This is a genomic window from Deltaproteobacteria bacterium (assembly GCA_018668695.1).
In the GTDB taxonomy this organism is placed as follows: Bacteria; Myxococcota; XYA12-FULL-58-9; order XYA12-FULL-58-9; family JABJBS01; genus JABJBS01.
In genome coordinates this window covers 1-45243 of record JABJBS010000055.1, presented here as the reverse complement: position 1 = coordinate 45243, position 45243 = coordinate 1, and the positions used below count along the sequence as shown (strand labels likewise).

General features: G+C 51.0%; 42 protein-coding genes. 31 read left to right on the top strand and 11 right to left on the bottom strand.

Annotation, left to right across the window (positions count from 1 at the left end; all coding sequences use genetic code 11):
* From HOK28_02945 to HOK28_02930, 4 genes are all read right to left on the bottom strand, one after another.
* Window positions 1–628 (bottom strand): TonB family protein (locus tag HOK28_02945; GenBank protein MBT6432021.1); only part of this gene is annotated, 628 nt, incomplete at its 3' end.
* Entirely contained in the window at window positions 625–1059 is a 435-nt protein-coding gene (locus HOK28_02940; GenBank protein MBT6432020.1) for a biopolymer transporter ExbD, read from the bottom strand. The genes HOK28_02945 and HOK28_02940, both read right to left, overlap by 4 nt.
* Window positions 1060–1062: 3 nt before the next feature.
* Window positions 1063–1722, bottom strand: coding sequence for a MotA/TolQ/ExbB proton channel family protein (locus HOK28_02935; protein ID MBT6432019.1), 660 nt, complete (start codon window positions 1720–1722; stop codon window positions 1063–1065).
* 45 nt (window positions 1723–1767) lie between these two features.
* Window positions 1768–2586, bottom strand: a complete 819-nt coding sequence (locus HOK28_02930) for a hypothetical protein (protein MBT6432018.1) — start codon at window positions 2584–2586, stop codon at window positions 1768–1770.
* A gap of 186 nt (window positions 2587–2772) precedes the next feature.
* On the opposite strand from HOK28_02930, the gene HOK28_02925 reads away from it, so the two are divergent.
* From HOK28_02925 to HOK28_02910, 4 genes are all read left to right on the top strand, one after another.
* Window positions 2773–3963: a proline dehydrogenase gene (locus HOK28_02925; GenBank protein ID MBT6432017.1), complete on the top strand. Its 1191-nt coding sequence runs from the start codon at window positions 2773–2775 to the stop codon at window positions 3961–3963.
* Between the two features lie 33 nt (window positions 3964–3996).
* Window positions 3997–4431, top strand: a complete 435-nt coding sequence (locus HOK28_02920; protein MBT6432016.1) for a hypothetical protein — start codon at window positions 3997–3999, stop codon at window positions 4429–4431.
* On the top strand, window positions 4424–5047 hold the full coding sequence (locus HOK28_02915; GenBank protein MBT6432015.1) for a hypothetical protein: 624 nt from the start codon (window positions 4424–4426) through the stop codon (window positions 5045–5047). Before HOK28_02920 ends, HOK28_02915 begins: the two co-directional genes overlap by 8 nt.
* Before the next feature lie 69 nt (window positions 5048–5116).
* Window positions 5117–6250 (top strand): hypothetical protein, encoded by a 1134-nt coding sequence (locus HOK28_02910; GenBank protein MBT6432014.1) that lies wholly within the window; start codon window positions 5117–5119, stop codon window positions 6248–6250.
* Here HOK28_02910 and HOK28_02905 read toward each other — a convergent pair.
* The gene (locus tag HOK28_02905) at window positions 6247–6645 is read right to left on the bottom strand and encodes a hypothetical protein (protein MBT6432013.1); all 399 of its coding nucleotides are present in this window, start codon (window positions 6643–6645) and stop codon (window positions 6247–6249) included. The two genes, HOK28_02910 and HOK28_02905, sit on opposite strands and share 4 nt — an antisense overlap.
* A 174-nt stretch (window positions 6646–6819) precedes the next feature.
* Here HOK28_02905 and HOK28_02900 point away from each other — a divergent pair, with 174 nt between their 5' ends.
* From HOK28_02900 to HOK28_02830, 15 genes are all read left to right on the top strand, one after another.
* Window positions 6820–7005 (top strand): hypothetical protein, encoded by a 186-nt coding sequence (locus HOK28_02900; GenBank protein MBT6432012.1) that lies wholly within the window; start codon window positions 6820–6822, stop codon window positions 7003–7005.
* Between the two features lie 181 nt (window positions 7006–7186).
* Window positions 7187–8245 carry a hypothetical protein gene (locus tag HOK28_02895; protein MBT6432011.1) on the top strand — a complete coding sequence of 353 codons (1059 nt, stop codon included), beginning with the start codon at window positions 7187–7189 and terminating at the stop codon, window positions 8243–8245.
* Window positions 8246–8248: 3 nt separating this feature from the next.
* Entirely contained in the window at window positions 8249–8716 is a 468-nt protein-coding gene (locus tag HOK28_02890) for a hypothetical protein (GenBank protein ID MBT6432010.1), read from the top strand.
* Between the two features lie 13 nt (window positions 8717–8729).
* Complete coding sequence (gene gspD / locus HOK28_02885) at window positions 8730–11411, top strand: type II secretion system secretin GspD (protein MBT6432009.1); 2682 nt, start codon at window positions 8730–8732, stop codon at window positions 11409–11411.
* 5 nt (window positions 11412–11416) lie between these two features.
* Entirely contained in the window at window positions 11417–13171 is a 1755-nt protein-coding gene (gspE, locus tag HOK28_02880; GenBank protein ID MBT6432008.1) for a type II secretion system ATPase GspE, read from the top strand.
* Between the two features lie 8 nt (window positions 13172–13179).
* Complete coding sequence (gene gspF / locus HOK28_02875; GenBank protein MBT6432007.1) at window positions 13180–14409, top strand: type II secretion system inner membrane protein GspF; 1230 nt, start codon at window positions 13180–13182, stop codon at window positions 14407–14409.
* 87 nt (window positions 14410–14496) lie between these two features.
* A complete protein-coding gene (gspG, locus tag HOK28_02870) occupies window positions 14497–14913 on the top strand; it encodes a type II secretion system major pseudopilin GspG (protein ID MBT6432006.1) in 417 nt (138 codons plus the stop codon).
* A 6-nt stretch (window positions 14914–14919) separates the two neighbouring features.
* Window positions 14920–15645, top strand: a complete 726-nt coding sequence (locus HOK28_02865; protein ID MBT6432005.1) for a prepilin-type N-terminal cleavage/methylation domain-containing protein — start codon at window positions 14920–14922, stop codon at window positions 15643–15645.
* Complete coding sequence (locus tag HOK28_02860) at window positions 15642–16286, top strand: prepilin-type N-terminal cleavage/methylation domain-containing protein (protein MBT6432004.1); 645 nt, start codon at window positions 15642–15644, stop codon at window positions 16284–16286. The genes HOK28_02865 and HOK28_02860 overlap by 4 nt, the downstream gene beginning before the upstream one ends.
* A 5-nt stretch (window positions 16287–16291) precedes the next feature.
* On the top strand, window positions 16292–16984 hold the full coding sequence (locus HOK28_02855) for a prepilin-type N-terminal cleavage/methylation domain-containing protein (protein MBT6432003.1): 693 nt from the start codon (window positions 16292–16294) through the stop codon (window positions 16982–16984).
* Window positions 16972–18153, top strand: coding sequence for a hypothetical protein (locus tag HOK28_02850; protein MBT6432002.1), 1182 nt, complete (start codon window positions 16972–16974; stop codon window positions 18151–18153). The genes HOK28_02855 and HOK28_02850 overlap by 13 nt, the downstream gene beginning before the upstream one ends.
* 7 nt (window positions 18154–18160) lie before the next feature.
* Window positions 18161–19780 carry a pilus assembly protein PilM gene (gene pilM, locus HOK28_02845; protein ID MBT6432001.1) on the top strand — a complete coding sequence of 540 codons (1620 nt, stop codon included), beginning with the start codon at window positions 18161–18163 and terminating at the stop codon, window positions 19778–19780.
* A gap of 1 nt (window position 19781) precedes the next feature.
* Window positions 19782–20345 (top strand): hypothetical protein, encoded by a 564-nt coding sequence (locus tag HOK28_02840; GenBank protein ID MBT6432000.1) that lies wholly within the window; start codon window positions 19782–19784, stop codon window positions 20343–20345.
* A gap of 1 nt (window position 20346) precedes the next feature.
* Window positions 20347–21318 carry a type II secretion system protein GspN gene (gene gspN, locus HOK28_02835; GenBank protein ID MBT6431999.1) on the top strand — a complete coding sequence of 324 codons (972 nt, stop codon included), beginning with the start codon at window positions 20347–20349 and terminating at the stop codon, window positions 21316–21318.
* A 9-nt stretch (window positions 21319–21327) separates the two neighbouring features.
* On the top strand, window positions 21328–22947 hold the full coding sequence (locus HOK28_02830; protein MBT6431998.1) for a sigma 54-interacting transcriptional regulator: 1620 nt from the start codon (window positions 21328–21330) through the stop codon (window positions 22945–22947).
* A gap of 34 nt (window positions 22948–22981) precedes the next feature.
* Here HOK28_02830 and HOK28_02825 read toward each other — a convergent pair whose 3' ends face one another.
* Together HOK28_02825 and HOK28_02820 are read right to left on the bottom strand one after the other, a co-directional pair.
* Window positions 22982–23392, bottom strand: a complete 411-nt coding sequence (locus HOK28_02825) for a hypothetical protein (protein ID MBT6431997.1) — start codon at window positions 23390–23392, stop codon at window positions 22982–22984.
* A 76-nt stretch (window positions 23393–23468) separates the two neighbouring features.
* The gene (locus HOK28_02820; protein ID MBT6431996.1) at window positions 23469–24554 is read right to left on the bottom strand and encodes a hypothetical protein; all 1086 of its coding nucleotides are present in this window, start codon (window positions 24552–24554) and stop codon (window positions 23469–23471) included.
* A gap of 120 nt (window positions 24555–24674) precedes the next feature.
* Between HOK28_02820 and HOK28_02815 the strand changes: the two genes are divergently transcribed.
* The 8 genes from HOK28_02815 (at window position 24675) to HOK28_02780 (ending at window position 34525) form a co-directional block, all read left to right on the top strand.
* The gene (locus tag HOK28_02815) at window positions 24675–26696 is read left to right on the top strand and encodes an FHA domain-containing protein (protein MBT6431995.1); all 2022 of its coding nucleotides are present in this window, start codon (window positions 24675–24677) and stop codon (window positions 26694–26696) included.
* A gap of 5 nt (window positions 26697–26701) precedes the next feature.
* Window positions 26702–28150, top strand: coding sequence for an exodeoxyribonuclease VII large subunit (gene xseA / locus HOK28_02810; protein MBT6431994.1), 1449 nt, complete (start codon window positions 26702–26704; stop codon window positions 28148–28150).
* 35 nt (window positions 28151–28185) lie between these two features.
* Window positions 28186–28425, top strand: coding sequence for an exodeoxyribonuclease VII small subunit (xseB, locus tag HOK28_02805; GenBank protein MBT6431993.1), 240 nt, complete (start codon window positions 28186–28188; stop codon window positions 28423–28425).
* Between the two features lie 11 nt (window positions 28426–28436).
* Window positions 28437–29186, top strand: a complete 750-nt coding sequence (locus HOK28_02800) for a TlyA family RNA methyltransferase (GenBank protein MBT6431992.1) — start codon at window positions 28437–28439, stop codon at window positions 29184–29186.
* An 87-nt stretch (window positions 29187–29273) separates the two neighbouring features.
* Window positions 29274–30848, top strand: a complete 1575-nt coding sequence (locus tag HOK28_02795; protein MBT6431991.1) for a tetratricopeptide repeat protein — start codon at window positions 29274–29276, stop codon at window positions 30846–30848.
* A complete protein-coding gene (locus tag HOK28_02790; GenBank protein ID MBT6431990.1) occupies window positions 30848–31924 on the top strand; it encodes a hypothetical protein in 1077 nt (358 codons plus the stop codon). Before HOK28_02795 ends, HOK28_02790 begins: the two co-directional genes overlap by 1 nt.
* Window positions 31905–32747 carry a hypothetical protein gene (locus tag HOK28_02785; GenBank protein ID MBT6431989.1) on the top strand — a complete coding sequence of 281 codons (843 nt, stop codon included), beginning with the start codon at window positions 31905–31907 and terminating at the stop codon, window positions 32745–32747. Before HOK28_02790 ends, HOK28_02785 begins: the two co-directional genes overlap by 20 nt.
* 98 nt (window positions 32748–32845) lie before the next feature.
* Window positions 32846–34525, top strand: coding sequence for a hypothetical protein (locus HOK28_02780; protein ID MBT6431988.1), 1680 nt, complete (start codon window positions 32846–32848; stop codon window positions 34523–34525).
* Here the strand turns inward: HOK28_02780 and HOK28_02775 are convergent.
* On the bottom strand, window positions 34520–35893 hold the full coding sequence (locus HOK28_02775) for a response regulator (protein MBT6431987.1): 1374 nt from the start codon (window positions 35891–35893) through the stop codon (window positions 34520–34522). The genes HOK28_02780 and HOK28_02775 overlap by 6 nt on opposite strands.
* Window positions 35894–36056: 163 nt before the next feature.
* Between HOK28_02775 and glpK the strand changes: the two genes are divergently transcribed.
* Window positions 36057–37550, top strand: a complete 1494-nt coding sequence (gene glpK, locus HOK28_02770; GenBank protein MBT6431986.1) for a glycerol kinase GlpK — start codon at window positions 36057–36059, stop codon at window positions 37548–37550.
* Window positions 37551–37621: 71 nt separating this feature from the next.
* Here the strand turns inward: glpK and HOK28_02765 are convergent, their stop codons facing one another.
* Entirely contained in the window at window positions 37622–40612 is a 2991-nt protein-coding gene (locus tag HOK28_02765) for a hypothetical protein (protein ID MBT6431985.1), read from the bottom strand.
* Window positions 40613–40783: 171 nt separating this feature from the next.
* Here HOK28_02765 and HOK28_02760 point away from each other — a divergent pair, with 171 nt between their 5' ends.
* Window positions 40784–41404: a deoxynucleoside kinase gene (locus tag HOK28_02760; protein MBT6431984.1), complete on the top strand. Its 621-nt coding sequence runs from the start codon at window positions 40784–40786 to the stop codon at window positions 41402–41404.
* A gap of 42 nt (window positions 41405–41446) precedes the next feature.
* Here HOK28_02760 and sfsA read toward each other — a convergent pair whose 3' ends face one another.
* A complete protein-coding gene (gene sfsA / locus HOK28_02755; protein MBT6431983.1) occupies window positions 41447–42154 on the bottom strand; it encodes a DNA/RNA nuclease SfsA in 708 nt (235 codons plus the stop codon).
* 243 nt (window positions 42155–42397) lie between these two features.
* Between sfsA and HOK28_02750 the strand changes: the two genes are divergently transcribed.
* A complete protein-coding gene (locus HOK28_02750; protein ID MBT6431982.1) occupies window positions 42398–43153 on the top strand; it encodes a hypothetical protein in 756 nt (251 codons plus the stop codon).
* A 41-nt stretch (window positions 43154–43194) separates the two neighbouring features.
* On the opposite strand, the gene HOK28_02745 is transcribed toward HOK28_02750, so the two are convergent.
* Window positions 43195–44553 (bottom strand): hypothetical protein, encoded by a 1359-nt coding sequence (locus HOK28_02745; GenBank protein ID MBT6431981.1) that lies wholly within the window; start codon window positions 44551–44553, stop codon window positions 43195–43197.
* A gap of 107 nt (window positions 44554–44660) precedes the next feature.
* On the opposite strand from HOK28_02745, the gene HOK28_02740 reads away from it, so the two are divergent.
* Window positions 44661–45155, top strand: a complete 495-nt coding sequence (locus HOK28_02740; protein ID MBT6431980.1) for a DUF1285 domain-containing protein — start codon at window positions 44661–44663, stop codon at window positions 45153–45155.
* Window positions 45156–45243 lie beyond the last annotated feature (88 nt).

Genomic DNA, 45243 nt, shown 5'->3' with positions numbered 1-45243 from the left:
TATTGAGTCCGTAGCCCGGGCCTTTGATGATTTTAACCTCGCCAACGGAGCCGTCGCCAAACACTTCGACTTCCAAGACGACTTTTCCCTCAATGCCTAGATTTCGAGCTTCTTGAGGGTAATCGATGGTGCAGCGCCTCTTGGTTTGGGGCATCCGGTCCACATCGAACCGTGAAGTGACTTTAAAAGGCTTCACTTCGTCTGGCGGTGTAAACTTTTCCTCGGGCGCCTTAGCAAGTGTATTACCCACCCGCACGCTCATGGACGCGCCAGTGTCCGCACCGACTACAGACTCCATGGTGACGCCGAAGACTGGAATGGGCGGCGGCTCATCAGGCTTAGGCGGTTCGGGTGGCGGCTCTTCGTTGGCCGGCGGTGGCTCAGCTTTTTTAGGTGGCTTGAGCTCAGCGACTTCTACTTTTTCGGGTTTGGGCGGCTCAGGCGGTGGCGCTTCCTCAACGGGCGGCGGTGGGGGAGGTGGTTCCACCAATGCCATCTCCACCGGTACATAAGTGGGCCGCGGCTGAGCGCGGGCGTAGGAGGCTCCGCGGTCAATCAGCACCCAGTGCCCGATGCATGAAACAAGCAGAGCGACCAGGAATACAATGGTCTCGCGGGGTGGCTTCACGGTGCACCCATTTGAATGGGTGCCTGGTTGGGATCGATATTGAGAGCAAATCGGTACACACCCATTTGGCGGACCAAATCGATAAGCTCGATCACCTGCCCGTGGGGTACTGCTTTGTCTGCGGCGATAAGGGCCTGTGCCTTTGCATCTTCTTTGGCCACTTGGGGTAGGTAGGCAATCAGTGCCGGCTTCGTAGTTAGCTCGCCATTGAGGTAGATTGAACCATTTTCCGTGAGGGTTAAAGCAATGGTGGTGGGCTCTGTGGCTTCACCGGTGGATGCCTTAGGGAGATCGACCTGGATAGCGGGGTTGTTGATGATGTTTGCGGTGAGCATGAAGATAATGAGCAGAACCAACATGATGTCCACCAAAGGAGTCACATTGATACCACTGATGATATCGTCATCATCGAGATTTGCTCCGCCGGTCATGGGTTACTTCTCCGACTTCACGCTCTTAGCGTGCGACAAAACGATGTGTCCAACTGCGTCGCAGAGTACGAGGCGTCTGCGGATTGAGCGCTGAAACATATTGAAGATGGCAACTGCAGGCAGGGCGACCAAGAGGCCGATGGCTGTGGCGACCAATGCTTCGGCGATACCTGCCATAACTGCAGCAGATCCCTCGGTGGTATTCTCGGCGAGGTCTTTAAAAGCTCGCATAATACCCAAAACAGTTCCGAAAAGTCCGATGAAAGGAGCGTTGTTTCCAAGTGTTCCCAGAAAGGCTAAGCCTCGCTCCAGCTTCAGCTTCGCAACTTTTGTGGCGCCGGTCATCATTTCTTCAACGGCGCCCGGCCCTCGCTCCATTACGTCAAGCCCTGCAAGGCAGATGGAAGCCACGTAGGAGTGGCCGCTCTGAAGCAGTGAACGTGCTTTATCCAGATCCCCCGCACATAGATGCTCATCCAGCTTCGTTTGAAGCATGGCGTAGTCATCGCGGTGGGTGAGGAAATGAAAAAGTCTCTCTGCGGTGATGGCCACGGAGATAACACTTAGAATCACCAAAAGCTCGAGCACCCATTCGGCGCCTAGATAGATAAATAGGTCGAAGAGCTGCTCTTGTAAGAGTGGTCCTTGTTGTACACCTTCCATGATACTGCCTCGGTGGTTCACAGCCCTGTGGGCTGCGGCTTAAAGTTAATTACAGGCGCCCGACGTCAGAGTGATATCTGTGTTCGTTCCGTTACCGTTCTCGCCGGGGCGAAAAATTCGGTTATCTTCTTGTCCGCACCAAACGGTTCCACCCGATGCGTCCATACCCTCGACGACCAACTTGTAGCTCGTTGGCACAAAGCTGTTGTTTGCACCGGCTTGGGGATCGACAGGCACATTGCGAATGATGATTTCTTCAGCAACATTGAATGCATCACAAGCTGCGGCTTCACCAGTCACGCTTGCCTCTTCTGCAGGCGTAGTCATGTCGTTCAAGTAGAGGCTCCATCGCGAGGTGGTGACACCTTCCGGGCACTCAAGTCCGCCAGAGCCTGCTCCCGTAAACTTGGGAAAGAAGTGTGTTTCACTCGTTTTGGCCTGAAGTTCCCACGTGAAGGTCTGCGGGGTCGACATATCCACCTCGTCTTCAACGTATTGATAGAGAACTGTTCCATCTTCAGCTTCAGCGGAGATGCTGACATCCCAAGCCTGGCGAACCAAGCCGCGCAGGCTCAAGGTTCCAATTCCCATTCCCAGGTCACATTCGACCCGCTGCTCGTAGCCCGGGATGATGCCCGCAGGATCGGTGAGGTGAACGTGAACTTTAAAAATTTCAGGATAAGCAATGCCGCGCGCATTGATGACTGGCTTGTTGTCACACGCCCGAAAATCGTCGGATGAACCGTCGTCGGTCCAGTCGCCGTAGTTAATTCGCCACTGAATATCGGCAACAGCTTCGAGTTCAGAACCGCAAGCTACGGTAAGTAGTGAAATAATCGTTAGAACGAGGGCAGATAAGCGCATGGTTTTTCCTTACTCAGCAATCGAAAAGAGTAAAAGTGAAGGCACTTGCTTACCGCTGGTGCTGTCTGCAGGCAATGACATGACGCCCTTCCGTGGAAAAAAATACTAATCTACCCTCAAGTTTATGACGACCAAGCACATTTCAAGGGCTTGTCTTCAAATACCTGGGTGAAGTAAAGCCGAAGTATGATCGAATCAAAGATTTTGGACTTCGAGGACACCCGAGTGGCCTTTGCTGGGCGTAGCGCCCTAGAGTTACGCCGTGCCTACTGGCTCTTCCGGCTTTTGTCCGTGCAGTGGCTGGCTGATTTAGGCCAATCTGTGCTGATGTTTGCCCTCAAGCTGCGCCTTCCCGTCGAGGGAATCATCTTACGAACGATCTTTCGTCACTTTTGCGGGGGCGAGAGCATCACCGGCTGTAGGCCATGTGTTGAAGCACTCGGCTCTTTCGGTGTGAAGACGATTTTGGACTATTCGGTTGAGGGGAAATCGAGCGAGGCAGATTTTGAATCCTCGGTGGCGGAAATTTTAGCCACGGTGGAAGAAGCTGGCCGAAACCAGATGATTCCGCTGGCTGTTTTTAAAGTCACGGGCCTGGCCTCGTTTGGTCTGCTTGAGAAAGTTCACAGCGCCGCGGAGCTAAACGAAGACGAGCAGGCGGCGTGGCAGCGGGTGATTACCCGAGTAGAAGCGGTTTGTGCGGCAGCGGCGAAGGTTCAAATCCCGGTACTTATCGATGCGGAGGAGAGCTGGGTCCAAGATGCCATTGATGACTTAAGCCGAGTCATGATGCGAAAGTTCAATCAGGACCGCGCCATCGTTTTTAATACGGTTCAGATGTACCGTGTGGACAGGCTTGCTTTCGTTAAGAGCGAAGTCGCCTTGGCCCAAAAGGGTGGTTATCACTTTGGCGTTAAATTGGTCCGAGGGGCTTATATGGAAAAGGAGCGCGAACGGGCCGCTCAACGAGGTTACCCATCGCCAATTCAGCCAACCAAAGATGCTTGCGATAACGATTACGATGCCGCGGTTGCTTTTTTGATGGAGAATATCAAGGTATCGGCGCTCTGTGCAGGGTCTCATAATGAGAAGAGCAACGAAAATCTCGCACAATTGATGAAAGCTCAAGGTGTGCAGCCTAGTGATGACCGTGTGTTTTTCTCACAGCTATTGGGAATGAGTGATCACATCAGCTACACCTTGGCCAAAGCAGGATATAATGTAGCCAAATATGTGCCTTACGGTCCGGTTCGTGAGGTCATTCCCTATTTAATTCGCCGAGCAGAAGAAAACTCCTCCATTACAGGCCAAACCACCCGGGAGTTGACGCTCTTGCTACGAGAACTCAAGCGCCGTGCTGAAGGCGGAGCTGATTGACGCTTACCGAGGCTTCTGGGATAGTCGCAAATAATGAATGTTGATGAGTTATTACGCGGTCTGCGCGATTTAGAGCGAAGCGCCGATGAGGGCAGCAGCAATATCCAGTGCGTACAATCCACTGGCTTGCAGGGTTGTACTCACTGCAGTTTTTGCGAGGACTCGACGAACTCTTACCGCTGCACCCACAGCTCAAAGCTAACAAATTGCACAGGCCTAACTTGGAGCAAAAATTGCGAGAGTTGTCATAGCAGCGCGTATCTTCAAGATTGCCGACATTGTGTAGACAGTGCTTATCTCATCCATTGCGTCGATCTCGCCGATTGTCATCACTGCATTGGCTGTGTTGGGCTGGTCGGATGTGAGTTTCATATCCTTAATAAGAGTTACCAACAAAAAGAGTATTTTGAGATTCTTGAGCGTCTTAAAGTAGAGCTTGGCATTGAAGTGGGAGATCGAAATGGCTGATTTAGAAGGCCTTTTAAAAGAACTCGCTGAACAAGAGGCTGCGGGCGATGTTGAGGGGATGTGGAAAACCAGACAAGTCATCGTCGCTGAGTTTTCCGATACCGCGCAAGCTGTTGAAGCTGGTTATAAAGTCGGGCTGCATTGTCTCTTTCATTTACGAGATTTAGAACAAGCGGTGACCCACTTTCAGGCTGCGGCCAAACAAAAGCATCCCTACTGGTCCTTGGCGGCTCGAACCTCCCTGGGTATTTGCCTTTTTCATCAAGGGCGCGGTCAGAAGGCTCTGTTTGAGTTGCGCAGAGTAGGGTTCACGGAATCTCCGAGTGATCATTCGGTTACTGCTTTAGCGTTTATGGAAACGATCCATGCAGCTGAGGCTGAAAAGGATGAGCTGACCCGGGTGCGCACGGAGCGTATCAAACAGCTCAAATCCCTGATCGATCAATGTCGTCCGAACAAAGACCAAACTTTGGGCCAGCATTTATTCTCTCTGGCAACAGCTTGGGTTGATGAAGGTGATTTAAAGTCGGCTAAAGATTGTTTGGACGAAGCCAAAGAGCTGGGTCCAGATGTGCTTGGCGCAGACCTTTTTAGTGCTGTGGCCAACGGATTCTAGCGCTTGCCATTGTTTTCATTGCTTTCCCACCATTCGCTCAGAACTGAGTCTTGGGGTAACCTCTAAGTTATGAGCGCTCTACCCATTTGTGACCGCCAAGTTGGTGGCACCTCAGGATTTTATGGCCGCACGGGCGAATTAAGGCGTGTTCTGAATTGCATTCAGCGCGGTCAATCTGTGGCGCTCATGGGTGGTCCGCAGGTGGGCAAGACATCGTTTCTGCAAGAACTAAGACAAAATCAGTACGACTTATTTACCCCGCTATACCAGGGAATCAAAACGGTTCCGGTTATCGTCGATCTATCGCTGCTTGGCGGCCGGGCGGCATTACTTCCAAGTCTTATTTGGGACGCTCTCAGTGCGGCTTTATTGGATACCCATGCTCGAGGTGGTGCAGGCGCTGTTGAATTGAAAAAGCCCGATTTTCGAAGGGCGGGGCAACATGGTTGGCAGGAGCTTGAGACCTCTCTGGCTAAAACGTGGGCGGGTCTGCGTGGCACGGAAGCATGGTGTCATTTCGCACTTATGTTTGATGGTTCTGAAGTTTTTGCGAAGGCTGAGTGCATGGAAGCGCTGGAGCCTTTATTCAAGTTGTTGAAGCAGTCTGAGGATTGGTCGCCGGTGAGCCTTGTTTTTGCGGGCGACCGAGAGTTTCGTGAATTTATTCTTGATTCGAAAATGCCAGAATTGAAGAAACTACAGCAGCAGTGCTTGGGCGCATTGAAAGAAGACGAAGCAGCCATGATGGTGCGGGAGATGCTTCCTGAAGCCAATGCACGGCTAATTAAAGAGATCTCCTATTTAACGGGCAATCACCCATACCTTCTCAACGTACTTCTAGATGAGATCATCGAATACAACTTAGTGCGTAATTTACGAGCTGCGGCAGACAACGCATCCATGCGGTTGGAACCGCTTTTTGAAAATATTTGGCAAGCCTTCGATCGCGGGCGAGGGGTTCATTACCGAGGCTCTTACGCAGCGCCGGAGCACGCATTGATGCAGGTGCTTATGGAAATGGGCGAATACGGCTGTACTGCAAAACAAGCGGAGCGCGAGGTGGGTCTTCGTCCGCTTAAAGAATTTGCAGATTTTTTAGTTGCTTGCTCAGTTGTTGAGAGAGCGATGCGCGATGGCCAATACGTATTGCAGGCTAAAAGCATGCTCTGGAACGACTGGTACCGCCAAAGAATTTCACGTTAATCTTCGCAGCTTAGAGCTTGCTCAATGGCCGGAATCAACGTTCGGCGGATAACCTGCTGCATCGAGCGTTCTTCACGAGCGGCCAGTTCTCGAATCAATTCCAGTTGGTAATCATTAAGTCGAAGATTTAAGCCGGTGTTGGGCTTAGCGCCTGGATCGTGTGTGGGCTCAGTTCTACAAGCACCGGTGGCAACAGCAACCGCGGGGGTCGCCATGGGGCGAGGCGGCAGTTGCGTCAACGAGATGGGTTTTGCGACTGTCGCTGGCTTTTCAGTTACCACGACTGCGGGCTCGGCAACGGCGACCAAGTGCGGCTTTTCCGGCGCCTGCGGCCCCTCGGTGCTCTCGTCTGTCATGAATGCACTGAATTCTTCTGCTGTAAGATAACTGGACATGTTGATTTCCCCTCCAAAAGGTCCCCTCAAAGGCTAATCTGGAATTTGATATTCACCAAAAAAGTCGCAACCAGCTTGAAACTGAGGTGGTACCACTTTGGGTTCATGAATCCGGTGCATGATTTAATTAAAGATTTTAGAAGGTTGCGTCGATGGTTTGGGTACGAGGTGACGATGAACAAGCGTAATGGTGATCCTGAAATCGATATTGGTGAAGAATTTGATAGGCTTTGGGAGTCGGCTACCGGCGGTCCTAATGCAGCGGCGACTGCGTCACAAGAACGAGCGTCCTTTGTGGGAGCCCCGCTTGCCCCACGGGCTCTGAACCTCGAAGACTTCCGGGGCTGGTTTCTAGCCTAAATGGATCGAAATGAGACAAATTGACAATTTGTCACGGCCTTTACGATCATAGCTCGCCATCTTGACAATATGTCTAAAAGACTCGACCTAAGTTATTAAAATCCCTTAAAAATTAGCATGATTTGACCCTTGAATTTATGGATCGAATCTTGCATTTACCCCTCCCAACACTGGAATGTTCATGTCTGGAATATGGCAAGGCGCTTCAGGGTTTGAAGATGCGTCGAGATGGTCTCGGCAGCTGAGGTTTGAAGAAAGAAGTCGCCTCATGGTTACGGCACGCATTGCAGCCTATTTAAAAAACAATGGCTGGTTGTTGAACTTGGTGTTTATTGCACTTGGCTCGTATTTTGTGGGCGGTGCGGTCAATGCGGTGGTAGCCGAGGAAATTAGGCTTCTTCCCAACGCAAACCAAAATCTAGGAACCAGCGGCAAGTCTCGAAAAGGCATAACCTCCAGAAAAGCAGGCTTTAGCTCAATGGCAGAGCGAAACCTCATGGCACTCAAGCGCGAAAACCTCCAACCGGTGGTTGATGTACCCGAAGACTCCGAGGCCAGTGAAGCCGGTGAGTTTGATGAAACAGATGTGAAGAGCTGCAGCTTACCGATTTCGGTTCGAGCCACCTTGGTTTCAGACAACCCCGCATGGTCCATTGCGATGATTTACAACAACTCATCTCGCGATGTTGAAGCTTACAGCATTCGTCCGGGCAATAACCTGGTTGTAGATGATGCTGAACTTGTGGAAGTTCGTAGCCGTGAAATTATTGTTCGCAGGGCAAGCCATTACGAGCGTTGCCTGGCTGATGCGGAATCGCCAAAAGCTGGGCGTCGTAATTCGCCTAAGAGTTCGAAGAGCACCAGCAAGGTCAAAGATGACGACGGCGACCGCAGCAAGGGCGTTACTAAAGTTTCTGAGACCGATTACAATATCGAAGGTTCAGAGATCGACCGTGTACTGAATAACCTTAGCGAAGTGGCTACCAAGGCACGCATCGTTCCAAGCTTCAAAAATGGTAAGCCCAATGGCTTTAAGCTTTTCAGTATTAAGCCTGGAAGTATTTATTCCAAGATCGGGCTACGAAACGGTGATGTCATTCAAAGTGTCAACGGGCACGAAATGAACAGCCCTGATAAGGCTTTGGAAATCTACCAAAAACTTAAAGACAGCTCGAGTATCACTGTCGACATTCAACGCCGTGGCCGTGCCATGACGATGAACTATGCGATTGGGCGATAAAACGTGCACGACTCTCTACGCATACTCCTCTGCATCGGCGCTTTAACAGGTCTTGGAAGTGAGATTCCGGGATTTGCCAATGAGCCAGTAGGGACCGCTGTGTCTACGGTTGCGATGTCCGTCGATACCAGCGTGCAAACTTTAGAGAGCGAATACACCCTCGCAATTTTACCACTGGCTCAAGTGCCAATGGATTTACAAAAAAAGTCGACGGCACCCGCTCCAGTGCCAAAGAAAAAACCTTCTAAGGTTCAAGCACAAACATGCCCCTTAGAAGTCCGTGCCATTGTAGAAGCGGAAACAATGGCTGATTCCTTCGCGATGCTTTCAGTGAACGATGACACCCGTCTCGTTCATTTAGAACAAGTTTTGAATACGCCTGCCGGGAGCTTTGTGCTCGGGGCAATACATTCGAGTGGTGTGGTTCTCCATAAAGGGAACCAAAAGATTCGCTGCTCGTTGGTACGATGAGAGAGGTAGTGGGATGTTGAATACGCCACGTTTGGTGATGCTGATTGTTTTGACCATGTTTGCCACAAGTGATGTGATGGCAGCGCAGAGTTCTGTTGATACCAGTACTTGGGTTGCGCAGTCTGATGACGAGGAAGCGAGCAAGAAAAAAGCTAAGGAAAAGGTGCAGCTTGGCCGCCAGCTGATGAAGGCTCGGTCGGTTCCAAAGAGCTTTCCTAAATCGAAGCGGCCCCGTGTTGGCAAGTCGGCAGAGATGAAGCGCACTGCAGAAGCTGCCGCGGCGGCAAGCCGTGCAGCGGTGAAGGACGAAAAATCGTCCAAGTCTTCCAAGTCCTCGGAGTCTTCAAGTCGCTCCCGCTCATCATCGCCAAGATCTGATGTAGATGGTGGTGACATCGACTACAAAGAGCGCGCCAAAAAAGGGCGTTTCTCTTTCGAGTTCTCTAAGGCGGAGATCATGGACATCGTGAAAGCGATTTCCGACATGACGCGTAAAAACTTCATCATTCCTGAAAAGCTTAAAAGCCAAGAGATTACGATTCTTTCGCCCACTAAGATTACGGCAGCAGAGGCTTACCAAGTATTTTTATCGGCTCTAAGTATCAATGGAATCACGGTTGTGAAGACCGGTAAATTCTACAAATTGATAGAATCCAAAAACGCGATTAAAAAGCCAATTCCCACCTGTGTTGGCCCTGATGATGTTTGCCCGTCTTTTAATGAGCAGATGGTCACGATGCTCATCACGATGATGCACACGGAAGCCAATCAAATCAGCAGCGTTCTTAAATCCTTAGTTTCTAAAGAAGGTGAGCTTACGGTTTTTCAACCAAGCAATGCCATCATCTTAAGTGAGTACGCGCCAAATATTGCCCGAATTAAGCGAATCATTAGAGCGCTTGATCAGCCTGGCTTTGATGATGAGCTTCGGATAGTTCAAATTGAATACGCTACAGCACAGGAAGTGGCCGACAAGATTACTCAAGTGTTTGATGTATCCGGTGGCGGAGGCGCTACAAAGTCAAAGAGCGCACGTAAATCTCCAACGAGCAAAGCCAAGTCTAGTTCTAGTGATGAAGCATCGGTGCAGATATCAAAAATTATCGCCGACGAACGAACGAATCAAATTATCATTAAGGCCAACAAACGCAGCTTTGAAGCCATTCGTCGTCTCATCTCTAGGTTGGACGTTCCTATTTCTGAAGCAGAGCAAGGCCGTATCCACGTTTACTACTTGGAAAATGCCAAGGCAGAAGATTTGGCATCTACTTTGTCGAGTCTTACTCAAGGTTCATCCACTTCGAAGGGCCGGGCTGGTAAAAAAGGCAAGGGCGCATCTGCTCCTAAAAGCGCGCAGCTCTTTGAAGGCGAAATTAAAATCACCGCTGATAAGAGCACGAACAGTTTGATTGTTGTGGCGAGTGCACACGACTACCGTGCACTTAAGAAGTTAGTCGAACGACTGGATACAGTTCGGCCGCAGGTTTATATCGAGGCGGCGATCCTCGAAGTATCTAACAGTAATGACAATGATATTGGCGTGAGTTGGCATACACCGGTTCAATTTGGTGCCAATGATTTGGGCGGCTACGGCGATGGGTCACTCGGTTTTGTTCAAAGTGGTCCCTGGTCAGCGGGCAGTGAAGGTATCAGCAGCACGGTTGCTGGTGCGTTAAGCCCAACTGGATTGCTTGGTCTCGCGGGCGGTTCGATGGCTGGTATCGTAGGCAAGCAGCTCACGATTGGTGATTTGACCATTCCAAGTTTCGGTATGATTCTGAAATGGTTGGAAGTAGACAGCAACGCTCAGGTTCTTTCTACGCCTCATATTCTGACAACCGATAACGAGGAAGCAACGATTGAAGTTGGTAAGAAGGTACCATTTCGCCGTGGTACTTCACTTGGCAGCAGTGCTCTGGCAGGTGCCCTGGGCGGCGCGGCAGGTTCGAGTGGCCTGGGTTCACTTGGCAGTTCGTTGGGTTCACTCGGCGGCGGTATGTTCTCTTCGGTTGATCGAATCGATGTCTCCTTAAAGCTTTCGATTACTCCACAAATCAATGAGCGAAACCGAATTAGGCTCGAAGTTGAGCAGAAGATTGAAGATGTGACGGGCATCGATAAAACAACTGAAACTCCACTGACTTCAAATCGTTCTATTAAGAGTGTTGTTGTCGTTGAGGATCAACAGACCATCGTCTTGGGCGGCTTGATGCGAGACAACGTGACTGAGGGTGAAAGTAAGGTCCCGCTCCTCGGTGACCTTCCCATCATCGGTTGGCTCTTTAAGACGCGCACCAAGAAAGTTGAAAAAGTAAACCTGCTTTTAGTGTTAACGCCATACATCGTGCGAGGCGTTGAGGATTTTCAAAGTATTCTCGAGCGTAAGATGGAAGAGCACGAAGAATTCACAGCCGATTATTACGGTCGCCAAAAGCAATACCGAGCGCACATCGATTACCGCCGCAAGGTGGGTCCTCTTGCACGCTTGGGCCGGGCGGTTGAACGCGAGCAAAGCCGCATCGAAAATGGCGGTGACGGCGGTTCGGATGAAGTACTTGTAAGCCCTCAAGATGAGGGCGAGGAAAGCACAGCGCCTGAAACACAATTTCAGACATTAAGTGGTGAAGAGTCGACAGAGGGTTCTGACGAAGCTGCCCCTGAAGTGGAAGCCAAAGAAGAAGAGGCTAAGGAGTAGTCCACATGGAGATTCAGGAAAAAACTGAGGTCGATGTGCTGCAACCGTCGGAGAGATTCTCTGAGCGGCGCCTGGGTGAACTGCTCTGCGCACGCGGCGTAATTAGCCAAGAGGTGGTCGATACCGCACTTGAATTGCAAACTGAGCGTGGCGGTCTCTTAGGTGAAATCTTAATTGGTCAACGAAGCATAACCGAAAAGCAGCTTCTCGAAGCTCTCGGGGAGCAGCTGGATATCCCTGTTTGGGAATCTATCGATGACGCAAATGTCCCCGACGACTTGATCACGCCGGTGCCAATTAACTTTGCAAAGCAGTTTAAGCTCTTACCCGTGGCTCAGCGAGAAGATGGTACGGTTGTCGTTGTGACTTCTGAACCGCTCGCGGTCGCAGCGCTTGATGACCTCGCCAATTTAATCGACGAATCCATTGAACTCGCTTTGGCGACATCAGAGGAAATTATTCAAGCCATCAACCAAGTCTATGACCGAGGCACCGCCCACGCGGCAGCAGCGATGGAAGATTTGGAAGATGAAGACCTTGATACCTTTGCTCAGGATTTCGAGGAAGCGGTTGACCTTCTCGATTCTGAAGATGAGGCGCCAATCATTCGATTGGTCAACTCTCTGATCTCGCAAGCGATTAAAGAGCACGCTTCAGATATTCATATCGAGCCTGGCGAACGTGACTTGGTGGTCCGTTTCCGGATCGACGGTATTCTCTACGAAAAAATTCGTCCACCGAAGCGTCTGCAGGCGAGCATCATCAGCCGGATTAAGATTCAAGCTGAGCTTAACATCGCAGAAAAACGCCTTCCCCAAGATGGTCGTATTCGTATCAAGATGGCGGGTAAAGACGTTGATATTCGTGTGGCGACAGTACCTACGGCCTACGGCGAGCGCATCACAATGCGTCTACTCGATAGATCTTCGATTCTCTTGGACTTAACCGACCTTGGCTTTACGCGAGACACGCACACCGCAATGAATGGCCTCATCAAAAAGAGCCACGGAATCATTTTAGTAACAGGTCCTACGGGCAGTGGTAAGACGACCACACTTTATGCGTGCCTAAGTGCCATCAACCGCCCTGATTTGAATATTCTCACCATCGAAGATCCGGTGGAATATCAGCTTGATGGTGTGAGCCAAACCCAGGTCCAATCTAAAATTAAGTTGACCTTTGCCAACGGTTTGCGCTCGTTTCTGCGACACGATCCAGATGTCATTATGGTTGGTGAGATTCGAGACCTCGAGACGGCTGAAATTGCGATTCAGGCGGCCCTTACGGGTCACTTGGTTTTGTCTACGATTCACACCAACGATGCGCCCGGCGCGATTACCCGTTTGGTCGATATGGGAGTTGAACCTTTCTTGGTTGCATCTTCAGTGATCGGTATTTTGGCCCAGCGCCTCGTGAGAACGCTCTGCCCCGAATGTAAGGAAGAATACGAAGCATCGGAAGAGGAAATCCTAGAGCTTGGCCTCAGTCCAGAAAGGCTTGGACCCAATCCTAAGTTTTGGCGCGGCCAAGGTTGCCCCGCGTGCTTGGGAACAGGGTATCAAGGGCGACTCGGTATTTACGAATTGATGATGCCTACGGATGAGGTACGGCAGTTGATTCTTCAAAATGTCGACTCCAATACGATTAAGAAAAAAGCCAAAACTCAAGGTATGCGCACGCTTCGTGATGATGGTGCCCAAAAAGTTTTAGCGGGCATTACTTCAAGTGCTGAAGTCTTACGTGTGACGGCAGAAGGTTAAGTCTAGGGATGCCAGTTTACGCATACAAAGGGATGGATTCCGCAGGTAAATCAACCAGCGGTACTCGAGAGGCCGAAAACCCTCGCGCGATTAAGCAGCTTTTGCGCCGTGATGGTATTTTCCTCACAGACTTAAAAGAATCAGGACCCACTGCAAAAAAGAAAAAAGAAGGCGGCGCCAGCTTTCAAGTGAAGCTCTTTGCCGAGAAGGTTTCTACGGAAGACCTTGCGGTATCAACGCGCCAGTTATCCACATTGGTGGGTGCCGGAATTTCCTTGGTGGAATCACTCACCGCGTTGATCGACCAGGTGGAGAACCAAACTCTCAAAGGCGTTTGGGCCGCGGTCAAGCAGCGTGTTAACGAAGGTGCCCCCATGGCGGAAGCTTTGGCTGAGCACCCGAAGGTCTTTACCGGGCTCTACATCAGTATGGTACGAGCCGGGGAAACTTCAGGCGCGTTGGATGTGGTTCTTGACCGGCTTGCAGATTTTACTGAAAGTCAGCATGAGCTGCGTTCGAAGCTCGTCGGTACCTTGGTTTATCCGGTCATCATGCTCTTGATGGCGCTCGGTGTTACCGCGATGCTTTTCGTTTTCGTCATCCCCAAGATCACCAAGATTTTCGAATCTCAAAAGATGGTCTTGCCACTGCCCACGCAATTCTTAATCGCTGTTAGTAAGATCATGATCGACTACTGGTTCTTGATAATTTTATTGATTGGTCTCGTGGTTTATTTTGGCCGTAAATATATCGGAACGGAAAAAGGGCGACCGAAGTGGGATTTATTTCTCCTGACGGTTCCAGTGTTTGGACCTCTGGTTCGAATGGTTGCGATCTCACGATTTTGTAAGACGCTTGGAACGTTGATGGCCAGTGGTGTGCCCCTTTTAACGGCCTTCGATATTGTTAAAAACGTGGTTCAAAATACCGTTTTATTGGAAGTTATCGAAACCGCGCGAGACTGTGTCAAAGAGGGTGACAGCATTGCTGCGCCTCTAAAGCGTTCTGGCCACTTTCCACCCATCGTGACGCACATGATCGGTATTGGTGAAAAATCGGGTCAACTCGAACCCATGCTGAACAACGTCGCAAAAAGCTATGAAGTACAAATCGATTCCCGATTGCGGGCGATGACGAGCTTATTGGAGCCGCTTATCATTGTCGTCATGGGTATCGTGGTAGCAAGCATTGTCTTCGCTATCTTAATGCCAATTCTCCAAATGAGCTCAGCTATTTAAGCAAGAGGACAGACCATGCAGGAACTAAAGACAAGCGAGCAATCGCACAACGAACTCTCCGATTCACTTGGTGTGCACCACGAGTTGATGAACAAAGCATCACGCCACGCTCAGCGCGGTATGACTCTGATTGAAATCATGGTTGTTATTGCAATCATCGGTTTGATTGCCAGTGTTGTTGGTGTGCAGGTTTTCGGCCGACTTGAGGATGCGCAAGTTGAAACAAGCAAGACTCAGATCAAGCAGATCTCAGATGCCCTTGAGCTCTATCGACTAAGCTTTCGAAACTACCCTTCAACAGCCGAAGGCCTGCAGGCTTTAACAGCACCGAAGGGTAATGTTCAGCCATTTATGACTTCGATTCCAGAAGACGCTTGGGGCAACGCTTTCGTTTATATTTACCCTGGCACACAGAATTCAGGCGGATTCGATGTCATGAGCTATGGCAAAGATGGTGTTCAAGGCGGCGGTGACGACATCGGTAATTGGAAGAGCGCTGAGTAAGCTCAGATGACTCGGCCAATCAACGCAAAGGCTCGCCGCGGCAGCCACGGCTTTACTCTGGTGGAAGCAACCATCACTTTAGCCATCATTGCGTTGATTGCCGCGGTTGCGATTCCGACCATCGGCAACGTGACCCGTTTATCGCTGCGTAAGTCTTCCATGATGCTCGCGGCCACTGTTCAAGGCACCTATGACGAAGCGGCACTAACAGGTGAGACCCACCGGTTGGTTTTTAATCTCCAAGATGGCGTCATCAAAATTCAACGCTCAGCTACAACTTTTCGCCTAGAGCCAGGTAGTAATGCACTGGTTGCGGCCACGAAAGCGCCTACCACCATGGGTTCCGGTTTAGAGGCTATGATGGCCGGCGTGAACTTGGAAGAAGGTTGGGATGAGCCAGAAGCCAAAGAAGGCGAAGAGGGCTCCGGTGCTGCGGCTGCTTTATTTGGCATCAGTGGTCTTCAAGGTGGCAGCGGTACAACAAGCTTTCAGGATACCGATAAAAGTTTTACGCTTGAAGAAGGCGTAAAGATCATGGACGTTTGGATCGAAGGCTCCGACCAGCCCATCACTGAAGGTGAAGCTTCATTGATTTTCTTTCCTCACGGTTACACCCAAGACGCTATGGTGCATTTAGAAGACGCGGACTCTCGTATTTTTACCATCAAGATCTGGTCGCTTACCGGTCGCGCAGAAGTTCTCGCGGGCTATGTGGAGGGTGATAAATCATGACCCGCCGCACGAACTCTACCCGAGGTTTTACGCTCTTGGAGGTTGTCATCGCTCTGGGTATTTTAGCCATGAGCCTGACGGTACTTTTGGAGTCTCAAGCATCGAGCGTAAACAGTGCAGGGCGGTCACGAGACCTGACCATCGCCTCCCTTTTGGCGCGTTCCAAAATGGTCGACCTTGAGGCTATGCTCATTGAAGATGGCTTCGTGGTTGGTGACCTTGAAGAAGAAGGTGATTTTGGCGACGAGGGTTATGAATACGTCAAGTACACAAGCCGTGTGAGTGAGGTGGAGTTAGACCTATCCGGCCTTGCAAGTATGTGCTCTGGCTTTGCACCAGATGGGGTTGAACCAGAAGCCGCTGCAGCCGATTGCGAATCGATGCTCGGTGGTGTTGAAGGTTTTGGCGGAATGCTCAGCACCTTTACCGATGAAATCGGTCGTTCTATCCGGCTCGTTGAACTCAAGCTCACGTGGCCGGTAGGAAAGTACGAAGAAAGCTTTGAAGTGCGTGCGTTTGTAACGAAACAAGATTTTAGCCTTCAGAACGCAGGCGCCGGTGGAATGCCGGATTTAAGTACGATCGATCCTTCAAAGCTTCCTAAGCTCGATTTAGACCTCGGAACTGGGCTTAAGCGATGAAGCATATGAAGCGCAAGCAACAAGGCTTTACGCTCATGGAGATCATGATTGCGGTCTCGATTCTTGGCATGATTGGTACTTTAAGCTTCGGTACTTTAAGAAGTTCTGTGGATGCTCGCGAAAGAACGCTTGGTGTCACAGACCATTACCACCAAGTTCGTCAGTCCATGCTCCGCATGACCCGAGAGATCCAAAGTGCTTTCCTCTCCGAACACCGCGACTGTGAAGATCCACAGAACAAAACGATTTTTCTTGGCAAGCGCTCATCCAATGGTATGCGCCTAGACTTCACCAGTTTTTCGCATTTTAAGATTCGCTCAGACGCCAATGAATCCGACCAAAACGAACTTTCCTATTTTGTAGACAGCCACCCCGACGATTCCAGCCGAAAAGCCTTGTTTCGCCGAGAGCAAGCGCGCATTGACGAGGAGCCTGAAGAAGGTGGTTCCATCAAGTTGATGGCTGAGGATGTCTTAGATATTGAATTCGAATTTTTCGATCCGCTCGACAAGGAATGGGAAGACGAGTGGGATTCGACCTCCATGGACTTTAAAGGAAAGCTCCCGCTTTTTGTAAAGATTCAAATCACAGCGCTCGACTCGGCGGGTAACGAGCAAAAGTTTACGACGAAAACACGCCTCTTCGTTCAGCAGGCTATGGCCATTCCAGGCATCACGGGGTCGCGATGTCTAGATTAATTAAATCTCGCCGTAAGCCGCCTCGTGAACGTGGTGTTGCGTTGCTGATGGTCCTCGTCTTGGTCACTTTGGTGGCAGCAGTGGTCACGGAGTTTCAATACAGCAGCCGTGTTGATTTGCAGCTAGCTTACAACGCACGCGATGAACTTCAGGCTGAGTACAATGCATTGAGCGCTTTACGTCTTCGTGCGCTGATTTTGCGTCACTCTCGAAAGCTCAACCAGGTTGCGAACATGCTTATGGGCAATACCGGAGCCGGTGGGGCAGCAGGTGGTGGGCAATTGCCCATGGGGCAAATTCTCGAGATGCTCCCGGTGGAGTGCGGACTGATGGGTGCCTTGTTTAAGCCCGTGGAGCGAGATCTTGAAGAATCCGTTGCGGCCGAAGGTTTTTTTCCTGGTGAATGCATCGCAACGAGCACAAGCGAACACTCAAAGATTTCCCTGAATGTTTTAAAATCCGTTCGTGACGGTAAACCAGCCATGGAAATGCTTTACGGGCTTTTGCTTGATCCGCGCCTCGAAACTCATTTCCAAGAAGACGATTTAAACGGCACGCATGCTGAAACTCCCGAAGAGCTTATTGGAGCTATCGTGGATTGGACGGACCGTGATGGAAATGAGTTTGGTTCGCAGGTAGGGGACGAAGATAGGCATTATTCCTACTTGCAGGATTCTTATGAGGCGAAGAATGCACCCTTTGATTCCGTGGCTGAACTGCAGCTCGTGCATGGGGTAGACGATGCACTCTATGATTTACTTAAGGATACGGTCACCATCTATCCTGCCACCGCGCAAATTGAGCTCGGTACCGCATCGCTCGAGGTCATTTTGATGGGGCTTGCGGCGTCGTTGCAAGAAGGGGTGCTGCTTGAGCAGTTTGTAATGCAGCCTCTCTTCCCTCAATTTCTGTCGCTCTTAGTCGAAATGAAATCTTTTGGAGCCATGGGCATGACGCCTGTTAATGTGGCTACCCTAAAATTATTATTAACAGAGTCGGGTCTGGTGGGTTTGGTCGATCAGGCTAAACTTGCACAGCGCTTTAGCGACAAGTCACAAAACGTTTGGTTTACAATTCAGGCCGAGGGTCATGTTGGGAATGCTTCGAAGAGATTTCGAGCAGTCTTTCAAACCCAAGAGGCTAAATTTTATTACGCGAGAGTAGAGTAGTTGCATCATGAGTCAACGTATTGCAGCCATAGAGCTTGCTGGTGATGTTGCGCACGCGGTGGTGGTTGAAGCCACCATGCGTAAGCAATGTTTGAACAAGACGGTCACTGTTCACCGAGAAGAAGAGGAAACTGACGAGCTACTTTTGGCAAGGCTTCAAGAGTTACTCGATGGTCACTTTGATTCCATTGCGGTGGCCTGCGATTCCAACCGGGTCAGCGCACGACTTTTAGATTTCCCTTTTGGGGATTTGAGAAAGATAGATGCTGCGGTGGGTTTCGAGCTGGAAGGTCAGATCCCTTACAACTTGGATGATGTGGCACTGAGTTATTTGGTGACCGAGCGTGGCACGACGCGCAGCGAGGTTTTGGCATCGTTGATGCCGAGAGATTGCCTTGAGCGCCGGCTAACGATGTTTAAAGATGCGGGTCTTGAGCCACGCGTGGTGGCTTCCCCGGTCGGCTCTTTAATGGAGCTTTTACCGCCAGAACATGCGGATCGAGCAGCTGTTCTATCCATGGGCCACACTGAAGCGCATTTAGCTTTAATCTCCAACGCAACACTTCGTTCTGCTCGAACGATGAGGCTCGGTACTCGTAAGCTTGAAAAAGACCTAGCGAAATTACTGGGTATTAGTGAAGCCCATGCCGCTGATTATTGGAGACGTATTGGTCTCGGCGATGGTGACGGCACGATGGACCCGGGCGACGTTGTACGCATTCAGCATGCAGTTCGCACAGCGCTTAAGGGCCTTGCATCGCATTTGTTTACCACCTTCAAGGCACTTCCTGATGCGCTGATGCCAGAAACCATTTATGTGACCGGCGATATCGCCGCACTGGATGGGATCTGTGGGTTTTTGAGCGAGGCGTTGGAAGTGAATGTGGTGGAGCTGAACTTGAAAGAATCCCTTGAGGGATTTGAGCCAGAGAGCCAAGTTCCAGGCAGTGCTTATGCGCCGGCTTTAGGGTTGGTGCTCGCTTTATTACGCCGCTCTTCTGCGGTGCCGATGAACTTTCGCCACGGTGATTTTGCGTACCAGGGAGATCTTCAACTTTACCGAGGTCCCCTCACCCATTTTATGATTGGGAGTGCCATCGTTTTATTGTTGGCGCTGGGTTCGATGATGACACGCTATGTGTTGGTCAATGGGCAAGAAGAGGCGCTGAATAAAGAGTTTTGTTTAGCGACAGAGAAAATAGTTGGTCGTCAGATTTGCGACCCAACGGCTGCACTTGCAACGCTGCGACAGCCTGCGGGCGCGGGTGATGGGGTCGTGATTCCTGAATTCTCCTCTGCTCGTATGTTTGAGGCGTTTTCTAAAACAATTCCACCAGCCACTGACGTGACCTTTACTGAGTTGGAGTTTCGCTTGCCTTCAAGGGGCGGTGAATCTGAAAAAATCACAGCTAAGGGCGAGGCAGCTAATTTTGAAACGACCGAGCAGGTGGTTGCGGCATTGAAAAAAGATCCGTGCGTTGAAGAAGCAGAAGTTTCGCGCCAACGACGAACGAAAAACTCCGGCCGAGTTGAGTTCAACCTGGCGGTAAATATGAAGTGCCCTCCAGGGGTTTTGCCGGGTACGCAGTCAACTGTTGCAAACCTTGGCGACAAGGGAGGAAAGTAAGATGGCTCGATTTGACACAGGTTTAGATTCCATTCGTCTTTCATTCAGTCGGCTCACCCAGCGTGAGCAAGTCCTGGTGCTTGGCGGTAGCGTGGTGACGGCTCTCGTCATCGTGTTTTCGATGGGGATGTGGCTGAGCACATCGGTGGATAAAACAGAGCACCGAATCAAACGAAAAACAGAGCAGCTTCAAGAGCTCTTTGCTTTGCAGGGGCAATATAAAGCGCGTCAGTCCGAACGCGAAAAACGCCTTTCGAATCTCTCACGCGGAAAAGTGAAGATGCTTTCTACCGTGGTGGAAGATGCCGCTCGCCAAGCGGGTTGTTGGGATGCGATAGGAAGGCTACAGCCGGAAAACGGTGAACCGGGGCCAGATGGTGTCATAGAGTCTCGCGTTGATTTACGGGTCTCCGGCTTGTCTATCGACAGGCTCCAAGAGTTTCTCAAGCGTCTTGAGCAATCAAGGGGCATCGTGATTGTAAAACGGCTCAAGCTCAATAAACCGTACAGGAAAGATGTTGTGGATGCTGAACTTACGGTCACGACGTTTAAGGTAGGGAGCTAATATGAGTGCCAAGCAAAAGCTACTGCGGGGACTGGGTTATTGCAGCTTCACCTTCTCGTGTCTGGTGATGTCAATCTACCTAACTTTTCCAGGTGATGTTCTCGGGCAGAGGCTCGCTCACGAGATCGCACTTGAGTCTAAAGGCAAAGTACAAATTCAAATGGACGACGTCAGTCTTTATGGTCTCACGGGCGTAAGCGCAGAGGGTGTAACGCTCCGTTATGATTCTGGTGATGGCGTGCCCCACCGGCTCCAGCTGGATGAAGTTGATGTTCGTGTTGAGATTCTTCCATTAATGACTGCTTCCATGGTGATTGACGGGAGTTTGCGGGCTGGCAAAGGAACTGTCGAGGCAGAAGTGGAGCGAGTTGGTGCCGGAGCATTTCGAGTTGATGCGGAGATAGATGAACTCAATTTGATGAGCGTTAACATCATCAGTGAGATGGCCGGGTTGCCTATTTTAGGTGTGATAAGCGGCGACGTATCATTGGATTGGTCCAAAGATGTAAAGACCCGAACTGGCGAGGTGAATATTCGCTCGACAGGCTTGCGGGTAGGTCCTGGCGAACTTTCTGGCGGTGCATTGGGTAAACTGACTTTGCCAGCCGTCGGGTTTGGTAAACTGGATCTTGGTATGACGCTTGGCGGAGGTAAACTCTCGGTTGCAAAGTTTGATCAACAAGGTGGAGATCTTCTTGCAGATATTAAAGGTGACGTTTCACTTCGCTCGCGATTTGCCAGTTCCTCTGTTTCAGGTTGTGTGAAAGTAAAAGGCGACCCAGCCTATTTGGCGAAAAATCCAACTTTAAAATCTGCGTTAGAACTCGCAACAGTTCGTCTCAAAAAAGACACCGCGGACTTTCTCAATATCCCTCTGGCGGGTACTATGGGCAATATGCGAATGCGCGGCGGTTTGTGCCGAGACGGTAAAGGCGCTGGTCCCAAAAAAGGTCGTGGACCTAAGCGGCGTTAGGAGAGAGCGATGCGTGTAGGGGTTGAATTAGAGAGCGCCGGTCGTACGGTGATGTGGCGGCCACTTGAAGGCGCGCTGATGACCATCGGGCAAAACCCTGAATGTGATCTGTGTATCCCGCAAGAAGAACTTGGCATGGTTCACTGTGTTTTGCAGTGGAATGGCGAAGTATTAAGTGTGAAGCCTCAAACAGGCGGAATCATTCTCAACGATGAGCGGATAGTAGAGTCGACAAGGTTGGCAGTAGGTGACCGGCTGGGTCTTGGGACCCTTACGGGGGTTGTGAAGTTTGAAGCCATGCCGGAACTGGATTCTGGTGGGCAGACGCGAACACTTGTGCCTGAGGCTTTTCGCCGCCGCAGCGACTTAATGGTTCGTTTGCCTGAAGCTTTCCCTGGAAAGTCGTGGTCACTTGATGAGCGCGGTATCACCCTCGGCGCAAATGAATCCAATGATATCGTTTTAGAAGATCCCTACGTTTCGGGATTCCATGCTCGCGTTTACATGCAAGATGGCCGAGCCATCATTGAAGATGTGGGCAGCCGAAACGGCGTTTTCGTTGGCACGCAGAAGGTGCAGTCTGCGGAAGCAACACCCGGCGCACAAATTCGAGTCGGCCAAACCGTCTTACTGGTGGCTGCGGAAGATCCGGAGCAAGGCAAGACACGAGCCGGCCGCCAGTCTAGCCAAATGATTGGTAAGTCCGAATCGGTAGAGAAGCTACGAAAGGTTCTCCGCCGGGTCGCAGGCAGCGATATTCCTGTTTTACTCACGGGTGAAACAGGCACCGGTAAAGAGGTCGCGGCGAGTTTGGTGGCGCAGTTAAGTCCCCGAGCTGGTAAGCCGCTGATTATTTTAAACTGCGGAGCACTGACCAGGGATCTGGTTGAGTCTGAACTCTTTGGTCACGAGAAGGGTGCTTTTACCGGAGCCAATGAACGTAAGATTGGAGCCTTTGAGGCGGCCAACGGTGGAACCCTTTTTCTGGATGAGATTGGTGAGCTACCACTGGATATGCAACCCAAGCTATTGCGGGCGCTGGAAAACAGTGAAGTAAGACGGCTTGGCTCTCCGAAAAGTTTTCATGTGGATGTTCGAGTGATTGCTGCAACGAACCGCAAGCTTGAAGAAGAAGTGGCTGCGGGCCGGTTCCGCGAAGATTTGTTGCACCGAATGAATATTGTGACGGTGGAATTACCGCCGCTGCGTCGTCGTAGCAGCGATATTGAAGAGCTTGCGATGCATTTTGTGGCGGCTTTTAGCCCGCAGGGTGAAACAGTTGCGGTCTCTAAAGCTGCTCTTGATAAGCTTAAGTCACACGTGTGGCCAGGAAACATTCGCGAGCTTCGCAACACACTTCAGCGGGCAGTGCTGATGCGTATGGATGATGGAGTTGAAGAAGATGACATCACTTTCGCGCCTTCAAGCTTCGAGCACCGAGCGGTTGTTTCTGAGGCGGTAACCTCACGTACGCTTTCCGAAATTGAGAAAGAAGCCATCACGACAGAGTTGATTAGGCACAAGGGGAACAAGAAAGAGGCCGCAGCCGCATTGGGCGTGTCGCGTTCAACCATCCACCGGAAAATCGAAGATTATGGGATTGATTTAGAAAAGCTTGGCGTAGCCTGAGTAGACTTGAGCCGGGGAGCATGGTGAGAGCTTTTTACTTGGCTTTAAAATCACAAGCAGCATCTGCTTTATAACGCTTACAAATTTCATCTGTGCAGAGGAAAAACGTTAGATTTGCGTTTACCGTACCAGCTCCAGCTTTGGCAGGAGTAAATTCGGTTTCGATGGTTTTGGAAGCTGTCTTTTCGTCCACGAAGTCTTTCGCGGTGTACTTTTCTTTAGCAGGTGTGACGCCTTCACTGCCTTTAATCATCGCCTTGAAAGGCGTCGTTGTTTTGAGGGTTTGCTTGCCCTTTGGGGTGATCGTTAGTGCACATGCGCCCGCTTTGCCGGAGGCTACGTCGCCTTTAACTGCGTAGGTAAGGTCGTAGAGTTCAGCGCTGTCATCGCTGGCCATGACCCAAGATGCTGAAAAAAGAACGGAAAAGAAAATCAGTGTACGCATATTATAAGCTCCTCTAAAATACATGACGGTGACCTCGTCACCGAACTTCATTATTAACTTATTTTTTTCCTCGGGGCTATCTGAAGCGGCGAGTTAGCTCTTCTTGGTGACCTTGGAGATCGTCGGGTGTTTTGACGGCAAGGAAACGTCCTTCATCACCTTCTCGCGGTACATGAAGGTAGGCGGAGTCGGCAAAACTTGTGATTTCGCCCATGAGTCGTTCAAACTGAACCACAGATTGCCCCTCGACTACTTTATCGGCCCGAAACCAGGTCAACGGCGGATTTTCCGTGAAGACGTCGACATTCATAACCATATTGTTGGTGCTAAAGACCGGAAGGGCGTCATTGTCGAAATCAGCCGGGAAGCGAAAGCCTTCGACAATTGCGACGCGGCCATCGACGCGAACTGGAGCGCCGCCTTTGTCGCCAGGATACCTTGGGGCGACCTCCGCGGTAACTTGTTTACCACCAAGTATGTGCGCTCCAATGACTTTCGGACAGAGGCTCGCCGCGAGGTTGTCTACGTTGCTTACGAAAAGATAGCGCCCACCTTGCTCTTTGAAGGTTTGAAAGTCGCCGCAGGCGGCCATGGAGCTGAAGATATCGCCGTGGCCTGGGGCATAAAAAGCGAGTTCGCCATCTTGCTTGCGAAAGGGCTCACCATCGGGTTTGACCCGGACTGAGATGCTCTGCATCGCCATGCGAATATTGAGTGGGTGGTCTTCTAGGTGCCCCTTGGTGTCTTGGGCAGTGGCAAATGAATTCATTAAGAAGATGCCGACTTTGTCGCCAAATCGGCCAACATCCTTAAGCTTTAGCTCAAGAAAGCTCTGACCTGGAAGGGCTTCAACCACACCTTTGACCACGCCGCCAAATCGAGTGGCCATCCCGCCATTGAGAATCACGACACCGACTTCTCCCGCATCGATTGCTTCTTGGCCTCTGCGCTGAGCCTCGCTGCCCTCTTGAGGCCAGTCCATGATGTCGCCAGGCTGAGTGGGCTCAAGTTTAGCGTCGATAAAATTACGCGCCTGGGTAAAGAGGCCTTTTTCGAGCTCGTCACGTAATTGGACGAAAGTTTGAGCGTCGAACCGAAATTCTTTGAGATATTCCAGATTTTTCTTATCGAAAGTTGCCAAAAGGTCATGGGTATCAGTCATGAAGGGCTTTTATGACATGATTTGCTGACTTGAAAGCCCTTGAGGAGAGCACAACGCATTGAGATGCTATCGGCGCGTGTGCTAACGTATGGGTTTGCAGGAATATTTGGTGGGAGCACTGTGTCTAACTCTGCCTACAAGTTGATTATCGAGGATGATGAAGGGCGCCGCAGTGTTGTTCCCGTGGACCTCGGTGCGTCTCAAGATGTAAGCCTGGGCCGAGATCAGGCCAACACCATTTGTTTGAATGAGCGCAATGTCTCGAGGCGCCATGCTCGATTTTTCGAAGATCCCACCGGGATATTCGCGGAAGACCTAAGCTCCTACAACGGAGTTTGGATCAATGGTGACCGGATCCAAAAACGTGAGCCTGTTTTTCAAGGTGATGTTTTAAGAGTGGGCGACTTTAATATCGAACTACGTGGCGAAGGACTTCATGCCCGTAGGGACGAAACGACCCAGCGTACCGTGGGCCCAGTGTCGGAACCAACGCAGCCAGGCTTTAAGATGATTGAGGATTCGATTCCTGCATCTGAAATGACCATGGATGCGGCTCCGCCACTTGAGCCTCTTAGCTTCGAAGAGACTGCTGAGCCGAACGGCCAAAGCCGGGAAGAAAAGACGGCTATCATTCGGATGTCGGATTACGACTTAAAGGATGAAAGCCTAGCGGAACGTTTGACCATTGCAGGCCAGCGCGCAAAATTAATCTGCGTCACAACGCAATTTGCGGGACTCGAATTCGAAATCGATAAAACCGAAGTTATCATTGGCCGGACCGATGAAAATGACATTGGATTGGATCACCGCTCGGTATCACGGCACCACTCAAGAATTGTGGTGGACGGTAACCGTTACACGGTTTTTGATAACGGCAGTGCCAACGGAACCTTTGTTAACGATGAGGAATACGCAAGCGTTGAGCTCAAATCTGGAGATGTGATTGAGCTTGGGCATGTTAAGCTTCGCTTTGTTCCTCCTGGTGAAACTTATTCTTTCACGGAAGAGGAACTCAAAGCTGTTCAAGACGCGCGGGGAGCGACCAATCCAGGTGTGACCGTGACCGAAACACCCGATGAAGTCACTGACGTTCGTAAAATGCCCAACCAAACGATGCTGCTCGGCGGCGTGGTCTTGGTGGTCGTATTGCTTCTGATTTGGGCGGTGGTGGCGGCGACACTCGGCGGGTCACCTGAGCCAGCGCAACCAAGAGCTGCTGAAGTTGTGTCCAAACCAGCTCCACCGCAAGCTCAAAAAGGCGGAGCTCTGGAAGAGCTTTTGGCCGAAGCCAACAATGCAGCTAAAAGTCGGAGATGGTCCAGGGCGCTTGATTTAGCGAGAGCGGCGGTCACTTTAAGCCCGTCCAATCCGGAGGCTATGGCGCTTGAAAACCGAGTCATGGCCGAGCGTGATGCTCAAGGTCATGTTGAAGCCGCTCGGCAATCGATTGCTGCCGGTAACTGGGAAGAAGCTTGGAACCGTCTCAGTGAAATCCCGACCCGAAGCGTTTACTACGAAGAGGCAAGCCCACTGATTGCTCAGGCGCGCGGTGCTTTGATCACTGAGCGCATCGCCGAGGCATACCGCGTGATTACTGCACGGGACTGGGACGCCGCCGATGTCTTGGCTGCGGAAATCGCAACCCTTGATGGTCAGCGCCCAGAGTTGGTCCAAATTCAATCGGAAATTCGACAAGGCCGCGTAGAAGATGAAGCGGCGGCTCAAACCAAGGCTGCTCAAGTTGCTTCGCAAAAAGCACGTACCAAGCCAAAGCGCAGTGCTCCCAAGCAAGCCGTAAAAACACCGGCGGCTAAACCAGCGGCTCCTAAACCGGTAGCTGCTCCTAAACCCGCCCCGGAACCACCGGCTGCCCCTGTGGCAACCCCTCAGGAGCTCTACACCCAAGGAGCCCTCGCACTAAAAGACGGCCAATACGATAAAGCCGTCGAGTATTTTCGTCGATGCGTTCAAGTGAACAAAAATTACGACCGTTGCTACCGGGCGATGGGTATTGTGTATGCCCGCAAAGGGGATCCGGCCAAAGCAGCTCGGTATTATAGAAAGTATCTGCAAGTGAGCCCCAACGCGGCCGATGCGAACCAGGTTCGCGAACTGCTCAAGCAATACGAAGGAAACGAATAAGAGCCATGGCCAACGACGGGTTTGGTGGCTTGTTTGATAAGGTGATGGCTCCTTCAAAGGCCGCAGTTGCCCCTCTTACAGTCTCCCAGGTAAATCAAAGAGCGAAGAACGCGCTCGAGCGGCAGCTTGGCCGGGTCGCGGTGATTGGCGAAATCAGTCAGCCGAAATTATCTTCTGGACACTTGTGGTTTGCACTTAAAGACAACGCCTCCCAGCTTCCTTGTGTGATGTTCCGCCGCGATTTAAGCCGGCTTAAGTTCCAGCTCGAACACGGTATGGAAGTGGTCGCCACCGGCCGGCTGACGGTTTATGGGGCCTACGGCCGATATCAAATGGTTGTCGACTCTGCAGAACCTCGGGGGCAAGGTGCTTTGCAGGCAGCCTACGAGCAGCTAAAAACCAAACTTCAGCACGAGGGGCTTTTTGAGCAGGGGCGTAAAAGAGCTTTGCCTGCTTTGCCAGGTCGAGTGGCTGTGGTGACGAGTCCCACGGGCGCAGTGATTCGCGATATTATCAATGTCTCCACCCGGAGATTTCCTCAAGCTCAAATATTGGTCATCCCGGCCCGCGTTCAGGGCCCGGATTCAGCCGGGAGCATTCTTGAGGGAATCCAGAAAGCGAGCCTTGGGGCTGAAAAGCTGGGGCTCAGCGCTTTGATTGTGGGACGAGGCGGCGGAAGCCTTGAAGATCTCTGGGGTTTTAATGATGAGCGGGTTGCTCGGGCCATCGTCGACTGCCCGATTCCTGTTGTGAGTGCGGTGGGGCATGAGACCGATTTCACGATTGCTGATTTCGTGGCCGACATGCGAGCTCCAACGCCATCGGCGGCAGCTGAGCTGATTTTTCCGCAGCGTTCGGAGCTGGTGCAGAGACTTAGCTCGCCGGTGCAGCGCGCCCGATTAAGTGTGAAGCGCTCCTTAAATCACCGCCGACAAACGCTGCGTATGTTTGAAGCGAAGCTTGGTGATGGACGTTCTCTTCTTCGAGAAGCAATGCAGCGCTTGGCTTATGCCCGGGATGGTTTACCCGCTGTGCTTCGAGCAGATCTGAATCGACGGGCAAAACGATTGAATGCCCTAACTATGCGACTGCGCGCCCACGATCCCAAGATTTCTCTCTCGCGTACACGAACCAGTTTGGTGGCATCGTCGAGTAAGATTGAGCCGGCTTTGCGCCGACGTTTAGCCTTTGAGCGAACACGGATTGAAAACTTGGAGAGCCGCTTGCAGCAATCCATGGGCCGTCGCGTTGAGCAGGACCGTATGCGTTTGGCGCTTGCTGGTCGGCGATTAGATGCTCTTTCTCCGCTGAGTATTTTAGACCGAGGTTACGCCATCGCGTTGAATGCATCCGGCGAAGCGGTAAAGGACGCTGAGAGTCTTCAACATGGCGATAAACTCTCTTTGCGCCTTGCGCACGGAACACGACAAGTGATTGTAGACGACTCGGCTTGACGCAAGCAGGTTAGTCAATTTAAGCAGGATCCATCATGACTTCTAAAAAAGATAAAAAAGAAGAAGCCTCTTTCGAGCAGATTGTGGCTAGACTCGAAACCATCGCACAAACCTTGGAAACAGGGGATACGCGACTTGAGCAGGCTCTTAGCCTCTTCGAGGAAGGCGTACGATTAAGCCAGGAAGGCACGCGCCGGCTCGATGCAGCCGAGCACCGTATTGAAGTCTTACTTGAAGACGACAAGACCGAATCGTTTGAACCCTCTGCGGACTGATAGCAAACTCAATGGCAAAGATGCGCGCGGATTTAATGGTGGTGGAGCAAGGGCTGGCTCCTTCGAGAACACGCGCTCAGGCGCTTATTCTTGCAGGGGTTGTTCTCGATATCCACGGTAACCGGGTTGAAAAGCCCGGGCAAAACCTACCGGAAACCACCGAGTTGCATCTTAAAGGCCAGCCGATTCCCTACGTCTCGAGGGGCGGGCTAAAGCTTGAAGGTGCTTTAAACGCATACAGTATTGCGGTCGACGATGCGGTTTGCCTGGATGTTGGAGCTTCCACGGGCGGATTTACCGACTGTCTTTTACAGCGAGGTGCTAAAAAAGTGTTCGCGGTAGATGTGGGTTACAACCAACTTGTCTACAGTTTACGTCAAGACGAGCGCGTGGTGTGCATGGAGCGGATCAATGTTCGCACTTGGGACCCTGAAATCTTGGGTGAAAAGGTTTCGGTCATCACCATCGACGTTTCGTTCATTTCCCTGATGCTCATTTTAGAGTCGGTTATAGCCGCGGCTCAGCCGGGATGCCGCTTGGTTGCATTGGTGAAACCGCAATTTGAAGTTGGCCGTGAAGAGGTTGGAAAGGGCGGAATTGTACGCAATGTGGCGGCTCGAGATGCCGCTTTGGTACGTATTCAGGACGAAGTCTTAAGGCTTGGCGCCACTGAGCTTGAGACAATGGACTCGCCTATTCTCGGTACAAAAGGCAATCACGAATTTTTACTAACTTGTGTTTTTGGAGAGTCGCCGGTTTGAGAGCCTAAGGGGTTTGACATTCCCCCCAAGGTTCTATCGAATGGGACGAAATTCCATTGGGACAACCTCACGAAGAGAGAGCATTAGATGCAGGTGGTCTGTGATAAATGCAGCGCACGATACGAGTTTGAAGCAGCGGATATCCCAGCAGAGGGATACGACGCTCAATGTACATCTTGCGGGCACATATTTTTTGTAAGTCCTGAGGGCGATGCGCCTTCTCGGGCAATGGAAATGCCAACGCCGGCCCCAACTCCCGAGGCGCTCGAGGCAGAAGAGCCCCTTGCAGAGACAATGGCTGAAATTGATTCGCCGCTTGTAGGGGAAGCCGATGAGCTTCCGCCGACCGAACTCGACGTTGATTCCGCAGCGGCCGATGATTTTCCCGACTTTGACGATTCCGACGAAGGAACGACGCCAGAACCGGCGAATGAGGAAGAAGAAGCAGAGGCACGCGAAGCCATTGCTGCTGTTGATTCATTCGACGATATGATGGCGCTTTCAGCTCAGCTTGGTGAGCCCACTCGGGAAGGTTTTGATACCAGCCCGGTGGATGACACAGAGCTCGATGCACGTCGCCGCTCATCTTTGATTCGCGTGGTAAGCCTGGCCTGCATCGCGGTGGTGGCTTACGTTGGGTTAACCTTCACCCTCGCACCTCAGATTTTCGACAAGACCGTAGGGCAATTCATCGGTATCGATGCGGGCGTTGACCCGGCGGCTGTACCTTATTGCCAAAAAGGTCAGGACCTTATGCTCGGCGATACCCCAAAAGCACTTAAAAATGCGATGGGTCAGTTTGCTGAGGCTAAGTCCATTGACGAGAATTATGGCGATGCCTTGGCATTCGAAGCGATTACGAATGTCTTCATGGGCGCAGACTTCAAAAACGAAGGCACCCACATTCTCGACCTCAAGAACGCAGCTGAAGTAGAGCTCGCACGGCTTGATACACTAAGTTCAAAAGAGCGGCCTAAGGATTACGTGGCGCTGAAGCAGGCGTTGCTTGCTCAAGCAACGGCGAGTCAAAAAGCTCAAGAGTGGGTAGAAAAAGGCGGCCGAGCCTTAATGAAAGCGCGGCGTGCCATTGAGTCTGGTCTCGAAAATGACGCTACCAATCCAAACTTCAAACTTGCGACTGCGCTGCACCGAGCTCAAGACTCAGACACGCTGACCCGGGCTGAGCAGTACTTAAGAATGTATTTAGAGGGTCTTGGACTCAGCCAAGAAGACTTGTCGAAGCCGACCAACCACTGGATGGCTTACACACATGGTCTGATTTTGATGGCTAAGGAAACGACCGCAAAAGATGCGCCTGCAGCCTTCACCGCTGCGATTACTTTAGAGCCTCGTTTTCAACGAGCACGCCTGCGATTGGCACAGTCTTACCATAAGCTGGGACAAGTTGATGAGGCCGTGAAGACGCTTGAACAACTGGTTCAGGCCCAACCCAAGCATGTTCAAGCAACACGCTTACTCGCATCGTGGAAAACTCCGGTAGCTCCTGCACCTGCAGCGAAAGAAGTAGAAGAACCGAAGGTAGAAACCAAGAAGATCAAGAAGAATAAGAAGCGCGGTAAAAAGGGTAAGAAGCGCGGTAAAAAAGGCAAGAAGGGTAAAAAAGGTAAGAAGTCTAAGAAGGGCAAGAAGAAGTCTAAATAGTGCTTCGTCTTTGCTTGATAGGCCTTTACGCCTCCGTTTTTGTTCTCACTACTGGCTGTGGTTCCCGCCCAGCTCCGGTTCTGGTTTCGACCACCGAGATTTCTCCTCAGTTACCTCAAGTCTTAGCCGATGCATCAGCCATCGAGCATATGCTTGAGGGCGAGCGCTTTTTTCTTCAGAAGCGTTACAAGCCTGCTGCCGATTATTTCCGGTTAGCCCTGGTTCATGACCCCCACTCTGTTCATTTATACCTTCGTCTTGCCCAGGCATTGGGGAAAGCGAATGCTTGGCTTGCCGCCCTCCAGGTTTTAGAGAAGGCCCAAACTTCCTGCTCAGGTCATCCCAAAGTGCGGTTGGCGCTGGGAAAGCTTTACTTAGAGACTGACGATTATGAGGCAGTGGAGAGGTTACTTCAGCCAGCAGAGTTTGAGTCCGAAGATTATGCGCGGGCGCTTTTAATCCGATTGGATGCGTCCTTGTGGCGCCGCCGCCCTGCACTGGTGCAGGATATCGAAGAGCTGGTTCTTCAAGAGTTTCCGGATATGCGCTGTATGATTGGCGCTTTGTTAGAAGATCATGGCTTCGATAAGCGGGCTCTAGCGCATTATGAACTTTGCTCTTCCCAGCTTAGCTTGGTTCGGTCACGTTTGGGTTTTCGCCAGAGTGGGGCGGCTCTCTCAAATGAATTCAAGACGGTGCCGGTTGCTCGTGAAATGAATCTTCAGCCGCTATCCGGCGTCAGTTCATCTAAGGAATTAAGTAAAGAAGGCGTGGAGCTTAGGCGAGCGCACCGTCTTCGTTCAGGCGATTGTGAAGTGCTCTACCAACTGGGAGGTTGGTACAAACTTAAAGAAGATAAGGGGCGGAGCCTTAGATACATTGAAGAGGCCTTTAGACGGTGCGGAGACCACCCATCCATTGCGATTGCCTTGGCTAGAGCCTATGGGACGCGGGGCAATTGGGATCGCGCCCGGGAGCTGAGCCAACAAATTTTAGAGGGCGATTACACTTCTGAGGTTATGAGCGCAGCAAAAAAAATAATAGAGCGGAGTTATCGTGTTCAGGCAGAAGAATAAAGAGCAGTTTAAAGGTCGCTTGAGTTTGTGCAGGCTTGGTCTGAATCAGGCAGCACTCTTTGTGTGTTTCATGTCTTTTCTGACGATTGGCTGCGCCGGACGTATTCCGCTGCCTGAGCATCTTCAGCAAATGACCGCTCAAACGGTCACCGATGCCATGAACAAACGGGCAGTGAAACTCAAAGCGTTCAGCAGTGAAGTACGTGTCACTTACTTCGGCCCGGACGGACGACTTAAGGGTACTGTAAGCCTTGCAGCGCAGCGGCCAGGAAAATTCCGCTACAACTTAATGGGGCCTCATGGCGGCGTACTTGAAGCCTTCGCGACCAATGGGCAAACCTTCCAATTATCGAAAATGAGTGAATCGCGATTTCTCTATGGACCCGCAACTCCGGACACCCTCGACAGACTTTTGTTTTTCGCGCCGCTACACCTCGGCCCTAAGGGTTGGGTGGATCTTTTGTTTGGCACCGTGTCCATCCCCTCTCATGCGACCCTTGATTACAGTGAGCAAACGGGTCAGTGGATGCTTGAGTGGGAGGAGCAAGAAAAGTTTGTTCGGGTACACGTCGAGCCCCAAGAAATGATGATGAGCCGTTTGGAGGTTTCAATCGCGGGAGAACTTGTTTGCGATGTGAGTATTGAATCTCGCCATGCCGTGGGTTTGCCTGCGAAACTCAACCTAAAAGCGCCCCGAGACAAAGTGCAGGCAACTCTAAAAACCAGAGATATCCGTGAGAATCCCACCTTTGGTAAGGCCACTTTTGAGCTCAGCCCACCGCGCGGTGTAAAGCCCGAATATTGGGGACCTTTAGCGGATTAACTCCACTTGCTTTGAATGCTGGCCGGGCCCTGCTACACTTTCGTGTGGTCTGACGACCAAATGAAATCATACGATGATGCTGGCTTTGTGGGGCAAAAATGACTGATCACTCAGACGACTTTTTGGACGAAGAATTAGATATAGCAGTGGAAGCGCCAATCGATGCGCCGGGACCACCTGTGATTCCGCCGCCTTTGGTTGAAGGCAATGCTCAGCAAGGAGCAAGCGAGTCTCCGAAAACATCGGCCACCGACGGCAGTGCTTGGCACGGCCGGACGCCTTTCGAAGATCTATTTGTTTCCGACTCACCGCCATTGCCTCCCGGCCGCGGCTCAGCTGAGGAAAAGGTTGCTTACTTACGCGAGAAGCTCAAGCGTTCCGAGGCGCAGCAGGCAAAGTTTAAAGATGCTTGGTCCACCCGCGATAGGGAGATGGATTTACTCGAAGGGCTGTTTAAGCATTATTGGCATCGCACGACAGAACTGAAATCAGAGGTTGGAGAGTTAACTCAAAAGCTCGCCGCCATGGAAGATTATCTCGAACGCAAGAAGAAAGAGATTGTCGACTATGGTGAGCAAGTTGCGCAGACATTTAAAAAGCGCGACGAGATGGAAGCGGCTTTGCGGGAGGAAATGAGTGCGCGACGTGCTCACGACCAAAGGTTGATTGAAGAGAAAAATTCTCAATTCAGCGCATTGGAAGTTCAACACCGTCAGCTTCAAGATGAGCACAATGCAGAGCGCACATCCATGCGTGATCAGATAGCTCAGCTCAAGAAAGATTTGCAGGTTGGCCGCGACGAACTAAGTAAGTCTAAAGTTTCAGCGACTGAAAAAAACAATGCATTGCAACTTGTTCGGGAAGAGCTCGAAGATGCTCAATCAGCGTTTCAGCGAGATCTCGATGCCCGCAATCAAGCAATCGATAAATTTAAAGAAACGATACGGAAGCAGCGTTCAAGCATTGCGCAAAGTGAAGCTGATGAGAGCCAGTTGCGCCAAGAGCTCAAAAGTTTTGAAGGTGAACTCAAGCAGCAGCGCGTTACCCATGCTCTTGAGCTACAGCAAGAAAATGAACGATTGGAGTCTTTGCAGCAAGAGCTTGTGACCACGCGAGCTGCTCGCGATGGTCTCGATGCCGAGTCTGAAATTCTGCGTGAAAAACTATCGGCCGTCCAAGTCGAACTTTCGGGTTCTCAGAGTGATAAAGAGCATCTAGAAAGTCGCCTCGAGCAAAGTGAGCAGAGGGTGAGCGAATGGATGGAGGCCAACGAAGACATGAAGGGCCAAATCACTGAGCTCCAAAGTGATATCAGCGACCTTCGCGAAGAGCGCACGCTACTTGAGCAAGATCATGACAGATTGATTGCCGCAAAAGAGGAAGCAGAGTCAGGCTTTGTTCAGCGCGAGCAAAGTCTTCGAGGAAACATCGAGAAGCTTGAGGATCAAGTGGATGCGGTCAACGCTGAGCTTTCCAAGAGTAAGCAGAGCTTTGAGGCTCTTGAGGCTGAGCATCAGGAATTGGTCGTGGATTCAAAAGAGGCTGCCAGCTCCTTAAGCAGTAACATCGAAGAACGTGATGAGGCGATTGAAAAACTGAAGTCGTCCATGGAAGCTGGTCGCCAAGAGACGGCGAGGCTTGAACGTGAAACACAAAACTTACGTGAGACTCTTGAGGCTGAGCGGTCTGAGGCTCTTGCCCGCCGGGTAAGTATGATTGAGAAGATTGGTCTAGCTAAGCAGGTGCTTAAAAGTGCTCAGCACCGTGAAGGCCTATAGGTCTTCGTTTTCTTGAGGCAGCTGAATACGGTCCATAGCCAGCTTAAGTTCACGCATGGTGAACGGCTTGTTGAGAATAAAGTCTACCGTGTTTGAGCTGCTCGCTCGTTCTTCAAGGCTGAGAGGCCATCCTGTCACCATGCCAATGATGATATCGGGGTAATTTGTTCGCAGTTTTCGGGCGAGTTCCCAACCATTGGTTTCAGGTAGATCTAAGTCTGTGAGCAAGAGGTCAATATTGCCTTGGTCTACGGCTTCAAATGCTTGAGGTGCCGAGTTTACAGCCCGTACATTGTGACCTTGGTCTTTGAGCAGCTCCGTAATCATTTCGGACACGTAAACATCATCATCCACAACAATTACATTGAGCTGGTTTTTCTGGAGCTTACGTTGACCGAGTGCACTTTGCTCAGTACGCGGGAAAACCAAGCTAAATTTAGTTCCCGTTCCGTGTTGTGTATGCCACTCCAATTCGATTCCGTGACCGACAAGGATATCTCGCGTCATACTCAAGCCGAGGCCCGTACCTTTTTCTCCTTTGGTGGAAAAGAAAGGGTCAAACATTCGTGCTGCAATCTCGTCTGGAATGCCATCCCCGGTATCTTCGATTTCAATGACGGGTTGACCGTTTTTGAGATCAACGCGCAACGTAACATCCCCTGACTTGCTCTGAACGGCGTCCATGGCGTTGCCGGTGAGGTTGAGTAAAACCTCCATCAAATCTTGTCGGTGACTGACCACGTCTGGGGTATGCTTAACATCGACCTCCACAGTGACGCCGTCAGGAATTTGAGTATCGACAAACCGAGAAACCTCTTCCAAAAGCTCTGCGAGTGGAACGACTTCAAGCTCATCTTTACGGCGCTTGGAGAATTCCTGGAGGCGCTTCAAAATGGTTGCTGCATTCTTAGTAGCGGACTCAATGATATCCAGATCTTGATTAAGTACGGGGGTAAGCTGCCCTCGGGTACGAATTCTTAGCAATCGACCAATCACCGTGGTGAGCGCGTTGTTTGCATCGTGAGCAATTCCGGCTGCGAGTTGTCCCACCATCAGCAATTGATGGATGGCAGGGCCTTGAGGCTCAACATCAACATCCCCAAGAAGCACAATATAGGCGGGCATTTGCTCGGCCTGGATTGGGAGGCACGTGATGGATAGGGCACCTTCTCCTGCGCTGCGCGGAGCACTGATGGTTGCAGGAACCTTGGAAGTAAGGAGCTGAGTAATTAATTCCTGGGAAGTAGGGGCAAAGAGCGCCTGGAGCGAAGCATTGTGAAACCGGGACGAATAGGCTGCATTGTGTGTGATGGTGGTTCCAACACAGAGAAGCGCGGGTCCTTCGAAACTTTCAAGGCTTAGGTTCATGACTTTCCTAGTTTCCTAATGAGCTGGGGTCAACCTATTCTGCCAGCCCATGCTGTGCAACCCAGCATGGTTCGTTCAATGATGAGCGTTTTCATTTGATTGCGGCCTTGATGGGTTTTATGAGATGGATCGTAGGCAAACTTAAGCACCCAGGGGATGAAAAATGGCAGAGCACATACTTGCAATTGATCAAGGAACCACAGGCACGACATGTCTTGTCGTGAAGATAGACCCGAATTTGGGGAGTGTCGAAGTGGTTGGCCGGGGCTATGCTGAATTTGAACAACACTTTCCTCAGCCAGGCTGGGTTGAGCATAAGTTGAGTCAAATCTGGGAGTCTTGTGAAAAATCTCTACCGAAGGCACTTGAAGCGGCAGGGATTAAAAGCTCTGAGATCAGCGCCATTGGGATTACGAATCAGCGTGAAACGACCGGGATTTGGAGCGAGTCTGGGGAACCTTTAGCAAACGCCATCGTGTGGCAGGACCGCCGAACGGCCGATAAGTGTAAGATACTTCGAGAAGCTGGGCATCTTGAGATGGTGCAGACGCGAACCGGTTTGGTTCTCGACCCATATTTTTCAGGCACGAAGGTTGCCTGGCTCTTAGACAATGTTGATGGGCTACGAGAAAAAGCCAACAACGGTCAGGCCCGGTTTGGAACCATCGACTCTTGGTTGGTGTGGAAACTTACCGGCGGGGATGTCCATGTAACCGACGCGACGAATGCTTCACGCACCTTGATGTTTGATATTCGTAAAGGAGCCTGGGATTCCGAGTTGTGCAGCGTTTTAGGCGACATTCCGACAAAAATATTACCAGAAGTTCGAGGCTGTTCCGAAGTGTACGGGAAAACCCGTGGACTGAGTATTCTACCTGACGGTATTCCGATTGCGGGTATCGCTGGTGATCAGCAGTCATCGCTGTTTGGACAGGCGTGCTTCACTCCGGGCATGGCAAAATGCACTTACGGCACAGGAGCCTTTGCGCTTGTTAATGCGGGCAACGAGCCGAAGGCGAGCAAGCGAGGATTGCTCTCTACGGTTGCTTGGAGCTTGGATGGTAAGTTGACCTACGCGATTGAAGGCAGCGTTTTTATCGCCGGTGCGGTGGTGCAGTGGCTACGAGATGGCCTGCAATTTTTCGAAAGCAGCAGTGAGATTGAAGCCTTGGCCGCCCAGGTCGAAGACAATGGGGGAGTCACAGTGGTTCCCGCCCTCACGGGCCTCGGAGCGCCTCACTGGAATCCAGATGCACGCGGTATCATCTGTGGGCTTACCCGCGGAACGACTCGGGCGCACATCGCTCGGGCGGCGCTTGAAGGGATCGCTTTTCAGGTCTCTGATCTCTTAGGCGCCATGCGATCTGACAGTGAAACGTCCATTCAAAGCCTGCGGGTCGATGGTGGTGCAGCTGCGAACGCAATGCTTATGCAGTTTCAGTGTGATCTACTGGGAGTTGAGATTCAAAGACCAACAGTCTTAGATACTACAGCGTTGGGTGCAGCTTATTTGGCTGCACTTGGTACAGGAGTTTTCAGCAGCTTAGATGAAATCACCAAGGCCTGGGCAGTTGATACGAGGTTCCAACCCAAGATGGATGCATCATTGGTTAAGGAGCGGGTAGCGGCTTGGCAGAGTGCGGTAAAGAAGGCTTAACGAGAAGAAGTTTAGCTAAGGGTGGCTGCTCCCCGAAAGGAGCAGCGCACGGTCAGTTGGTCAGAGCTTGATCACTGTGTGTGTGAAAAGTTCGACACGTGAAGTGCTCGGCTCTTCCAGTCAAAGAGTGATCCAATATTCAGTTCATCATAACTGGCGTTAGGCGAATAAAGCGCCATGAGCTGCCAGTAATAAGCATCAGACGGCAAGTTCAGCCCTGCTCCCATTTGCGGAAAGATGGGCAAATCAAATTGCACATTGTTTCCAGGTGAAATGGCAAACCAGTGAATGATAGCCCTTGGTATAGGCATCGCTCCGTCGCACGGAATGATGGTCTCAAAGTTATACATCCAGTGGACATTAGCCGATGGCTGAACATCAAATGGAGTCTCTGGAAGAAGCTCGACTTCAAAGTTCATTGGCCCGAGAGCGTTCGAAACGGTCGGTGAAATCTTTGAGTGTGTTTTGAGAAACGGGCTGGCCACCACAGGGTCAACTGTACTGGTCAAGCCATAGGTCCTTGTGTCGGAGCGTGGCGGAAAGATTTGACCATCCGCGCTATTGCCCACACTGGTGTCCACGTTAAACGTTGCGAAGTCCATAGACTGCGGCAGTCGGAAGGGCATATCCACATAGACGGTGTCGGTGCTTGGTAGAACACTGGCGCCCATCATGTGAAGACCCATGTAGCCAAAGTCGTACCAGACATAGCTGGCAGCGTGGGTTGGCAAGAGAGCGTTTAAGCTGGTGACACCTTGTAGCGGTGGATTATCCAAAACAATCTTCAGAGGTTGCTTGAGAGGTGTGTCGATATAGATGTCCATGTCTTCGTAAACGAGAACGCAGACGCCGCCGTCACCCAGATCCATGCACTCTTCACTTGTCTCACACTGAGAATCTTCGTCACAAGCAAGCCCTGAACTCGCCTCGGTGTAAACAAAAGGTCTAAAGCCCATGGCGTGTACATCAAGGGTTCCCTCGTCGGTGACTTCACCGGCAAGTGCCATCAAAACCATATCTCCAGTTCGCGCCCAAATCTCATAAGAACCGTTGCTCATAAGTTGAGAGTTTGGACCGGGGTCTGGCAGCTGCTCAGAAAAAGTTCTGTAGCTTGTGGTTACAACAACCATGTCGGCACCGGTGTTGAAGTCATCCTTGATCCGGAAGACGTCGCCGCGAATCAGCGGTGGCACCATAGACGTTGGCTCTGGACACGGTGGGAGTGGATCTGGTGGCGGATCCTCTTTTGGCGTGATCTGCATGGTTAGGTTTTGTGCATCGGTTTCAATCCAGGAAAACTTACCGAAGCCAACTTTACCTGCGTGAAAGCTTTGCGCACCGTAGACTTCGAGGCCACTGATTGTGATTTGCCCACGGGAGTCGGTGTAGCCATAGAGGTGGTCTTTGGTGGGATCAGCGAGCGCGCCCATCATGACAAATGCATTCTCAACACGCTCACCTGACGTACTGACTACGGTGATGTTTACGGCTCCATCGATGGGGCCTCCACCGGTCCAGTTGTTGAGGTCTGCCGGGTCGAAGTATGTGAAGAAATCTTCAGCATTGCGTTCAATTCCCCAGGTCTCAACGCGAACGTCTACGAGTCCTGCGGAGCCAGCAGCCGGAGTGCGGGCAATAATCGTTTGGCTGTTGACCACGAGAATGTCTGTAGCTTCACGCTGGTCAAAGAAGATTCGACTGTCGGCGCCAAAACCGTTGCCTTGTATCTCTACCCGTGTTCCGCCAGCGATTGCACCTTCAGAAGGTATGGCACTGTCGAGTCTTAGGTCGATGTATTGAAAAGCGTCGATTTCGGTAACGCTGACATCTCCAGCAGTGACCGTAATATCAACCGCTCCTTCGGCATCTGCAGCAGGTGCGTCGCAGGTTAGTTGCCAAGGGTTGAGTTGGTTACAGACCGCTTCAGTTGCTCCAAAGAGTACCGTGTCGATGGTTTCAGTGAACCCGCCAACAACCAATGAAATGGTGATTCCACCCTCCAGCGGTGAGGCTGCAGGAACCAGGGCGATGACACGTGGTGTGTTGTTGTCAGGGTCAAAATAGACAAAACCATTAGTGAGTCTGTCGGAACCATTCTCGTTGGTGGCTACTAAATCCACAGGTCCTTCGACCGGGGGGTTGGCTGCGGGTGTTACGAACGCCATCTCTGTTTCAAACGGGTTCGGTGTATTCTCAGCGCTTGTGATTCCAACCATAAGCACGGTTGGTTCAACAAAGCCCGCTCCAGTGATGTTTGCTTCAGTACCGCCGCCAATGGGTCCAGCGAAAGGCTCAATAGCATCGAGTCGAACAGGGTCGAATGTGCGGAAGGCAGCTGGCAATGTTGCAGTGCCGTTCATGTTGGTGACTGTGACGGAATAAGTGCCGCGCTCAAGTGCCGGTGTAGACACCGTGAGTGTGTGCGAGTCAACCACGGCTGCTTCGATGGGGCTGGAGTCATCAAATCGAACAGTGGTTCCATCGATGAGTCCGCTACCGAAGATTGCAACGACGGTTCCACCTTCACTTGGACCGCGGTCTGGTTGGATCCCCGTAATGGCTACAGGATCGAAATATTCAAAACCACTCTCCAGCAGAGCGGTCGCGGGCGGTTGTCCCTCTGCTGCTTTTAAGATTCGGACGGTTACATTTTCTGCCAATGCGTAGGCGGGTGTGATGCACTGGATATTGGTATCACTAACGACCTGAACTTGGGTGCACGCGGCGCCGGTAGGGCCGAACGTAATTTGAAAGGTACTGGGCGCTGCACCTTGATCGTCTTCGAATCCCCAGCCGATGATTTCGACAAGGTCGCCACCTTCGGTGCTTCCGCGGTTGGGTTGAATGGAGTTAAGCGAAATGGTGGCCTCGACACTGGTTGTTTCCGTGTCGTCAGGCAAATCTCCTGGAGTTGCTTCCGGTACTTCTTCTGAGCTTGGGGTGTTGGCCCCGATCTCATTTTCCCCGGATCCGAGTAGGTCAGAACAACCGCTTCCCAGAAGGGCGAAGGTGGTCGCAAGAAACAAAATGGTTAAAAACCTGGATGGGCGAAATTCGTTCACTATGTGTTCCCCAACGGTGTATGTTCACTTAGACCTGGGTGGGCCCTTGTGGGTGCTGTTATGATTGAGAGTATTGCTACCCCAACCATCGATGGTCAATGGTGATTTTAACGTTAAAACTAGCAATTGCCATTTTGAATTGAGGCTCTCTCTGAGCTAGTAAGCGATCCGATGTCAAAAACAAAATACATTGCAGTTGCCGGCAACATTGGTTGTGGAAAAAGTACATTGGTCGACTTCATTTGTAAGACCTACAATGTAGAGCCTTTTTTCGAGCCGAACGCGGAAAACCCTTATCTGGTCGATTTTTACAGAGATATGAAGCGCTGGGCGTTCCACTCTCAAGTTTATTTCTTAACCCACAAGTTCAGAATTCATCGCGAGCTTGAAAAGCGTAGAGAGACGGCAACGGTCATTCAAGACCGGACGATCTATGAGGATGCGGAAATATTTGCAGCGTACTTACGGCGGCGAAGGTTCATTCTCAAGCGTGAGTGGGCTCTGTACAACGATCTTTACGAGACTATTCTTGAGGCACTGCAACCGCCAGATTTGATGATTTACCTACGGGCAAGTGTGCGAACGATTCGCAGTCGTATTCAGCTCCGCGGAAGGCCAGAAGAGCAGCAAATACCCACATCGTATCTGAGAAGCTTAAACCAGCTCTATGAAGGTTGGTATGAGGGTTACGACCGGTCGCCAACGATTGTCCTAGAAACAGATAACTTAAACTATCTTGAGGACTTAGAGCACCGAATCGATGTAGATAAGACCATTCGCCGACATCTTTAGAAGGCACAAAAAAGGCGCTCAACGGAGCGCCTTTAAGCTAATTTAGCTTTCTAGATTCATTGGCATGCTTTTGTCGAATTCGATGGCCTTTCGGCTCACTTTGGCTCGGAAGCACAGCGTTTCTACGCCCCGTGCGACAGCATCTCTAAATGCATCGCAGTATTCGGAGTCGAGAGCATCGGCCAGTTTAAAGCTCGTAACATCACTTCTCTGCGCGACGAAGATCACCATGGCTCGGTTACCTTCCCGAACCAAGTTGGTCAGGTGAGTGGCTTCTTCAATACCGCGTGTGTGCCGAGCATCTGGAAAGTGGGCTACGCCCTCTTTTTCCAACGTAACGCTTTCTACAACAATGTAACAAGGTCGTAGCCCATTGCCGTCGAGTATTAGATCGACGCGTGAGTTTCGAGAGTTCTTTGGAACCCGGCGCATGGTTGCGTAGCCAGCGAGTTCCGGGATTTGCCCAGCCATAATCGCTTCAGAAACCACGGTAATTGGCCGACCGGTATGAATTCCTACCGGCGTGCGGCCGGAATAGATAATCTCCAGTTGGTGGTCGAATTTTCGTCTCGGGTCGTTGGTTGCCGAGAGAAGAACTTTGGAGCCTGGGTCAGAAATACCAAGCATTCCACCGGGGTTCGCACAGTGAACCGTAATTTCTTCACCGGTTCTAAGCTTTACATCAGCTAAGAAACGCTTGTATCGGCGGATGAGTTTTGCCTCTAGTAGTGGATCTTCAAATCGCATCATTTCCCTCCCGGATGTTGAAGTGCTGCTCACTTCGATACCCACCTTCGTATCAGATGGGGGCTAAAATTGAAGTTCTTACCCCCACTTCAAGTGCCGTCGACCTGAAATCATTTCCAATTCTAATCGTCAACCCTCTATATCGCGATCTTTTCGTGAAAACGGGAACTTAACGCGTCTTGTCAATCTTCATTCAAGAGTGACAGATACGTTGACGCAGCGGGTGAAGAGGGGTAAATTCAAATCATGATAAAGCGAATAATAACGAGAGTCGCCGTGGCGAGTTGTATTCTAGGTCTTACGGTAAGCGCCTATGCCCAAAATTCCGTCACCAACACGGTTAAAGAACAAGTTCAGCCTCGCGAGAGTGCTATCGAAATGGTTCCAGACGAAGAGAAGTCTGTCCGAACCCGTCGCGCCGTAGACAACATGCGCGGCTCGCTCTCCAAGGTACTGGGTTATCTTGAGGAAGCTCGAGAGCAACGCGATGTCCTCAAGCTAAACTGCGTGAACGAAAAGCTTACAGCCATCAAAGGCCTACTGCGTGTTTCCGAGCAAGCAGCGGTGACCATGATGGAAGCTTTGGCTACGAAGGACGTCAGCGTTGCGCAACACGAATACGAAAAAATCATGATTGCGGCGAGCAAAACCGGAGAGCTCTCAGCGGAGAGTGAAGTTTGCATCGGTGAGCTGGCTGTTTACTCAGGACAAACTTCGGTAACCGTTGAAGTGAACGATGAAGTTGTTTCCACTGCAATCACAGGTTCGGATAATGCGGGTGCTGCGGGCACCGGCTCTGAAGGTAGCGCTGCAAGCAGCTCTGATGCCCAGGAGGGTGAAGTATCATCACTCCAAGAAGCGGTGATGGACAGCCCTGAATCTGCGCCTTCCTCATCAGGCAGCTCAAGCGAAAGCGCTGATGAGACACCGACGGAAACCGAGGAAACTGCTGTTTCAAGCAACCCGAATGAGGACCGACCACCAGCAGCGTCAGGCTCCTAAGCTCATCAGCGATAGTTAATCTATTCGTTCGAGCTAAGTTCCTATTTTAAAACTTGGCCTGTCCAGTCTTCTGGATGGCTCAGGTCAAAATGAGAACACACCGTGGGAGCAATGTCATAAAGCGTTGCTCCGAGAATCTCTCCGCTTCTTATACCCGGACCATTCATTACAAAAAGCCCATGCCTTGCATGGTTTGCTCCATCTTCACCGTAATCGTTCTCACGCTGGAGAGCTGAATCATAACCGATGGTCCCCAGAGCCCGGTACCGGTAATTTTCTATTTCGAGAATGACATCTGGCGGATGACCCTGCGCGTTTTCCCAATTCTGCGCTGGCCTGTGTGCTTTGAATTCGATGGGCTTGTTTGCAAGTGTCTGCAATTTTGTAAATTTCGTGAGGAGTTCGTCGATGAACCTTGGTGCATCTTTCGGCTTGATGGTGCCTTGAGGTTCGCGGCTCTCCAAATTGAGATAGATTCTTCCGACGTAGCCTCCAGCTGCCCAAGCTTTGGTTTGCGACCAATCAACATTCTCAGGATCTAGAGACTCAACCTGTTCAGGCATCTGATAAAGCTTTAACAAACCTTCGTCGAGCAGCCATTGGTTCAGAGCGATGGCACCTTCCATGGTTTGAGCGCCATGATCAGAAACGACCATGAGTGTATCGTTTTGGTTTAGACAGGCTACAACTTGGGAAAGCTGTTTATCTAAGAGTTCATAGTAGTCACCCATCGCATCTTTAAATGGGTGATCTGTCTGGCTCTGCATGGCTCCCCAAAGTGCGTGATGCATTCGGTCGGGACCCATGTCGACGCGCATTGCAAAGTCCCATGCCTGAGTTTGTAGCCATTCGCAGTATAATTCTGTTTGCTGAGTGCTTAAGGCAATGCAGGCTTCGAGAATTTCAGCATGGTTACCAGAGCGAAACCCATCGATATCGAATGCTAAGGTCTGATGGTTGCTCTCGGCTTTTTCCAGACAGTCACGGGGGTAAGATGCATATTGCCGGTCATCGGGCGTTAAAAAACCCGTGATCATTTTTCCTAGAAGAGGGCGAGCTGGCCAGGTAAGAGGAACACTTAAAACCAGCGATGACTTGTTGGCATCCGTGAGGCGGTCCCAGAGATAGGGGGCATCGTGGCTGAGGGAATTGGCAAGTTTGCGCTCCGTATAAGATCCCAACTTGCGATCTCGAAACCCATAGACGCCGAGCCGGCTTGGCGGATAGCCGGTTGTCATACAGGCCCATGCCGGTACAGTGATTGGAGGGACCGAGCTTTCCAAAAGGCCAGAGAGTCCGTTTGTGCGCAGCTTGGTGAGGGTTGGCATACGATGCGCGAAGCGATCAAATGCCAATTGAGGTGTTAAACAGTCCAAACCAACAATACACAGACGTCCCATGAAGCCGCTCTAACATAATCCTGATAGAATGGGCAGGCTCTTGAATGATTCTGGACCCGGTATAACATTGGGGTATAGAGCGGGTTAACTAGAAAAGGTGGAGTGCTTTGCCGTCATTGCTTATCATAGATGATTTACCGATTCGGGTGACCAACGATGGCCGGTGGGTTCATGGAGACGAAGCGCTGCACCCTAAGGTGGCTATTCTCTTTGCCAAGTGCCTTATTCCACAAGAAAATGGTGAATGGGAGCTTCAGGTAGGGCAGCAAAAATCGGCCGTTCTCGTGAGCGATGCTGGATTTTTCGTGAGAGCTATTCGGGTTGTAGCGGGAGAGCAGGGCGATATCCAAGGGGTACGGATCAAGATATCCGATGACACCGAAGAGATGCTTGATTTAGGAACCATGATGATGTCGAGCGATAATGCCCTTTACTGCCGTATCAAGCGCCATGGCTTTGAGGTTCCGTGTAAATTTACCGCTCAGCAATACCATGAGCTTGGTCTTTTGGCGCATTTTGAAGACGATAATGCATGGCTGCTTTCAGGGAATGAAAAGTATCGTCTCAATAATTCTTACGATGCATCTCATCGAAAGCTTTAATAATGCTCGGTCGTAAGTTGATGGTCTACAATTTCAGCTAAGTACAATGCCTCTATAAAGTTAAGTAACTTATCCAGCGTACTTCTTA

Coding starts and splice junctions, on each gene's coding strand:
- HOK28_02940 (MBT6432020.1), bottom strand. CDS start 1,059: ATGACCGGCGGAGCAAATCTCGATGATGACGATATCATCAGTGGTATC.
- HOK28_02935 (MBT6432019.1), bottom strand. CDS start 1,722: ATGGAAGGTGTACAACAAGGACCACTCTTACAAGAGCAGCTCTTCGAC.
- HOK28_02930 (MBT6432018.1), bottom strand. CDS start 2,586: ATGCGCTTATCTGCCCTCGTTCTAACGATTATTTCACTACTTACCGTA.
- HOK28_02925 (MBT6432017.1), top strand. CDS start 2,773: ATGATCGAATCAAAGATTTTGGACTTCGAGGACACCCGAGTGGCCTTT.
- HOK28_02920 (MBT6432016.1), top strand. CDS start 3,997: ATGAATGTTGATGAGTTATTACGCGGTCTGCGCGATTTAGAGCGAAGC.
- HOK28_02915 (MBT6432015.1), top strand. CDS start 4,424: ATGGCTGATTTAGAAGGCCTTTTAAAAGAACTCGCTGAACAAGAGGCT.
- HOK28_02910 (MBT6432014.1), top strand. CDS start 5,117: ATGAGCGCTCTACCCATTTGTGACCGCCAAGTTGGTGGCACCTCAGGA.
- HOK28_02905 (MBT6432013.1), bottom strand. CDS start 6,645: ATGTCCAGTTATCTTACAGCAGAAGAATTCAGTGCATTCATGACAGAC.
- HOK28_02900 (MBT6432012.1), top strand. CDS start 6,820: ATGAACAAGCGTAATGGTGATCCTGAAATCGATATTGGTGAAGAATTT.
- HOK28_02895 (MBT6432011.1), top strand. CDS start 7,187: ATGTCTGGAATATGGCAAGGCGCTTCAGGGTTTGAAGATGCGTCGAGA.
- gspD (MBT6432009.1), top strand. CDS start 8,730: ATGTTGAATACGCCACGTTTGGTGATGCTGATTGTTTTGACCATGTTT.
- gspE (MBT6432008.1), top strand. CDS start 11,417: ATGGAGATTCAGGAAAAAACTGAGGTCGATGTGCTGCAACCGTCGGAG.
- gspF (MBT6432007.1), top strand. CDS start 13,180: ATGCCAGTTTACGCATACAAAGGGATGGATTCCGCAGGTAAATCAACC.
- gspG (MBT6432006.1), top strand. CDS start 14,497: ATGAACAAAGCATCACGCCACGCTCAGCGCGGTATGACTCTGATTGAA.
- HOK28_02865 (MBT6432005.1), top strand. CDS start 14,920: ATGACTCGGCCAATCAACGCAAAGGCTCGCCGCGGCAGCCACGGCTTT.
- HOK28_02860 (MBT6432004.1), top strand. CDS start 15,642: ATGACCCGCCGCACGAACTCTACCCGAGGTTTTACGCTCTTGGAGGTT.
- HOK28_02855 (MBT6432003.1), top strand. CDS start 16,292: ATGAAGCGCAAGCAACAAGGCTTTACGCTCATGGAGATCATGATTGCG.
- HOK28_02850 (MBT6432002.1), top strand. CDS start 16,972: ATGTCTAGATTAATTAAATCTCGCCGTAAGCCGCCTCGTGAACGTGGT.
- pilM (MBT6432001.1), top strand. CDS start 18,161: ATGAGTCAACGTATTGCAGCCATAGAGCTTGCTGGTGATGTTGCGCAC.
- HOK28_02840 (MBT6432000.1), top strand. CDS start 19,782: ATGGCTCGATTTGACACAGGTTTAGATTCCATTCGTCTTTCATTCAGT.
- gspN (MBT6431999.1), top strand. CDS start 20,347: ATGAGTGCCAAGCAAAAGCTACTGCGGGGACTGGGTTATTGCAGCTTC.
- HOK28_02830 (MBT6431998.1), top strand. CDS start 21,328: ATGCGTGTAGGGGTTGAATTAGAGAGCGCCGGTCGTACGGTGATGTGG.
- HOK28_02825 (MBT6431997.1), bottom strand. CDS start 23,392: ATGCGTACACTGATTTTCTTTTCCGTTCTTTTTTCAGCATCTTGGGTC.
- HOK28_02820 (MBT6431996.1), bottom strand. CDS start 24,554: ATGACTGATACCCATGACCTTTTGGCAACTTTCGATAAGAAAAATCTG.
- xseA (MBT6431994.1), top strand. CDS start 26,702: ATGGCCAACGACGGGTTTGGTGGCTTGTTTGATAAGGTGATGGCTCCT.
- xseB (MBT6431993.1), top strand. CDS start 28,186: ATGACTTCTAAAAAAGATAAAAAAGAAGAAGCCTCTTTCGAGCAGATT.
- HOK28_02800 (MBT6431992.1), top strand. CDS start 28,437: ATGGCAAAGATGCGCGCGGATTTAATGGTGGTGGAGCAAGGGCTGGCT.
- HOK28_02795 (MBT6431991.1), top strand. CDS start 29,274: ATGCAGGTGGTCTGTGATAAATGCAGCGCACGATACGAGTTTGAAGCA.
- HOK28_02780 (MBT6431988.1), top strand. CDS start 32,846: ATGACTGATCACTCAGACGACTTTTTGGACGAAGAATTAGATATAGCA.
- HOK28_02775 (MBT6431987.1), bottom strand. CDS start 35,893: ATGAACCTAAGCCTTGAAAGTTTCGAAGGACCCGCGCTTCTCTGTGTT.
- glpK (MBT6431986.1), top strand. CDS start 36,057: ATGGCAGAGCACATACTTGCAATTGATCAAGGAACCACAGGCACGACA.
- HOK28_02760 (MBT6431984.1), top strand. CDS start 40,784: ATGTCAAAAACAAAATACATTGCAGTTGCCGGCAACATTGGTTGTGGA.
- sfsA (MBT6431983.1), bottom strand. CDS start 42,154: ATGATGCGATTTGAAGATCCACTACTAGAGGCAAAACTCATCCGCCGA.
- HOK28_02750 (MBT6431982.1), top strand. CDS start 42,398: ATGATAAAGCGAATAATAACGAGAGTCGCCGTGGCGAGTTGTATTCTA.
- HOK28_02745 (MBT6431981.1), bottom strand. CDS start 44,553: ATGGGACGTCTGTGTATTGTTGGTTTGGACTGTTTAACACCTCAATTG.